At 73.3% G+C, this 42,879-nt stretch carries 40 protein-coding genes (1 of these 40 cut by a window edge); 3 read left to right on the forward strand and 37 right to left on the reverse strand.

All coding sequences use genetic code 11. From position 1 onward, the window contains the following. The 12 genes from coaBC to pyrR all read right to left on the reverse strand — a co-directional run. Positions 1–1,015 carry the 5' portion of a bifunctional phosphopantothenoylcysteine decarboxylase/phosphopantothenate--cysteine ligase CoaBC gene (gene coaBC / locus AB0K07_RS28615; RefSeq protein WP_363759973.1) on the reverse strand. It extends 194 nt beyond the left edge of the window, so only the first 1,015 of its 1,209 coding nucleotides appear in the window; its start codon is at positions 1,013–1,015; its stop codon lies beyond the left edge, outside the window. Positions 1,016–1,029: 14 nt separating this feature from the next. Continuing rightward, the gene (gene rpoZ / locus AB0K07_RS28620) at positions 1,030–1,293 is read right to left on the reverse strand and encodes a DNA-directed RNA polymerase subunit omega (protein WP_007075826.1); all 264 of its coding nucleotides are present in this window, start codon (positions 1,291–1,293) and stop codon (positions 1,030–1,032) included. Between the two features lie 64 nt (positions 1,294–1,357). After that, positions 1,358–1,891: a guanylate kinase gene (locus AB0K07_RS28625; protein WP_363759976.1), complete on the reverse strand. Its 534-nt coding sequence runs from the start codon at positions 1,889–1,891 to the stop codon at positions 1,358–1,360. A gap of 25 nt (positions 1,892–1,916) precedes the next feature. After that, on the reverse strand, positions 1,917–2,234 hold the full coding sequence (mihF, locus tag AB0K07_RS28630) for an integration host factor, actinobacterial type (RefSeq protein WP_007458370.1): 318 nt from the start codon (positions 2,232–2,234) through the stop codon (positions 1,917–1,919). A gap of 178 nt (positions 2,235–2,412) precedes the next feature. After that, positions 2,413–3,249 carry an orotidine-5'-phosphate decarboxylase gene (gene pyrF / locus AB0K07_RS28635; protein WP_363759979.1) on the reverse strand — a complete coding sequence of 279 codons (837 nt, stop codon included), beginning with the start codon at positions 3,247–3,249 and terminating at the stop codon, positions 2,413–2,415. A 67-nt stretch (positions 3,250–3,316) separates the two neighbouring features. Beyond that, a complete protein-coding gene (locus tag AB0K07_RS28640) occupies positions 3,317–4,591 on the reverse strand; it encodes an adenosylmethionine--8-amino-7-oxononanoate transaminase (protein WP_363759982.1) in 1,275 nt (424 codons plus the stop codon). 244 nt (positions 4,592–4,835) lie between these two features. Beyond that, positions 4,836–5,876, reverse strand: a complete 1,041-nt coding sequence (locus tag AB0K07_RS28645) for a quinone-dependent dihydroorotate dehydrogenase (RefSeq protein WP_363759985.1) — start codon at positions 5,874–5,876, stop codon at positions 4,836–4,838. After that, positions 5,873–9,220: a carbamoyl-phosphate synthase large subunit gene (gene carB / locus AB0K07_RS28650; protein WP_363759988.1), complete on the reverse strand. Its 3,348-nt coding sequence runs from the start codon at positions 9,218–9,220 to the stop codon at positions 5,873–5,875. The genes AB0K07_RS28645 and carB overlap by 4 nt, the downstream gene beginning before the upstream one ends. After that, positions 9,213–10,406, reverse strand: a complete 1,194-nt coding sequence (gene carA, locus AB0K07_RS28655; RefSeq protein ID WP_363759991.1) for a glutamine-hydrolyzing carbamoyl-phosphate synthase small subunit — start codon at positions 10,404–10,406, stop codon at positions 9,213–9,215. Before carA ends, carB begins: the two co-directional genes overlap by 8 nt. Further along, a complete protein-coding gene (locus AB0K07_RS28660) occupies positions 10,406–11,683 on the reverse strand; it encodes a dihydroorotase (protein ID WP_363759994.1) in 1,278 nt (425 codons plus the stop codon). The genes carA and AB0K07_RS28660 overlap by 1 nt, the downstream gene beginning before the upstream one ends. Beyond that, entirely contained in the window at positions 11,680–12,606 is a 927-nt protein-coding gene (locus AB0K07_RS28665) for an aspartate carbamoyltransferase catalytic subunit (protein ID WP_139582149.1), read from the reverse strand. The genes AB0K07_RS28660 and AB0K07_RS28665 overlap by 4 nt, the downstream gene beginning before the upstream one ends. Beyond that, positions 12,603–13,187: a bifunctional pyr operon transcriptional regulator/uracil phosphoribosyltransferase PyrR gene (pyrR, locus tag AB0K07_RS28670; RefSeq protein WP_363759998.1), complete on the reverse strand. Its 585-nt coding sequence runs from the start codon at positions 13,185–13,187 to the stop codon at positions 12,603–12,605. The genes AB0K07_RS28665 and pyrR overlap by 4 nt, the downstream gene beginning before the upstream one ends. Before the next feature lie 288 nt (positions 13,188–13,475). On the opposite strand from pyrR, the gene AB0K07_RS28675 reads away from it, so the two are divergent. Then, a complete protein-coding gene (locus tag AB0K07_RS28675; RefSeq protein ID WP_007458348.1) occupies positions 13,476–13,964 on the forward strand; it encodes a transcriptional regulator in 489 nt (162 codons plus the stop codon). Between the two features lie 74 nt (positions 13,965–14,038). Here AB0K07_RS28675 and nusB read toward each other — a convergent pair whose 3' ends face one another. From nusB to AB0K07_RS28700, 5 genes are all read right to left on the reverse strand, one after another. Next, a complete protein-coding gene (gene nusB, locus AB0K07_RS28680; RefSeq protein ID WP_172899150.1) occupies positions 14,039–14,449 on the reverse strand; it encodes a transcription antitermination factor NusB in 411 nt (136 codons plus the stop codon). 23 nt (positions 14,450–14,472) lie between these two features. Next, positions 14,473–15,030, reverse strand: coding sequence for an elongation factor P (efp, locus tag AB0K07_RS28685; protein WP_074318567.1), 558 nt, complete (start codon positions 15,028–15,030; stop codon positions 14,473–14,475). Positions 15,031–15,408: 378 nt separating this feature from the next. Beyond that, positions 15,409–15,840, reverse strand: coding sequence for a type II 3-dehydroquinate dehydratase (gene aroQ / locus AB0K07_RS28690; protein ID WP_363760002.1), 432 nt, complete (start codon positions 15,838–15,840; stop codon positions 15,409–15,411). After that, positions 15,837–16,916 (reverse strand): 3-dehydroquinate synthase, encoded by a 1,080-nt coding sequence (gene aroB, locus AB0K07_RS28695; protein ID WP_363760005.1) that lies wholly within the window; start codon positions 16,914–16,916, stop codon positions 15,837–15,839. Before aroB ends, aroQ begins: the two co-directional genes overlap by 4 nt. A gap of 10 nt (positions 16,917–16,926) precedes the next feature. Further along, positions 16,927–17,925: a YafY family protein gene (locus AB0K07_RS28700; RefSeq protein WP_363760008.1), complete on the reverse strand. Its 999-nt coding sequence runs from the start codon at positions 17,923–17,925 to the stop codon at positions 16,927–16,929. Between the two features lie 79 nt (positions 17,926–18,004). Between AB0K07_RS28700 and AB0K07_RS28705 the strand changes: the two genes are divergently transcribed. Further along, positions 18,005–18,733 carry an alpha/beta fold hydrolase gene (locus AB0K07_RS28705; protein WP_363760011.1) on the forward strand — a complete coding sequence of 243 codons (729 nt, stop codon included), beginning with the start codon at positions 18,005–18,007 and terminating at the stop codon, positions 18,731–18,733. A gap of 51 nt (positions 18,734–18,784) precedes the next feature. Here AB0K07_RS28705 and AB0K07_RS28710 read toward each other — a convergent pair whose 3' ends face one another. The 20 genes from AB0K07_RS28710 to AB0K07_RS28805 form a co-directional block, all read right to left on the reverse strand. Next, the gene (locus AB0K07_RS28710; RefSeq protein ID WP_363760014.1) at positions 18,785–19,288 is read right to left on the reverse strand and encodes a shikimate kinase; all 504 of its coding nucleotides are present in this window, start codon (positions 19,286–19,288) and stop codon (positions 18,785–18,787) included. Further along, entirely contained in the window at positions 19,288–20,466 is a 1,179-nt protein-coding gene (gene aroC / locus AB0K07_RS28715; RefSeq protein ID WP_363760017.1) for a chorismate synthase, read from the reverse strand. The genes AB0K07_RS28710 and aroC overlap by 1 nt, the downstream gene beginning before the upstream one ends. A 98-nt stretch (positions 20,467–20,564) precedes the next feature. Next, complete coding sequence (locus AB0K07_RS28720; RefSeq protein WP_363760020.1) at positions 20,565–21,485, reverse strand: glycosyltransferase; 921 nt, start codon at positions 21,483–21,485, stop codon at positions 20,565–20,567. Beyond that, positions 21,482–22,111: a glycosyltransferase gene (locus tag AB0K07_RS28725; protein ID WP_363760082.1), complete on the reverse strand. Its 630-nt coding sequence runs from the start codon at positions 22,109–22,111 to the stop codon at positions 21,482–21,484. Before AB0K07_RS28725 ends, AB0K07_RS28720 begins: the two co-directional genes overlap by 4 nt. Positions 22,112–22,161: 50 nt before the next feature. After that, entirely contained in the window at positions 22,162–22,644 is a 483-nt protein-coding gene (locus AB0K07_RS28730; protein WP_363760023.1) for a UDP-N-acetylglucosamine--LPS N-acetylglucosamine transferase, read from the reverse strand. 224 nt (positions 22,645–22,868) lie between these two features. After that, positions 22,869–24,131 (reverse strand): hypothetical protein, encoded by a 1,263-nt coding sequence (locus tag AB0K07_RS28735; protein WP_363760027.1) that lies wholly within the window; start codon positions 24,129–24,131, stop codon positions 22,869–22,871. Then, the gene (locus tag AB0K07_RS28740) at positions 24,128–25,030 is read right to left on the reverse strand and encodes a sulfotransferase domain-containing protein (protein WP_363760085.1); all 903 of its coding nucleotides are present in this window, start codon (positions 25,028–25,030) and stop codon (positions 24,128–24,130) included. Before AB0K07_RS28740 ends, AB0K07_RS28735 begins: the two co-directional genes overlap by 4 nt. Before the next feature lie 8 nt (positions 25,031–25,038). Beyond that, on the reverse strand, positions 25,039–26,664 hold the full coding sequence (locus tag AB0K07_RS28745; RefSeq protein WP_363760030.1) for a lipopolysaccharide biosynthesis protein: 1,626 nt from the start codon (positions 26,662–26,664) through the stop codon (positions 25,039–25,041). Continuing rightward, positions 26,661–27,959, reverse strand: coding sequence for an O-antigen ligase family protein (locus AB0K07_RS28750; RefSeq protein WP_363760033.1), 1,299 nt, complete (start codon positions 27,957–27,959; stop codon positions 26,661–26,663). Before AB0K07_RS28750 ends, AB0K07_RS28745 begins: the two co-directional genes overlap by 4 nt. A gap of 69 nt (positions 27,960–28,028) precedes the next feature. Further along, positions 28,029–29,624 carry a lipopolysaccharide biosynthesis protein gene (locus tag AB0K07_RS28755; protein ID WP_363760036.1) on the reverse strand — a complete coding sequence of 532 codons (1,596 nt, stop codon included), beginning with the start codon at positions 29,622–29,624 and terminating at the stop codon, positions 28,029–28,031. Continuing rightward, positions 29,617–30,168: an acyltransferase gene (locus tag AB0K07_RS28760; RefSeq protein ID WP_363760039.1), complete on the reverse strand. Its 552-nt coding sequence runs from the start codon at positions 30,166–30,168 to the stop codon at positions 29,617–29,619. The genes AB0K07_RS28755 and AB0K07_RS28760 overlap by 8 nt, the downstream gene beginning before the upstream one ends. Positions 30,169–30,262: 94 nt before the next feature. Next, the gene (locus AB0K07_RS28765) at positions 30,263–32,200 is read right to left on the reverse strand and encodes a hypothetical protein (RefSeq protein WP_363760042.1); all 1,938 of its coding nucleotides are present in this window, start codon (positions 32,198–32,200) and stop codon (positions 30,263–30,265) included. Positions 32,201–32,422: 222 nt separating this feature from the next. Next, positions 32,423–34,129: a glycosyl hydrolase gene (locus AB0K07_RS28770; RefSeq protein WP_363760045.1), complete on the reverse strand. Its 1,707-nt coding sequence runs from the start codon at positions 34,127–34,129 to the stop codon at positions 32,423–32,425. Positions 34,130–34,220: 91 nt separating this feature from the next. Beyond that, positions 34,221–35,063, reverse strand: coding sequence for a shikimate dehydrogenase (locus AB0K07_RS28775; RefSeq protein WP_363760048.1), 843 nt, complete (start codon positions 35,061–35,063; stop codon positions 34,221–34,223). Then, positions 35,063–36,256: an endolytic transglycosylase MltG gene (gene mltG / locus AB0K07_RS28780; RefSeq protein WP_363760051.1), complete on the reverse strand. Its 1,194-nt coding sequence runs from the start codon at positions 36,254–36,256 to the stop codon at positions 35,063–35,065. Before mltG ends, AB0K07_RS28775 begins: the two co-directional genes overlap by 1 nt. After that, positions 36,256–36,714, reverse strand: coding sequence for a Holliday junction resolvase RuvX (ruvX, locus tag AB0K07_RS28785; protein WP_363760054.1), 459 nt, complete (start codon positions 36,712–36,714; stop codon positions 36,256–36,258). Before ruvX ends, mltG begins: the two co-directional genes overlap by 1 nt. Before the next feature lie 40 nt (positions 36,715–36,754). Continuing rightward, a complete protein-coding gene (gene alaS / locus AB0K07_RS28790) occupies positions 36,755–39,433 on the reverse strand; it encodes an alanine--tRNA ligase (protein ID WP_363760057.1) in 2,679 nt (892 codons plus the stop codon). Then, positions 39,430–39,735, reverse strand: coding sequence for a hypothetical protein (locus AB0K07_RS28795; RefSeq protein ID WP_363760060.1), 306 nt, complete (start codon positions 39,733–39,735; stop codon positions 39,430–39,432). Before AB0K07_RS28795 ends, alaS begins: the two co-directional genes overlap by 4 nt. A gap of 29 nt (positions 39,736–39,764) precedes the next feature. Further along, positions 39,765–40,229, reverse strand: coding sequence for a DUF948 domain-containing protein (locus tag AB0K07_RS28800; protein ID WP_363760062.1), 465 nt, complete (start codon positions 40,227–40,229; stop codon positions 39,765–39,767). A 152-nt stretch (positions 40,230–40,381) separates the two neighbouring features. Beyond that, the gene (locus AB0K07_RS28805) at positions 40,382–41,077 is read right to left on the reverse strand and encodes a hypothetical protein (protein WP_363760088.1); all 696 of its coding nucleotides are present in this window, start codon (positions 41,075–41,077) and stop codon (positions 40,382–40,384) included. A gap of 1,606 nt (positions 41,078–42,683) precedes the next feature. Between AB0K07_RS28805 and AB0K07_RS28810 the strand changes: the two genes are divergently transcribed. Next, a partial coding sequence (locus tag AB0K07_RS28810) for a hypothetical protein (RefSeq protein WP_363760064.1) occupies positions 42,684–42,879 on the forward strand: 196 nt, incomplete at its 3' end.

A 42,879-nucleotide genomic window follows, 5' to 3' on the forward strand; every position in this document is an offset into this window, starting at 1 on the left:
TCGCCCGGCCGTTGGCCTCGGCGTCGCCGGTCTCGGCGGCGAACACCACCAGCACCTGCTCCGATCGCTTGCGCTGGCCGAGCTCTGCCGCGATGTCCGGGTTCGTGGCGAGCTCGATGGTGGGCGCGACACCGTCGTCCGACTTCTTGATTTTGCCAGGCGCGTACGTCGCCGGACGGAAATCGGCCGGAGCCGCCGCCATCACCACCGCGTCGGCTTCGACGGCGGCCTTCAGCGTCGCCTCCCGCAGCTCGGCGGTGGTGCCGACCCGGACCAGGTCGACCCCGGCCGGGTCGGCGAGGGAGACGTTGGCCGCGATCAGGGTGACCCGGGCGCCCCGGGCGACGGCCGCCCGGGCGAACGCGTAGCCCTGCTTGCCGGAGGAGCGGTTGCCCAGGAAACGGACCGGGTCCAGCGGCTCGCGGGTGCCTCCCGCGGTGACCACCACCCGGCGGCCGGCCAGGTCGGCGGGGGCGGGCACGCCCCGGGCGAGGACCCGGCGGGCGACCGCGAAGATCTCCGCCGGGTCGGGCAGCCGGCCCTTGCCGGTGTCGACGCCGGTGAGCCGGCCGACGGCCGGCTCGATGACCCGGACACCCCGGGCGCGCAGCGTGGCGACGTTGGCCACGGTGGCCGGGTGCTCCCACATCTCGGTGTGCATGGCCGGAGCCAGCACCACCGGGCAGCGCGCGGTCAGCAGCGTGTTGGTCAGCAGGTCGTCGGCGAGCCCGTGGGCGGCCTTGGCGAGCAGGTCGGCGGTGGTCGGCGCGACCACCACCAGGTCGGCCTGCTGGCCGAGCCGCACGTGCGGGACCTCCTGCACGTCGGACCAGACGTCGTCGGCGACCGGCTGGCCGGAGAGCGCTGCCCAGGTCGGCGCCCCGACGAAGCGGAGCGCCGACGCGGTCGGCACGACACGAACCCGGTGACCCGATTCGGTGAAGAGCCGCAGCAGCTCACAGGCCTTGTAGGCGGCGATGCCGCCGCCGACCCCGAGAATGATCCCGGCGGACATCGACGCGTGGGGGCTTACGGCTGGTCGGTCGGCTCAGCGGTGAGCAGGCCGGCGTTGATCTCGCGCATGGCGATAGAGAGCGGCTTCTCCTGGGGGGTGGTCTCGACGAGCGGGCCGACGTACTCCAGCAGGCCCTCGCCGAGCTGGCTGTAGTAGGCGTTGACCTGGCGCGCGCGCTTGGCGGCGAAGATGACCAGCGCGTACTTCGACGTCGTCTTCTCGAGGAGCTCGTCGATCGGCGGGTTGGTGATGCCTTCGGGGTTGGCGATGGATCCCACGAATTAACCTCTGCGTCTTTCGAGCCGCGCGGACGCGGTGCTGAGTCTCAACGGCGGCCGGCTGTCAGCCGCGCACGCGCGACCAGGCCGGATCCGGATAAGAAGAACCGAGTAAGCCTACCAGCTCCGTGACCACCCGATCGGTGAGGTCGTGGGTCAGGGCGTGCTCGAAGGTCGCCGCCACGGCGGCGTCGGGTCGGTGACCGGGCGGGCTCAGCAGCACCAGCCGGGCGTCGGGCAGTCGCGCCCGGACCAGTTGGGCGCCGGTCAGGTCGAGCGGGAGGAGCACCGGCTGCCCGGCGTCGAGCCGGGCGCGCAGCGGCGGGTACGGGGTGCCCCGGCAGTGCGGGCCGATCCGGGACCACTCCAGCAGCTCCCCGGCGGCCGCCCGACGGTCGAACTCGGCGGGAGCGAGGAAGACGCGGTCCTCCCCGTCGACCTCCCGCTCCCGGCGCGGCCGGGTGGTCGCCGGCACCGGGATCCACACGGACGGAGAACGCGCCCGGACGAGCTCGACGACACTCTCCCTGCCGGAACCCGAAGGTCCAGCCAGGACAGTGAGCCGAGCCGCCGGGCGCGCCTCGTCATCCGTGCTCACTGCTTGTTTCTACACGCTGCCAGGTTCAGTTGGCGGCGAACTCTCCAAGCAGTGCCTTGCGCTGCTGCTCACCGAGGCCGCGCAGACGACGGCTGTCGGCGATCTTGAGCTTCTCCATGATCTGGGTAGCCCGGATCTTGCCGATGCCCGGCATGGCCTGCAGGACGGCCGAAACCTTGAGCTTACCCACGACGTCGTCGCTCTCGGCCCGCTCAAGGACGGCACCGAGGGTGGTCTTGCCCTGCTTGAGCTGCTCCTTCAGCTCGGCACGGGCCTTGCGGATCTCCGCGGCCTTCTCGAGCGCGGCAGCGCGCTGTTCGGGGGTCAGTGACGGGAGCGGCACCAGTTCTCCTCAGGTCCCTATCGCGGCGGGCGGGGCGCACCGCCGCATCTGTGAAACGTGGTGTCGCTGTGAACCAAGGGGTCCGTGGTTCCCAGCGCGGGGAAAACTAGCGGTCAACGGAGCTTTCGGCAACGTGGACGCGCGATGATCATCGCAAAGTGACCGAGCCGTCAGTCAGTCACCGGGCAGCCAGAACACCCCGGCACTCGACCAGCACCCGGTCCGCGGCGGCCCGCAGGGCGGCGGCGTCGGGGCCCGCGGAGAGCACCTCCCGGGAGTACGACGGGAGCACCGAGGCGAGGCTCGAACCGAAGACGGTCCGCAGATCGGCGGCGCCGGCACCCTGCGCGCCGAGCCCCGGCGCGAGCAGCGGGCCCCCCACCCCGGAGAGGTCGTGACCGGTGTCACCGATGGTGGCGCCGACCACCAGCCCGAAGCTGCCGAGAGGGTCCGCACCCCTGTTGAGCTGGGAAATCTCGTCGATCACGGTCTGCGCCACGGTGCGCCCGTCGGCGGTGCGGGCCCGCTGCACGGCGGCTCCCTCGGGGTTCGAGGTGAGGGCCAGCACGAAGACACCGCCACCGTGCTCGGCGGCCAGCTCGAACATCGGCGCCAGGGAACCCACTCCCAGGTAGGGACTCGCGGTGACTGCATCGACATACAGCGGGCTGGATGGATCAAGGTACGCGGAGGCGTACGCGCTGACCGTCGAGCCGATGTCGCCGCGCTTGACGTCAAGGAGAACGAGCGAACCGGCATCGCGTAACTGTCGGATAGTTGACTCAAGAATCGCCACACCGCGGGAGCCGAAACGCTCGAAAAAGGCCGACTGAGGCTTCACCACCGCAACCCGGTCACCGAGGGCGTCAACGACGGTCCGGGTGAACCTGTCAAGCCCCTGGACGTCGTCGGTGAGGCCCCAGCGGGCCAGCAGACCGGGATGCGGGTCGATGCCCACACAGAGCGGTCCGCGCTCGCTGACGGCCCGGTGCAGCCGGGTGCCGAAGCTTTCCATCCGGTACTTCCCCTCTCCTCGTCCGGGCGGCAGCCCGGGGTACCTCAGAACCGGTGATCGGGCCGGCTCAGCCGGCCGCCACCGCCGCCGCCACCCCGGACGCGATCCGGGCCAGGTCGGCGTCGCCGGTGACGTACGGCGGCATCGTGTAGATCAGGTCGCGGAACGGTCGGAGCCACACCCCCCGGTCGGCCGCCGCAGCGGTGGCCGCGCCGAGGTCGACCTCGTGATCGAGTTGGACCACCCCGATCGCGCCCAGCACCCGCACGTCGGCCACACCCGGCGCGCCGCGCAGCGGCTCCAGCCCGGCGCGCAGGCCGGCACCGACCCTGGCGACCTGCGTCGCCCAGTCCCCGGCCCGCAGCAGCCCGATGGAGGCGTTGGCCACCGCGCAGGCCAACGGGTTGCCCATGAAGGTGGGCCCGTGCGCCAGCACGCCGGTGGCGGAGATGGCCCGGGCGACCTGCGGAGTGCAGAGCGTCGCCGCCAGGGTCAGGTACCCGCCGGTGAGGGCCTTGCCCACGCACATCACGTCCGGGGCCACGCCGGCGTGCTCGGCGGCGAACATCGTGCCGGTACGACCGAACCCCGTGGCGATCTCGTCGAAGATCAGCAGGACCCCGTGCGCGCGGGTCACCTCGCGCAGCACCCGCAGGTACCCCGGATGGTGGAACCGCATCCCGCCGGCGCCCTGCACGACCGGCTCGACGATCACCGCGGCGAGTTCGTGGGCGTGCCGCTCGACCGCGTCCACCAGCTCCGCCACGTACGCCTCGTCGGGCGGGTCGGCGAAGCCGCCCGGCGGGACCGGGGCGAAGACCTGCCGGGGCAGCACGTCGCCCCAGAGGTGGTGCATCCCACCCTCCGGGTCGCAGACGCTCATCGGGTGGAACGTGTCGCCGTGGTAGCCGCCCCGCCAGGTGGCCAGGCGGCGTCGCTCCGGCCGGCCGACGGCCCGCTGGTACTGCAGGGACATCTTCACCGCCACCTCGACGCTCACCGAGCCGGAGTCGGCCAGGAAGACGTGCTCAAGACCGTCCGGGGCGAGCTCGACCAGGGTGCGCGCGAGCTGGACCGCGGGCTCGTGGGTGAGCCCGCCGAACATCACGTGGCTCATCCGGCCGAGCTGGTCGGTCACCGCCGCGTCCAACGTCGGGTGCCGGTACCCGTGGATCGCCGCCCACCAGGACGACATGCCGTCCACCAGCTCCCGGCCGTCCGCCAGCCGCAGCCGTACCCCCTCGGCGCTCCGCACCACGAACGGCGCGTTCGCCGGCGGCAGCGCGGCGTACGGATGCCAGACGTGCGCCCGGTCGGCGGCCACGATCTCCTCGGGCGTCACGTGCGCTCCTTCCAGGTGTTGGCGGGTTGGGCGACGGGCACGGCGCGCGCGACGCCAGACACCCACCGGCCGCCTTTGCTCTGCTTCAACGGACGCACCACCCGACGTCCGGATATCGGACGGCGGCCGTTGCGTGGGGTGAAGCAGAGCAAAGGGAACGCGGTGGGTACCGGCCCGGACCGCCGGACCGGCGTCGACACCTGACAGGGCCGCCGGAGCCCCGGCGGCATGGGCACAGGACCGGTCACCGTCCGGCGACCGGGGCCGGGGACGGCCTCGGCGCGCGGGCGGCGGCCCGGACCAGGGCCGGGCCCCGGTAGATGAAGCCGGTGTAGAGCTGCACCAGGGCGGCGCCGGCGTCGAACATCCGGGCCGCGTCGTCCGGGTCCAGCACCCCGCCGACCCCGATGATGGGCAGCCGGCCGCCGGTCTCCCGGTGTACGAACGCCACCACCTCCCGTGCCCGGGCGGTGAGCGGCCGGCCGGAGAGGCCACCCGCCTCGGCCCCGCGCTCGGCGTCCACCGGGGCGAGACCGCTGCGGGCCAGGGTGGTGTTGGTGGCGATCACCCCGGCGGCGCCCCGTGCCAAGCAGACCTCCAGCAGCTCGGCGATCGCCGCCTCGGTCAGATCAGGGGCGATCTTGACCAGCACCGGCTTCTCCCCCACCAGCGCGGCGAGCAGCGCGTCCAGGTGCGCGCGGTCCTGCAAGGAGCGCAGCCCCGGAGTGTTCGGTGAGGAGACGTTCACCGCGAAGTAGTCGCCGTGCCCGCGCAGCGCCCGGTACGAGGCGAGGTAGTCCTCGACCGCCTCGTCGAGCGGCGTCACCTTGGACTTGCCCAGCGAGATCCCCAGCGGTACGCCGAGCGGGCGTGGCAACGCGGCCAGCCGGGCGGCCAACGCGGCGGCGCCGGCGTTGTTGAAGCCCATCCGGTTGACCACCGCCTCGCTGGCCGGCAGCCGGAACAGCCGTCGCCGGGGGTTGCCCGGCTGGGCGTGCGCCGTGACCGTGCCGACCTCGACGAAGCCGAAGCCGAGCGCCGGCCAGGCCGGCAGCGCCGCCCCGTCCTTGTCCATCCCGGCGGCCAACCCGACCGGGTTGGGGAACCGCACACCGAACACCGTGCGCGGCGCCTGGACCGCGTACCGGGCCCGGAGCGCGGCCAGCGCGGCCGGCCGCCGGGACAGCGCGGCCAACCGCCGCAGCGTCCACTCGTGCGCCGCCTCCGCGTCCCCACTGCCGATCCGGAACAGCCACGGCCGCACCGCCCGCTCGAACAGCGTCACTGGGCGGCCCGGAGGGTGGCGTGCAGGTCCTGGAGGGGACGGACCTGCATGTCGCCGCGGATCCTGGCCTCGATGCCCATGACCGCCGCGGCGGCACCGGGGACCGTGGTGATGCAGGGGATGTCCGCGGTGACCGCGGCGCTGCGGATCTCGTAGCCGTCCGAGCGGGCGCTGGCACCCGAACCCTGCGGCGTGTTGATCACCAGCGCCACCGCGCCGCCGAGGATCAGCGACACCGCGTCGTCGCCCTCGCCGGCCTGGTAATGCTTGCGGATCTGCTCACAGGCGATGCCGTGGCGACGCAGCACCTCGGCGGTGCCGGTGGTCGCCACGATCTCGAAGCCGAGATCCGCCAGGCGCTTGATCGGGAAGATCATGCCGCGCTTGTCCCGGTTCGCCACCGAGACGAAGATCTTCCCGGCGGTCGGCAGTGAGCCGTACGCGGCCGACTGGCTCTTGGCGAAGGCGTGCCCGAAGTTGGTGTCGATGCCCATCACCTCGCCGGTCGACTTCATCTCCGGTCCGAGCAGCGAGTCGATCCCCTTGCCGGCGCGGGTGCGGAAGCGCTTGAACGGCAGCACCGCCTCCTTCACCGCAATCGGCGCGTCGGCGGGCATCGTGCCGCCGTCCCCGGTCGCCGGGAGCAGCCCCTCGGCGCGCAGCTCGGCGATGCGCGCACCGAGCGCGATCCGGGCCGCCGCCTTGGCCAGCGGCACGGCGGTCGCCTTGGAGACGAACGGGACGGTCCGCGACGCCCGCGGATTGGCCTCCAGCACGTAGAGCACGTCGTCCTTGAGCGCGTACTGCACGTTGAGCAGGCCACGGACGCCGACACCGCGGGCGATCGCCTCGGTGTAGCGGCGGACCTCGGCCAGGTGCGAGCCGGCGAGGGTGATCGGCGGCAGCGCGCAGGACGAGTCGCCGGAGTGGATGCCGGCCTCCTCGATGTGCTCCATCACCCCGCCGATGTAGACCTCGCCGTCGACGTCGCACAGCGCGTCCACGTCGATCTCGATGGCGTCGTCGAGGAAGCGGTCCACCAGCACCGGGTGGTCCGGCGAGATGTCGGTGGCCCGGCCGATGTAGTCGCGCAGCGTCGGATCGTCGTAGACGATCTCCATGCCCCGCCCGCCCAGCACGTACGACGGCCGGACCAGCACCGGGTAGCCGATCTCGTCGGCGATCGTCTTGGCCTCGTCGTAGGAGGTGGCCATGCCGTGCGCCGGCGCCCGCAGCCCGGCCCGGGCCAGGACCGCGCCGAACGCGCCGCGCTCCTCGGCCAGGTGGATCGACTCCGGGGAGGTGCCGACGACCGGCACACCGGCGTTCTTGAGTCGCTGCGCCAGCCCCAGCGGGGTCTGCCCGCCGAGCTGCACGACCACCCCGACGACGCCCGGCCCGCCGGCCGCCCGACCGGAGGACTCCTCGGCGTGCCAGACCTCCAGCACGTCCTCGAAGGTCAGCGGCTCGAAGTAGAGCCGGTCGGCGGTGTCGTAGTCGGTGGAGACCGTCTCCGGGTTGCAGTTGACCATGACGGTCTCGTAGCCGGCCGCCCGCAGCGCCTGCACCGCGTGCACGCACGAGTAGTCGAACTCGATGCCCTGCCCGATCCGGTTCGGGCCGGAGCCCAGGATCAGCACCTTCGGCCGATCCGACGGCACGACCTCGGTCTCCGAGTCGTACGTCGAGTAGTGGTACGGCGTGGTCGCCTCGAACTCGGCCGCGCAGGTGTCCACTGTCTTGTAGACCGGGCGTACGTCGAGGCGGTGCCGCAGCGTCCGCACGCCGTCCTCGGCGGCCAGCTCCGGGCGCAGCGCGGCGAGCTGCCGGTCGGACAGGCCAGCCCGCTTGGCCTGGCGCAGCAGGTCGGCGTCGAGCACCGGCGCGTCCACGATCTCCGCACGCAGCTCCACCAGCGCGGCGATCTGGTCCACGAACCACGGGTCGATCCCGCCCGAGGCCTCGGTGACCTCGGCGATCGACGCGCCGAGGCGCAGCGCCCGCTCGACGGTGTACAACCGGCCGTCGTGCGGGATCCGCAGCGCGGCGAGGGTGTTCTCCCGCGTCGCGTCGGCCGGGTCCGGGGTGGTCCAGAAACCCGATGATCTGGTTTCCATCGAGCGCATCGCCTTGTTCAGCGCCTCGCTGAAGTTACGCCCCAGGCTCATCGCCTCGCCCACCGACTTCATGGTGGTGGTCAGCTCCGGGTCCGCGCCGGGGAACTTCTCGAACGCGAACCGGGGGATCTTCACCACCACGTAGTCCAGGGTCGGCTCGAACGCCGCCGGGGTCTTCAACGTGATGTCGTTGGGGATCTCGTCCAGGGTGTAGCCGATGGCCAGCTTCGCCGCGATCTTGGCGATCGGGAAGCCGGTCGCCTTGGACGCCAGCGCCGAGGAGCGCGACACCCGGGGGTTCATCTCGATCACGACGATCCGGCCGTCGACCGGGTTGACCGCGAACTGGATGTTGCAGCCGCCGGTGTCCACCCCGACCTCACGCAGCACCGCGATGCCCAGGTCACGCAGGCGCTGGTACTCCCGGTCGGTGAGCGTCATGGCCGGGGCCACGGTGACGCTGTCGCCGGTGTGCACGCCCATCGGGTCGACGTTCTCGATCGAGCAGACCACCACCACGTTGTCGTGCCGGTCGCGCATCAGCTCGAGCTCGTACTCCTTCCAGCCGAGCACGCTCTCCTCGATGAGCACCTCGTGCACCGGGCTGGCGGCCAGGCCGTCGCCGGCGATGCGGGCCAGGTCCTCCGGGGTGTGCGCCATGCCGGAGCCCAGGCCACCCATGGTGAACGACGGCCGGATCACCACCGGCAGGCCCAGCTCCGCGACGGTCGCCTCGACCTCGTCCATCGAGTGGCAGACCCGGGAGCGGGGCACCAGCGCGGTGGGGTCCTCGATGCCGAGCCGGACACCGGCCTTGGCCACGATCTCCTTGAACAGCTGGCGGTCCTCGCCCCGGTTGATCGCGTCGATGTTCGCGCCGATCAGCTCTACGCCGTACTTGTCCAGCACGCCGGACTCGTGAAGGGCGACCGCGGTGTTCAGCGCGGTCTGCCCGCCGAGGGTCGCCAGGATCGCGTCCGGGCGCTCCTTGGCGATGACCAGCTCGACGAACTCCGGGGTGATCGGCTCGACGTACGTGGCGTCGGCGAACTCCGGGTCGGTCATGATGGTCGCCGGGTTGGAGTTGACCAGGCTGACCCGGATCCCCTCGCTGCGCAACACCCGGCACGCCTGGGTGCCGGAGTAGTCGAACTCGCAGGCCTGCCCGATGACGATCGGCCCGGAGCCGATCACCAGGATGTGCTTGAGATCGGTCCGCTTAGGCATTCGTGCGCCCCTCGCTGTGGGTCCGGCCCTCGATGGGCCGCTGCTCGAGGGCACGGCCCTCGATCAGTTCGGCGAAGCGGTCGAAGAGGTAGTCCGCGTCGTGCGGGCCGGCCGCCGCCTCCGGGTGGTACTGGACGGTGAAGGCGGGCAGGTCCACGGCCCGCAGCCCCTCGACGACGTTGTCATTGAGGCAGACGTGTGACACCTGGACGCCGCCGAAGTCGGTGTCGATCACCTGATCGGGGACCACGGCGCCGTGCCCGGCGCCCGGCACCTGGACCGCGAAGCCGTGGTTGTGGCTGGTCACCTCGACCTTGCCGGTGACCCGGTCGACCACCGGCTGGTTGATCCCCCGGTGGCCGTAGCCCAGCTTGTAGGTGCCGAAGCCGAGCGCCCGGCCGAGGATCTGGCTGCCGAAGCAGATGCCGAACAGCGGCACTCGCCGTTGCAGCGCCTCCCGGGCCAGGGCCACCGGGCCGTCGGCGGTGGCCGGGTCGCCGGGGCCGGGCGACAGGAAGATCGCGTCCGCGCCGGTGGCGAGCAGGTCGTCGATGCTGGAGGAGGCGGGCAGCACGTGGGTGGTCACCCCGCGTGCGGCGAGCCGGCGCGGCACGTTGCGCTTGATGCCCAGGTCCAGCGCGGCCACGGTGAACCGGTGCTCGCCGACCGCCTGGACGACGTACGGCTCGGGGGTGGTCACCTCGGTGGAGAGGTCCGCGCCGACCATCTGCGGCGCCTGCCGCACCCGGGTCAGCAGGCTCTGCGGGTCGTTGTCCACGCTGGAGATGCCCACCCGCATGGCGCCGCGCTCGCGCAGGTGCCGGGTCAGCGCCCGGGTGTCCACCCCGCTGATGCCGACGACGCCCTCGGTGGCGAGCCGGTCCTCGAGGCTGCCGGTGGCCCGCCAGTTAGAGCCGATGCGGGCCGGGTCGCGCACCACGTACCCGGCCACCCAGATCCGGCCGGACTCGTCGTCCTCGCCGTTGACGCCGGTGTTGCCGATGTGCGGCGCGGTCTGCACCACCACCTGGCGGTGGTACGACGGGTCGGTGAGGGTCTCCTGGTAGCCGGTCATGCCGGTGGTGAAGACGGCCTCGCCGAAGGTCTCCCCGACGCTGCCGTACGCCTCGCCGGGGAACGTGCGCCCGTCCTCGAGGACGAGGATCGCGGGCCTGCGCTTGGCCATTACTTGACTGCCTTTCCGTCCAGGACCGTCGGCTCGCCGCGCAGGAAGGTCGCCACGATGCGACCCGGCAGCGTCATGCGGGCGTACGGGGTGTTGCGACTGCGGCTGGCCAGCTCCGCCGGCTCGATGGTGCGGCGGGCGGCCGGGTCGATCAGGGTCAGGTTGGCCGGCACCCCGGGCGCCGGGTCGACGCCGTGCCCGGCCAGCCCGGCGATCCGGGCCGGTGCGCGCGACATCCGCTCGGCGATCAGGTCCCACTCCGGGCCGAGCACGTCCAGCGCGATGGAGAGCGCCGTCTCCAGGCCGAGCATCCCCGGCCGGGCGTACGCCCACTCGCACTCCTTGTCCTCCACGGCGTGCGGGGCGTGGTCGGTGGCGATCACGTCGAGCACCCCGTCGGCGAGCGCGGCGCGCAGCGCGGCGACGTCCGCGGCGGTGCGCAGCGGCGGGTTGACCTTGAAGACCGGGTCGTAGGTCTCCGCCCGCTCGTCGGTGAGCAGCAGGTGGTGCGGGGTGACCTCGGCGGTGACCCGTACGCCGCGCGCCTTGGCGTGACGCAGCACCTCGACGCTGCCGGCGGTGGAGACGTGGCAGACGTGCAGTCGGCTGCCCACGTGCTCGGCGAGCAGCACGTCCCGGGCGATGATCGCCTCCTCGGCGACGGCCGGCCAGCCGATCAGGCCGAGCCGGGTGGAGACCTCACCCTCGTGCATCTGGGCGCCCTCGGTGAGCCGGGGCTCCTCGGCGTGCTGGGCGATGATCCCGTCGAACGCCTTGACGTACTCCAGGGCCCGGCGCATCAGCTTCGGGTCGGCGACGCAGTGCCCGTCGTCGGAGAAGATCCGCACCCGGGCCGCCGAGTCGGCCATCGCGCCCAACTCGGCCAGACGCTCGCCGGCCAGCCCGACTGTGACCGCGCCGATCGGCTGCACGTCGACCAGGCTGGCCTCCCGGCCGAGCCGCCAGACCTGCTCGACCACGCCGGCGGTGTCCGCGACCGGGGAGGTGTTGGCCATCGCGCAGACCGCCGTGTAGCCGCCCAGCGCCGCCGCCCGGGAGCCGGACTCGACGGTCTCGGCGTCCTCCCGACCGGGCTCACGCAGGTGGGTGTGCAGGTCGACGAGGCCGGGCAGGGCGACCAGGCCGGTGCCGTCGATGACGGTGGCGTCCGGCGCGGACAGGCCGGGGCCGACCTCGGCGACCACGCCGTCGCGGATCAGCAGGTCGGTCGGCGCGGCGCCGACGACACTCACGCTGGTGATCAGGTACGCGGTCACCGGTTGTTCCCTCCGAGCAGCAGGTACAGGACGGCCATCCGCACGGAGACCCCGTTGGTGACCTGTTCGACGATGGTGGAACGGGGCGAGTCGGCCACCTCGGGAGTGATCTCCATCCCCCGGTTCATCGGGCCGGGGTGCATGACGATCGCGTGCTCGGGCAGCCGGCGCATCCGCGGGCCGTCCAGCCCGTAGCGGCGGGCGTACTCGCGCGCGGAGGGGAAGTAGGAGTCGTTCATCCGCTCCCGCTGCACCCGCAGCATCATCACCACGTCCACGTTGGGCAGCACGGAGTCGAGGTCGTAGGAGACGTCGGTGCCGGGGGCGAGCGCGGCGGCGATGTCCACCGGGATGAGGGTGGGCGGGCCGACCAGGGTGACCTTGGCGCCGAGGGTGGAGAGCAGCAGCACGTTGGAGCGGGCCACCCGGGAGTGCAGCACGTCCCCGACCACCGCGACCGACAGGCCGGCCAGCCGGCCCAGCCGGGCCCGCATGGTGTACGCGTCCAGCAGCGCCTGGGTGGGGTGCTCGTGGGTGCCGTCGCCGGCGTTGACCACCGACCCGTCCACCCAGTTGGCCAGCCGGTGCGGCGCGCCGGAGGCGGGGTGCCGGACGACCACGGCGTCGGCGCCCATGGCCTGCAGGGTCAGCGCGGTGTCCTTCAGGCTCTCGCCCTTGGTGACGCTGGACCCCTTCGCGGAAAAGTTGATCACGTCGGCGCTGAGCCGCTTCGCGGCCGCCTCGAAGGAGATCCGGGTGCGGGTCGAGTCCTCGTAGAAGAGGTTCACCACCGTCCGGCCGCGCAACGCGGGCAGCTTCTTGATCTCGCGGCCGGCGACCGTGGCCATCTCGGCGGCGGTGTCCAGGATCTCGGTGGCGGTGTCGGCGTCCAGGTCCGCGCCGGAGAGCAGGTGCCTGATCATGAGGTGATCCCCCCGTACAGCTTGACCTCGTCCGTCCCGTCGGTCTCGGCGAGCGTCACCTTGACGCTCTCGGCGAGTGCGGTCGGGATGTTCTTGCCGACGTAGTCGGCGCGGATCGGCAGCTCCCGGTGGCCGCGATCGACCAGGACGGCGAGCTGCACGGACGCCGGACGCCCCACGTCGTTGAGCGCGTCGAGCGCGGCCCGGACGGTGCGGCCGGAGAAGAGCACGTCGTCGACGAGGATGACCCGTTTGCCGTCGATGCCGCCGGGCGGCAGCTCGGTCGGGCCGATCGCGCGGGTGGCGTGCCGGCGCAGGTCGTCGCGGTACAGGGTGATGTCGAGCACACCGACCGGGACGGCGACATCCTCGAAGGTGCTGATCCGGGCGGCGAGCCGCCGGGCGAGGGGGGCGCCCCGGGTGGGAATCCCAAGCAGCACCGTCTCGGCGGCGCCCTGGGTCTTCTCCAGGATCTGGTGGGCGATGCGGTCGACCACGCGTTGCACGTCGGCGCTGGCGAGGATCACCTTCACCGAGGGTTGTCGCGGTGGTGACGAGCGGGCAGCCGGTGGGTATGCCACGGCGGACCTCCTTCCCCGCCTCACGGGACGGGTCGTTAAAGGATGTCGGGCACCTCCGGCCGGACCGCGGGCGGACCTGGGCCGGGGCTTCACGCCACGTTACCAGTGGTCACCGGGCCGATGGCCGGCGGCCGCTGACCATCGGATCAGGTCGACGAAATGGGGATAACTCCCCCGGTGCTCCCCAACGGTAGGGTCACGACCACTTGACCAGGTGTCGCATTCCCCGTACCGTCACGCTCCGTAGCGATCGACGGGAGAACCCCGAGCAGCACTGGGAGTGTCCGAATGCCCTCTGAATACGCCAAGTCTCTGGGCGCCCGCCTGCGCTCCATCCGCCAGCAGCAGGGTCTCTCCCTGCAGGGCGTGGAGGAGAAGTCGAACGGGCGCTGGAAGGCCGTGGTGGTCGGGTCGTACGAGCGCGGCGACCGTGCCGTGACGGTGTCCCGCCTGGCCGAGCTTGCCGAGTTCTACCGCGTCCCCGTCTCGGAACTGCTGCCCGACGGCAGTGGGGTCCGTCACGAGCCCACCAGCAAGATCGTCCTGGACCTGGAGCGGCTCTACGACGAGGCCTCCGAGGATCTGGCCTACGTCGCACGCTACGCCCGCGCCATCCAGCAGCAGCGCGGCGACTACAACGGTCGGGTGCTCTCCATCCGCGCCGACGACCTGCGGGCGCTCGCGATCGTGTACGACGCCTCGCCGTCGGGCCTGATCGAGCGGCTCACCGAGCACGGTGTGCTGGTCGCCGACCCCCGGGCGTTCTTCGCCTCCTGAACCACCGATCCACCGAGAAGGGCCCGTGCCGTCCGGCACGGGCCCTTCTCGTGGTGCGTCGCCAGCAGGTGCGCTCAGCGGGTGGCGTACTCGGCGATCCGGCCGAGGATGCCGTTGAGGAAGCGCGGCGAGTCGTCGGTCGACATCTGGCGGGCCAGCTCCACGGCCTCGCTGATGGCGACCGCGTCGTCGATCTCGTCGACGTAGAGCAGCTCGTAGACCGCGATCCGGGCCAGGTTGCGGTCGACCACCGGCATCCGCTCCAGCGTCCAGCCCTCGGCGTAGCTGGCGATCAGCTCGTCGATCCGGTTGAGGTGCTCGGCGACCCCCTCGACCAGACCCACCGCGTAGCCCAGGTGCTCCGGTCGGGGCTGCTCGATCCGCTGCACGTAGCCGGCGAGCACCTCGACCGGGGGGCGGTCCCGCAGGTCGGCCTCGTAGAGGACGTCCAGCGCCCGCTTGCGCGCCTTGCGACGCGCCGGCATCTGCTGCTTGGGACCCTCAGCCATCAGGAGCGGCCGAGGTAACGGCCGTCGCGGGTGTCGACCTTGATCTTCTCGCCGGTGGTGATGAACAGCGGCACCTGCACGGTCGCGCCGGTCTCGACGGTGGCCGGCTTGTTGCCGCCGGTCGACCGGTCGCCCTGCAGACCCGGCTCGGTGTAGGTGACCTCCAGCACAACGCTGGTGGGCAGCTCGATGTAGAGCGGGACGCCCTCGTGCGTGGCGACCGTCGCCTCGGCCTCGGGGAGGAGGTAGTTGGCCGCCTCACCGACGGTGCCACCGGGGACGGTGATCTGGTCGAAGGTCTCCAGATCCATGAAGACGTAGTCCTCACCGTCGGCGTACAGGTACTGCATCGTGCGCTTGTCCACGGTCGCGGTTTCGACCTTGGTGCCCGCGTTGAAGGTCTTGTCGACCACCTTCCCGGACAGCACGTTCTTCAGCGTGGTGCGCACGAAGGCACCACCCTTACCGGGCTTGACGTGCTGGAACTCGACGACGGCCCAGAGCTCGCCGTCAAGGTTGAGTACCAGGCCGTTTTTGAGGTCGTTGGTGGAGGCCATTTCCTGCCTTGATCATCAATTGGCGGACAGACCTGACGAGTCTACTAGCTGCGTCGAGGCAGGTCGCCCGCCATCTCTCGCCCGCCGATCCCACGCCCCCCAGACTGCTCCCGACCGGGATTACAATCCGTCACCTTCAGGCCCCAGCCACCCCAGCACCTCGCACCCTTTGCTCTGCTTCAACGGGCGCAACAGTCACGTTACGTATCACGCGAACACGCAGCCCCGCCCCGACCCACATCGCATTTCCGCACTTCACGGTCTGTGTTGCGCCCGTTGAAGCAGAGCAAAGGACGCGCGCGGGTGGTTGTGCTCCGTGGAGCCGGGGAGGGCAGGGTAGCCGACGGTGACGGTGACGATCCGTAACGAGTTCGCCCGTCAGCTGGTCGAGGCGGCCAGATGATGGAGGGCGAGACGGTAGCCGTCGATCCCGAGACCGCAGATCACCCCGGTCGCCACCGCGGAGACCACCGAGTGGTGCCGGAACTCCTCACGGGCGTGGATGTTGGACAGGTGCACCTCGACCAGCGGCCCGCGCAGCATGGCGCAGGCGTCGCGCACCGCGTACGAGTAGTGCGACCAGGCGGCCGGGTTGAGCACCACCGCCGCCCCCTCGTCGGCGGCGGCGTGCAGCCAGCCCAGCAGCTCGTGCTCGGCGTCGGTCTGCCGGACCGTCACGTCCAGCCCCAGCTCCCGGCCGGTGGCCTCGCAGAGCGCCACGAGGTCGGCGTAGCTGGTCGAGCCGTACACCGCCGGCTCGCGGGTGCCCAGCCGGCCCAGGTTCGGCCCGTTCAACACGTACACCCTCACGCCGTGCCCACCTCCTGGTAGGCGGCCGCGAGCAGCGCGTCGTCCGGGCCCTCGAGCATCGCCGGGCGGGCCAGCCCGTCCAGCACCACGAACCGCAGCCGGCTGCCCCGGGCCTTCTTGTCCACCCGCATCACGGCCAGCAGCTGCGACCAGGCGTCGGCCGGGTAGCTCACCGGCAGGCCGAGCGCGGTCAGGGTGACCCGGTGCCGCTCGGCGGTCGGCGCGTCCAGCCGGCCGGCGAGCCGGGCCAGCGCGGCGGCGTACACCAGGCCGACGGCGACGGCGTGGCCGTGCCGCCAGCGGTAGCCCTCGACCTGCTCGATCGCGTGCGCGAGGGTGTGGCCGTAGTTGAGCACCTCCCGCACGCCCGACTCGCGCAGGTCGCCGGCGACCACGTCGGCCTTGACCCGGATCGCCCGCTCGATGAGCTCCCGGGTGACCGACCCGCGCGGGTCGGTGGCCGCCGCCGGCTCACGCTCGATGAGATCCAGGATCGCCGGATCGGCGATGAAGCCGCACTTGACCACCTCGGCCAGCCCGGCCGCCAGGTCGACCGCGGGCAGGCTGTCCAGGGTGGCCAGGTCGGCCAGCACGCCGACCGGCGGGTGGAACGCGCCCACCAGGTTCTTGCCGGCGGCGGTGTTGATCCCCGTCTTGCCGCCCACCGCGGCGTCCACCATGCCCAGCAGCGAGGTGGCCACCGGCACCCAGCGCACCCCGCGCAGCCAGCAGGCCGCGACGAAGCCGGCCAGGTCGGTCACCGCGCCGCCGCCGACACCGACCACCGCGTCGGTACGGGTGAAACCGGCCGCGCCGAGCCGGTCCCAGCAGGCGGCGGCCACGTCGATCTGCTTGCCCGCCTCGGCGTCGGGCACCTCGATCGGCAGCGGCTCGACGCCGGCCGCGCGCAACCGTTCGCCGAGCGCGTCGGCCAGCCCCTTGAGCGGGGGCGCGTGCAGCACCGCCGCCCGGGTGGCGCCGGGCAGCAGCCCGGGCAGCGTGTCCAACAGTTCGCGTCCGACCAGCACGTCGTACGGCCGTTCGCCGCCGACCGGGATCCGGGTCACCTCGTCCATCGCCGGCAGCCTAGTCCAGCGGGCGGCGCGGAGAGGGCGGCTGTCCACCTGCTGGCCGGGCGGCCCAGTCCGCCAGCAGGCGGGCGTGCTCGGCCACCGCGGCGCGCAGCGCGTCCGGCTGCCGCACGGTGAACGGGCAGCCCAGCCCGGCGAGCAGGGCGGCCATACCGGGCAGGCTCTCCGCCCGGGCCCGCAGCAGCACCCCGTCGGCGGTGGCGGTCAACTCGGCCACGCTGGGCGGGATTCGGCGGCGGGCGGCCACCAAATCGGTCTCCAGCAGCACCTCGACCTCATGCGTGTACGGCACCGCGGCCAGCGACCGGGTCACCCGGGCCACCGGGTCGAAGCCGTCCGGCACGGTGAACGTCGCCTCGCCGGGCGTCACGGCCCCGATCCGGTCCAGCCGGAACGTGCGGACCTCCCCGCGCCGGTGGTCGTGGCCGGTGACGTACCAGCGGCCGGCGTGGAAGACCAGCCCGTACGGGTCGAGTTCGCGGTGCGACTGCTCGCCGCGCCAGGAGCGGTAGTCCAGCGCCACCCGCTGGCGGTGCCGGGCGGCCGCGGCCAGGGTGAGCAGCGTGGCGGACGCCGGTCCCCGCTCCTGCTCCGCGCGCCGCAGGGTGAAGCCGAGGTGCTCCTGCACGGCGGCCAGCCGGTCGGCGAGCGCCGCTGGCAGCACCCGGCGGATCTTCGCGAGCGCGGTGGCGGTGGCCGGCTGCTCGGTGGCCAGCCCGACCCGTTCGGCGACGACCAGGCCGAGCAGCACGGCCACCGCCTCGTCGTCGGTGAGCATCAGCGGCGGCAGCTTGTAGCCCGGGTGCAGCCGGTAGCCGCCGTAGCGGCCCCGGTCGGCGGTGACGGGAATGCCCAGCTCGACCAGGGTGGTTGCGTACCGCCGCACGGTCCGCTCGTCCACGCCGAGCCGGCCGGCGAGTTCCGCCGCCGTCGACCGGTGCCGGGTCTGCAGCAGTTCGAGCAGGGCCAGCACACGACCGGCGGGATGTGACACGGGCCACTCCTCCAAACCGGGCGGATTCTGTCCGGTTGCGATCGTACGGTCATTCGGTAGCCGAGAGAAGGAGCGACAGATGGCGACGTTCGTGCTGGTACCGGGGTTCTGGTTGGGTGCCTGGGCGTGGCGGGACGTGACCGCGACGCTGCGCGCGCAGGGCCACGAGGTGTACCCGATGACGCTGACCGGGCTGGCCGAGCGGGACCACCTCGCCGGGCCGGAAGTCAGCCTGGAGACGCACACCGCCGACATCGTCCGGCTGATCGAGGTCGAGGACCTGCACGACGTACTGCTGGTCGGGCACTCCGGCGGCGGCATGCCGGTCGCCCAGGCGGCGGACCGCATCCCGGACCGGATCGCCCGGGTGGTCTATGTGGAGAGCGGGCCGCTGCCGGACGGCACCGCGCAGTTCGACACCGTGCCGCCGGAGGAGCAGGAGCGGCTCCGGGCCGCGATCGGCGGCGGCCACCTGCTGCCGCCGCCCGCCTTCGACCCGGCGGCCGACCCGACCAACCTGGCCGGGCTGGACGACGCGATGCTGGCCCTGCTGCGCGCCCGAGCCACCCCGCAGCCGCTGCGGGCCGCCACCGACCCGGTGCGGCGCACCGGCGGTCGCCCCGTCCCGACGGCGCTGGTCGCCAGCACCTTCCCGCTGGCGGTGGTGGAGCAGATGATCGGCGAGGGCCACCCGTTCTTCACCGGGTTGGCCGGTGGTCAGCTGTTCGAGCTGCCGACCGGGCACTGGCCGATGCTCAGCGAGCCGAAGGCCCTGGCCGACGTGCTCGACGCCGCCGCCCGAGGCTGAAAGGCAGCCCCGGAGCGATGCCCGGCCGGTTGCGCACCGGCCGGGCCGGCGTCAGCGGGGCAGCAGCGCGGCGACCTCGGCGACGATCTCCGCCGGGGTCCGGCCGTCGGTGGCCACCGTCGCGGTGGCCACCTCGGCGTAGAGCGGCCGGCGCTGGTCCATCAGGTGCTTGAGGGTGGCCCGCGGGTTGATCGCCAGCAGCGGCCGGCCGGCGCCGAGCCCGACCCGCTTCACCGCGTCGGGCAGCTCGACCGACAGGTGCACCACCCGGTGCCCGACCAGGGCGGCCCGGGTCTCCTCGGCCAGCACCGCGCCGCCGCCGAGGGCCAGCACCCCCGAGGTGGCCGCCAGCGCCGCCGCCACGGCGGCCCGTTCGAGGGTACGGAAGTGCGCCTCACCCTCGTCGATGAAGATCTCCGGGATGGGCTTGCCGGCCATCCGCTCGATGTCGGTGTCGGTGTCGCGGAACTCCACCCCGAGGGCCGTGGCGAGCGCCTCCCCGACCGTGGTCTTGCCGCAGCCGGGCGCACCGACCAGCACGACGACCGGCGCCATCAGCGGATGACCAGGGCGTCGAGGTAGCCGGCCACGTTGCGGCGGATCTCGGCGACCGAGTCCCCGCCGAACTTCTCGGTGGCCGCCTCGGCCAGCACCAGCGCGACCATCGCCTCGGCGACCACCGCGGCGGCGGGCACCGCGCAGACGTCCGAGCGCTGGTTGATCGCGGTGGCCGGCTCGCCGGTGGTGACGTCCACGGTGGCCAGGGCCCGGTTCAGCGACGAGATCGGCTTCATCGCGGCACGGACGCGCAGCGGCTCACCGGTGGTGATGCCGCCCTCGAGCCCGCCGGCCCGGTCGGTGACCCGCCGGACACCGGTCGCCGACGGGATGATCTCGTCGTGCGCCTCGGAGCCACGGGACCGGGCCTGCTGCCAGCCGTCACCGATCTCCACACCCTTGATCGCCTGGATCGACATCAGCGCGGTGGCCAGCCGGGCGTCGAGCTTGCGGTCCCACTGCACGTGGCTGCCCAGACCCGGCGGCACCCCGTACGCCAGCACCTCGACCACGCCGCCGAGCGTGTCGGCGGCCTTCTTCGCGGCGTCCACCTCGGCGACCATCAGGGCGCTGGCCTCCGGGTCCAGGCAGCGCAGCGGGTCGGCGTCGATCCGGGCCGCGTCCTCCGGGGTCGGGCGCAGCCCGGACTTCGCGGCCACCGGACCCAGCTCGACCACGTGCGAGACGATCTCGATGCCGAGCGTCTGCCGGATCAGCGCCTTGGCGACCGTGCCGACGGCCACCCGGGCGGCGGTCTCCCGCGCGCTGGCCCGCTCCAGGATCGGGCGGGCGTCGGTGTGGCCGTACTTCTGCATGCCGGCCAGGTCGGCGTGGCCTGGCCGGGGGCGGGTCAGCGGGGCGTTGCGGGCCTGCCGGGCCAGCTCGTCGGGGTCCACCGGGTCTGCGGCCATCACCGTGCGCCACTTCGGCCACTCGGAGTTGCCCACTCGGATCGCCACCGGGCTGCCCAGGGTGACGCCGTGCCGCAGGCCGCCGAGCACGTCGACCTCGTCCCGCTCGAACGACATCCGGGCGCCACGGCCGTAGCCCAGCCGCCGGCGGGCCAACTCGTCGGCGATCTCGGTGGTGCTCACCTCGATGCCGGCCGGCACCCCCTCCAGCAACGCGACGAGGGCGGGACCGTGCGATTCACCTGCAGTCAACCAGCGCAACACAGCGGTCAGTCTGTCACGGCCTGCCACCGCCCCGGTGCGCTGCCCGTCGCGTCCCGCCCTGCGGACGCCGGTGTCCGTACGCCGGCCGCCACCGCGGCTCAGATCCCCCGACCGCGCTTGTGCAGCGTGCGCAGCACCGCGTCGGCCCGGACCACCCGGCCGGCGACCGCGAGCGCCAGGTAGGCGCGGGGCTCGCGGGGATTGCGCCGCAGGGTGCGCCGGGCCCAGCGCAGCGCGCCGCGGGGATCGCCGGAGGCAGCCCGGGCGAACGCGATCTGCCCGGTCACCCGGGCCTCGCCGGCCGGTTGGCCGCCGAACTCCGGGTAGCGCTGCAACAGCCACTGCAACGCCTCGGAGATGGTGTCCCAGCGCTGCGCGAAGTACGAGCGCTTGTGCCAGCGGACCAGCACCGACGGGGTGCGCAGGTTGATCAGCGGTGCGCTGCGCGCGGCCCGGAGCAGGAACTCGTAGTCCTCCGCGTAGCTGCCCGGGATCTCCTCGTCGACCAGCCCGAACCCGTCGCGCAGCGCGGCGGCGCGGATCAGGAAGGTGGACGGGTGCAGCTCCGTCATCCGGTCCCGCAACAGGTCGTCCAGGGTGATCCGGTCCCGGTCGAGCACCCGGTCGACGGTGTGCCCGTCGTAGCTGACCCGGATGCCGCAGCAGACGAACTCGGCCGCCGGGTCGGCGACCAACGCGTCGACCTGGGCGGCCAGCTTGCCGGGCAGCCACTCGTCGTCGTCGTCGCAGAACGCGACCAGCTCGCCCTCGGCGGCCAGGGTGCCGCTGTTGCGCGCCCCGGCGAGGCCCGGCGTGCGTTCGTTGCGGATTACCCGCACCGTGCGGTCCGGGCCGGACAGCCCGGTCAGCGACTCGTCCGGCGTGGACTGGTCGAACACCACCACGACCTCGATCGGGCCCGGGTACTCCTGGGCCAGGATCGCCCGCACCGCGGCGCGCAGCAGCTCCGGACGGTCCCGGGTGGGCACCACGGCGCTGACGCTCGGCTGTCGGGTCATCGGGTCTCCTCCGCACCGCGGCCGGACCGCGTCCAGAACCGCCACCGGGACTGGCGCCGGGTCGATCGGGCCACCAGGTCCTCCACGATCTGCCCGACGCGGGCCACCGCCGCCCGCTGCGCCTCGTGCGCCTCGGGGTCGGCGGCCACCGCGTACCGGGACGGGTCGGCCAGCCCGGCGGCCAGCGCGGCGTGCAGCGCCTCCCGGGTCTCGCAGAGCGCCACCAGCCCGGCGGCGCCGAGCCGGCGGGCGAAGAGCTGCTGGTGGTCGTCGACGTGCTCGCCGCGCGCCGGGTCACGGGGCACCACGATGGGCAGGTGGCCGTGCCGGCGAGCCTCCAGGATGGTCGCCGGGCCACCGTGGCAGACCACCAGGTCGGCTTCGGCCATCGCCCGCTGCAACGCGTCGTGACCGAGGAACGGCACCGCGCCGGGCACGCGCGGCGCCGGGGTGTGCCCGTGCTGCACGGTCAGCCCGACCCGATCGGGGGCCTGCGCGTGCCACTGCGCCAGCCAGTCGACGAGCCGGTCGAACGGGTGCTTGTCGGTGCCGACCGCGACCAGCAGCCGGATCTGGGTGGCCGGCGTGGCTTCGCGCTGGCGCGGCAGCAGGGACGACTCCGGCACGGGAACGATCCGTGGCGGCTGCGGACGGCGGGCGGTGCCCGTCTCCCCGGTCACAGCAGCGTCCCCACGACGGTGGCCTCCGGGTACTGCCGCCGCTGCTCGTCCCACTGCACCAGCATCGCGGACAGGAACGGCCGGCAGAGCCGGGCGGTCAGCGTCGGAGTGTCGATCCGGTCGTACACCTCGATGTAGACGGTCGGGATGCGCCGCAGCCGGGCCAGCACCACGAACGGCACGGCCACCCCGGCGCCGGTGGTGACCACCGCGGCGACCCGCCGACGCCGCAACACCCGCCAGGCCAGCAGCGCGTTGCGCAGCAGGTTCGGCACGTTGCGGGTGGTCGGGTGGTGCGCCGGCACCAGATCCTCGCCGGCCAGCAGCGACACCGCCTCCGGGGTGTCGAAGGTGACCCAGCAGCGCCGCCAACTCTCGTACCAGGGCCGCAGGGCGAGCAGTTGGGCCAGGTGACCGCCGCTGGAGCCGACCAGCAGCAGCACCGGCGGCTCGCCGTCCTCGTTGTTGTTCGCGTCCACGCGACTCCCCACAAGTTCGCTTGGAATTTCGGTCCACGCCACGCAGCAGCAGATCACAGGTAGCCCGAGCGTTGAATAGGGCGACCGGATGACCAGTCGATCTCCAACCGGTGGCGGTCGCTGCCGTCGACCCTCCGCCACCCATCGACGCTCATCACGAGCAGCAATTCTTCCGTCACGCTACGGCGATGGTCAACGGTCATCGGCGCGGCGAACTGCCGGGTTCAATCGCTATGTCGTTTCTCGATGACGTCCAACAGTGCGGGATGCAGCGCGGCGTTCCAACCCGCGCCGGCGTCGGCCAGCCGCCACGTCCGCAGCCACATCTCCACCAGGTACGCGTCGGCCACCAGCCGGCGCTGCGCCGGGCCCAGGCCGAGCCGGTCGCCGTGCCGGTCCAGGTGCGCGTCGACGTTGAGTGCGGCGGCCGCGGCCGGCTCCCCGCGCAGCACCAGGGCCCGCTGGAAGGCGTCGTGCGCCAGGTCGAAACCGAGCGGCACGTCCGGCCCGCTGTGCTCCCAGTCCCAGGCGACCAACCGGCCGGCGTGCCGGCCCAGGTTCCACGGCACCCAGTCGCCGTGCCAGTGGCCGAACTCGACCTCGGTGTCGCCGTGGCGGCGGGCCAGCGCGGCGACCGCGGCGACCGCCCGCGCGCCGGCCGGCCCGGTCGCGGCGGCGCGGTCGGCCTGCGCGGCCAGCCGGGTCAGGAACGTGGACCCGGCCACTGCGCGGGGCGCGCCAGCCGGGCCGCCGCGGCGGGCGACGGCGAGCAGCGCCGCGATGCGCGGCGGGTCGTCGACCGGAACGCCGCGTACCGCCGGCGGCAGCGGCTCGATCACCGCGACCACCTGGCCGGCCCACGCCGTCTCGGTGAGCAGCCCCGGCGGGACCGGGTGGTCGGCGACGCCGGCCACCGCGCGCAACGACCGCAGCGCCGCCGCCTCGGCGGTGACCAGCGCGCGGGTGGCGTCGTTCCAGCCGATCTTCGCGTAACCGCGGGGGCGACCGTCGACGGTGAACAGTTGCAGGGTCGGCTTCCCGTTCGGGTCGGGCGGTCGGACCCCGCACGCGGCGAGCAGCGGCGTACCGCCGAGCGCGTCGGCGAGCCGCTCGGTCAGCAGCAGGTCGGCCGCGGGCACGCCGGCCGGCACCGACACCGTCAGCGTCGGGAAGGGCGCCAGCCCCACTGCGCCGAACCGGGCCAGCCCGCCGAGCACCGCCCGCAACGCGCGCACCTTCGGTGGCCGCAGCGCGTTGTACGCCAGCAGCGACGCCGCCCCGGCGCGGGGTGCGCCCAACGGCACCAGGAACCGCGCCCGGGCCACCGAGGGCACCACGGCGTACCGGGCGACCGCCCGGTGGCCGGGCGGCGGGGCGCCGCCCACGGTCAGGCCGACCCGCTCGTCCGGGAAGACCGCACGGCTCACCCAGCCCAGCCCGTCCACCCGGGACCGCGGGTCGGTGGCCGGGGCGACCTGGGTGGTCACGCCGCCCGGTCCGCCCAGTCGAGGGACAGCCCGAGCCGCTGGCGCAGCGCGTCGTTGTACGGCCGGTAGTAGTCGGTCAGCTCCGCGCGCACCGCCGGCTCCAGGGGTGCCGAGCGCCGGTCGTTGTAGACCTTGAAGCTCGGCAGGTCGTGCGGCGGCAACCCGAGGAAATCCAGGGTGCGCCGGTAGGTCGCGCGGGAGTCGCGGTAGAGGTCCTCACTGGGCAGGAAGAGGATCTGCCTCCGGTCGAAGCGCTCCAGCCACGGCTCCAGGTGCTCCAGGTAGCGCCCCCGGGCCCGGTACGTGTACCAGTCGTACGGCTCGCTGAAGGACTCCGGCTCGGCGATCAGCCGCTCCCGCTCCCCCGCCGTACGCTCCGGCTCGGCGGCCAACGCGGCGGCGAAGTCCAGTGGCTCGATGCCGTGCGTGCGGCGCTCCTTCCAGTGCGAGTACGCCCGCTCCACCGGGTCCCGCAGCAGCACGATCAGCTTCACCGTCGGCATCAGCGCGGCGACCCGCTGCGCGGCCAGCGGGTGGAACATGTACAGCGGTGCGGCCTCCCCGACGCGGACCGGCCCGCCGTGCCGCTTGGCCAGCGCCTCCCGCTGCCGCTCGGTCGGGAAGTGCGAGCGGTACCACGCCTCGCCGCGACCCCAGTGCTCCTCGAAGTAGTGCGCCGACTTCGTGTTCCACGCGGGAAAGAGCCGGGGCACCAGCGGGTGCTGGATGAGGTAGTTCCACAGCGAGGTGGTGCCGCCCCGCTTGGTGCCGATGATCAGGAAGTCCGGCAGGGGCCGCCGGTCACTCGTACGGACCCCGTAGTCGACCAGGGACTCCTTCACCAGACTGGTCACCTGGGTCGGGACCAACTGCTTGACCCGGTCACGGATGGACGCCACGACGGACCTCACCTGCCTCTCGTCGACGCCGCGGCCGGCTCGGCGGCCGTGGCCGCACCGTCCCGCCCACGGATCTGCCTCATGGTCACCCGGATGCCGGCGCGCACCCGGGGCAACGTCAACAAGCCGACGCAACCGGCCAGCAGCACGCCCAGCGCCACCACCAGGCCGGGCAGGCCGCGGCCGCCGGCCAGCACGCCGACGGCCGCCGCCAGGCCGACACCGGCCACGGTGGCCACCGCCGCGCGCACCGTCGCGGCGTCGACCAGCGGCTCCCGCACCACCGACCGGGCGAACGCGGCGGCCGTGAGGTTCTCGGTGGCGATGCCGGCGGCCCAGGCCAGCGCCGCACCCGTGGCGCCCTGCCCGGGGATCAGCCAGAGCCCCAGCGAGACCGTCATGGTCAGCCCGGCCAGGGTGGCCACCAGGTGCAGCCCGCTGCGCCCGCCCATCAGCAGCAGGCTCTGTACGTTGCCCACTCCGGTGTTGACCAGCATCGCCAGCGCGAGCACCGTCATCGCCGGCACGCCGGCGGTGAACTCCGGCCCGAACAGCTGGAGGAAGGCCAGCGCGAAGACCGCCAGCAGCAGGTACACCGGCCAGGACAGCACCAGCCCCCAGATGGTGAGCTGCCGGTGCACGGCCGCCGCGGCGGCCCGCTCGCCCCGCCCGAGCAGGCGGGACAGCTGCGGTGACACCGCCACCCGCAGGCCCTGCATGGCCAGTTGGCCGGCGAGCACGTACCGGCCGACCGCGCCGAACACCCCGGCGTCCGCCGGTCCGGCCAGCACCGAGGTGAGCAGCACGCCCACCCACATGCTGCCCGCGTCGATGGCCGCCGAGGCGGCCCGGGGCAACGCGAAGCGCCAGAACGTCGACCAGTCGGCCCGGCGGGGTCGCAGCGCGGCGCCCCGGCCCAGCCCGAGCGGGCCGGCCACCAGGGTGAGGCAGGCCAGCAGCGCCAGCGCCGCCGGCACCAGCCAGCCGGTCATGCCGGCGAGCAGGCCGCCGCCGGCCAGCGCGGCAGCGCCGACCAGCACCGGCCGGGCCACCGGCAGCAGCAGGAACTGCACCCCGACGTACGCCCTGATGGGCCGCACGCAGCGCAGCGCGGCCAGCAGCAGGGTCATCGCGACCACCACCGGCACCGCGGCGAAGGTGACCGTGAGCAGCGTGTCGCCGCCCTCGCCGGAGCCGCGCAGCAGCCGGGGGGCGAGCGCGTCGGCGGTCAGCGCGCCGGCGCCGGCGACCAGGAACCCGGCCAGCAGCGGCGGGATCAGCGCCACCGGAAGCACCCGGGCCGCGTCGCCCCGGGCACCGACGCGGCGCCGGGGCAGCGCCCACATCAGACCGGTCTCCGCGCCGAGCGTGCAGACGGCGGTGGCCACGGTGACGACCCCGATAGCGGCGAAGAAGGCGCCCGCGCCCGCCGTGCCGTACCCCCGGGTGATCACCACGGCGAGCACGAAGCCGAACAGGCCGCTGGTGGCCGCGCCGAGCAGCCCGGCGACGCCACTGCGCGCGCTGCGCCGGGTCTCCGCCGAGCCGGCGTCCGCCGCCGCGACAGCCACCGGCGACGCGGGTACCGGTGGCGGGTGGTCCGGGCCGGCGGGCGGCCGGGTCGTGGCGGTCATGCCGGCACCGCCGCGGTCCGCGGGGCCGGCGGCCGCAGGGCGGCCAAGCGGCTCAACCGCTCCCGCTCGCTGAGCGCCATCGCGAAGGCGACGGCGAAGAACGCGACCGCCAGGTTCTGGTTGGCCATGCCGTAGAACGGGATCTGCACCAGGCAGACCACCGGCACCACGGCCAGCCACTGCCCGGCCGCCGAGGTCGCCCGGGCGCAGATCACCGCGGCGGCCAGGAACCACGCCAGGAAGCAGATCAACGCCGGTACGCCGTGACTGAACAGCACCATCCACAGCTGCCCCTGCGTGCCGATCGGCGCGGCCGCGGAGACCGTGTCCACGTTCACCGGCGCGCCGTAGCCCAGCCACGGCGACTCCTGCACCCGGCGGATCACCTCGGTGTACAGCGAGAGTCGGTCGGTGTTGGTGTCACTGGAGTCGACCCGTTTGCTGATCAGGTCGGTGATCGGGATGAACAGCGTGGCCAGCGCGCCGATCACCACCACGCCGACGATCGACGCGGCGACCCGGACGTTGCCGCGCAGGCTGGCCCGCACCCCCAGCACCGCCAGCCCGGCGCCGAGGCTGAGGAACATCGCCCGGTTGAGGGTGAGGAACGCCGGCGCCAGCGACAGCGGCAGCGAGGCCAGCAGCGCCCAGCGCAGCAGCCCCCGCCGGCGCAGCATGGCGAAGGCCACCACGCAGGGCAGGGTCATGGCGTACGCGCTGCCGTAGTTGTTGGTGTACGCGAACGGCGCGGCCGGCCGGTAGATCGGGTTGAGCGAGCGGGCGCTGTACTCCGCGGTGGCCAGGTGCACCATGTCCTGGATGAACGGGGTGCGGGCCACGCCGGCGGGCAGCAGCACCTCCACCGGGGTGGTCATCGCCAGCCGGGGCACCAGCACCCCGAGCCAGCCCAGCACCACCAGCGCGAACCAGAACGCGCAGAGCGGGGCGAGCACCACCACCAGGTCGGCGCGCTCGCGGGCGGCGGCGTAGACGTAGACCCCGACCACCAGCGCGGTCACGTAGAAGGCCAGCCGCAGCGCGAACGTCAGCAGGGACGCCGGGGACGACAGCTGGGTGGCGCTGACCAGCACGATGGCCAGGAACAGCAGCCAGATGCCGGCCGCCGGAGGAAGTGGCACCCGGCCCCGGGTGAGCAGCAGTGCCAGCAGCAGCGCACCCAGCAGCGGCCAGCCGAGGTAGAACGCCCCGAGCAGCCACCAGACCGGCACCAGGCCGAACATCAGTGACAGCGGCCAGAGCGGCAGCCGGGGTGGCGTCGGGGGCGGCGGTGACATCGGCACTCCGACCGGCGGGGAGCCGCCGGGCGGCGGATCGGTCGCCGGGGCGCGGGTTGCCGACACCCGTCAGGCCCGGCCGTTGCGGGTGAGCACGAAGCCGAGCGGGGTCACCCCGGCGGCGCGGAGCCTCTCCACCAGGCGCCGCAGGTCGCTCTGTCGGGTGCGGTCCCGCTCGACGACGACCACCGCGCAGCCCTGCCGGGCCACCGCGACGCCGCGCTCGTCGGACTCCGCGGGCGGGGCGTTGAACAACACCAGCCCGTGGTCCGCGCCCTGGCGCCAGGTGCCGAACCGGACGCTGCCCACCCCAACGCTCACCTCGTCCGGTGAGGCGGGCCGGCCGTTCTCCGCGCGGGCGGAGGCCACCCGGGGCAGCGTCAGCGTCGCGTCCGGGTCGGTGGACGGGCGGGCGCCGGGCGGGTGCGGGGACGGCCGACGTGCCGCGTTCTCGGCGGTGGCGCCGGCCGGGGCCGGGGTGCCCGCCGGACGGGGCTTGGGCACCAGTGGCCGGGACGGGTCGATGGGCAACCGCCCACGGTCGGCGAGCACCGCGGCGCGCAGCCGCTCGGCGCGCCCGCTGTCGTCGGCGACGAAGACCTCGCGCCCGTCGGAGGCGAGCGCCACGGCGAGCCCGGCGGTGAGGCTCGTTGCGTCCTCCCGGGCGGTGACCAGCGCCACCCGGGCGGGCTGGTGGACTCGCTCGGCGACCGCCATCGCCACGTACCGGATGTCCGCGTCGACCGCCCGAGGGCTGCCCCGGAACGAGGGCCGGCGCACCGTGCCGAGCAGCGGCAGGCCGGTCGCGTCCCGGCCGTCGGCCACCGAGCGGACCCGCCGGTCGGTGGACTCCCACACGTACGCCAGCACGACGCCGACCAGCGCGCCGCCGAGCAGGCCGGCGATCAGGAACAGCGGCCGGTGCCCGGCGGAGGAGACCAGCGCCCGCTCGGCGGTCTGGGTGACCCAGCCGGGGTTGATGTCGACCGCGGCGATCTCGGTACGGGCGGCGTTGAGCTGGGTGAGCTGGTTGTTGATGCCGGCCAGCTCGGCGAGCGCGGCGTCCCCGGCGGCGGTGTCCTTGGCGCTGTTCGCCCGCTTCTGCACCGCCGTCTGCTGGGCGACGACCTTGGTGATGCTGGCGTCGTACGAGCGCAGCATCTCGGCGCGCTGCTGCTCGTACATGTTGCGCCGCACGTCCAGGTAGGCCTGGGCGGCCAGGTTGGCGCTTTGCACCGCCCGCTGGGCGTCCTGGGCCTGGTAGCTGAAACGCAGGATCTGCCCGCCGGTGGGCACCTCGACCTCGAGGGCGTCGCGAATGTCGCGCGGGTCGCCGCCGGCGGAGTCGGCGAGCCGCTGGACCACCTCGGTGCCGGTGGCGATGCCGCTCTCCACGTTCATGTTGACCGCGCGGTCGGCGCCCGCGCCGCTGGGGGTGAACGCGTCGGTCACCACCGGCCGGACGGCCACCACGGCGCTCGCGGTCTGCGCCGCCGGCACCAGCACCAGGTAGCCGAGCGCGGCCAGCAGACCGACGGCGGCCACCGCCACGACGAGCCGCAGGCGGTGCATCGGCACCCGGAGCAGGTCGGTCAGCGTGACGGAACGGGCGGCGCCGGTGGACGAGCCGTCGGTGGGCCAGGAGGCGGGGCCTGCGTCAGTCATGGAACTTCTTCACCGTCTGTTGAGGATTGCCGACGACGACGACGCGAGGTGGCACATCCGTGCGCACCACCGTCGCCGCGCCCACGACGCTGTCCCGGCCGACCCGTACGCCCTTCAGCACCAGGGCGTGCGCGCCGACCCACACGTTGTCCTCGAGGACGATCGGGGCGCGGGTGGCCGGGCCGGGTGGTGCGTGCCGCTGCTCGGGTGCCAGGTTGTGGAAGTCGTTGTCGAGCAGCTCGCAGTCCGACAGCAGGCACCGGTCCCCCACGGTCACCGACGTCCAGGTGCCGATCCAGGTGGCGTTGAGCAGGCAGTCCTCGCCGACGCGCACCTCACCCGGGCCGGCGAAGCGGACCAGCTTGTTCAACCGTGTCCGGTCGCCGATGCTCACCCGGACTCCGCGGCGCAGCCGGATCCGGCCCCGGATCTCCACGTCCCGACCGAGCGTCAGTCGTCGGTAGCGGAGCCGGTACCAGCCACGTTTGATCGCGAAGACCAGCCGTACCGCGTGTTTCGCGCGGATGCCAGCGGCGCCGACCAACGACCCTCCCCCATGTTGCGGGGCCGGCGGCGGTGCTACCGCCGCCGGCCCCAGGTGAACAATCTACCGATGTTCGGTTACGAACGGTTAGCCGCTACTGCACCGAGAAGAACGTCGACGGAGTGGACCACGACAGGCCGGGGGTCGCGAGCGTGATCACGGTTGCCGTGGTGCCGTCGACCACCACGCTGGGCGCGGCCGTCGGGTCGAACGCCACGCTGCGCAGCGTGCCGTCGGTGGCGCCGTAGACGATCTTGCCGCCCACCCAGGCCATGCCGCGCACCCCGGACCACGGCACGCCGGTCGTCGGCAGGGTGAACTCGGTGGCACCGAGGTAGTTGCCGTCGATTTCGAAGTAGCGGTAGTAGAGGTTGTTGGCGCCGGTACGGGTGTAGTAGAGCCGGCCGTCGAGGAAGAAGGCGCCGGTCAGCGCGGCGGGGTTGAACCAGTCGTTGTAGCCCGACGCCTCCCACGGCGCCCCGATCGCCCCGCCGTTGAACAGCGAGACGTCGATCCGGCTGCCGGTGGGCGTGCCGGCCACCGTGTGCGACCAGTAGATCCGGTCGTCGACCCGCCAGGTCGCGCCGGCCGCCGTGTAGGCGGGCTGGCTGACGGTGGTCGGGCTGCCCAGCGTGGCGCCGTCGAACGGCACCTTGGCCAGGGTGCCCGAAGCGGTGCCCAGGTAGAGGTTGCCGGTGGTCGCGGACGGCGGGTTCTTCGGGTTGAAGGTACGGCCGCCGGCGAGGGGGAACATGCCGAGCCGACCGTGGTACTCCTCGCCCATCCCGTCGGAGTTCTGCCCGAAGTAGAGGCCGTCCGAGCCGCGCCAGAGCACCGGCACCGCCGAGCCCCAGTTGCTGGTGCCCGCGGGCATCGAGGCGCTGCCGCTGCGGCGCGGGTTCCAGTTCACCGGCATACCGGTGGCCGGGGTGACCGCGGCGATGCCGAGCCGGTCCACCGCGCCCGCGCCGGCCGCGTCGACACCGTTGGGGTTGTTCACCCAGCGGAAGTGCCCACCGAGGTAGATGACGTTGTCGGCGACCTCGACCGAGGTGATGGTGTCGTTGCCGGTGTAGTCGACCCAGGTGGCGAGCTGGTTGGCGCCGCGGGCGGCGGTCTCGAAGCGGACCAGCGCGTCGCAGTACGCGGCCGGCCAGCCGGCGCCGCCGTTGGTGCCGACCACGAACCAGCTGCCGTCGCCACCGAACTTCACGTCCTGCACGTAGTGCACGAAGGTCGCCGGCGCCGCGCACGGCGGGACGAACTTCTCGGTGCTCCAGTCGATCAGGGCGGGCGTCGCGGAGAGGTCGACCAGCGCCATCTGGTTGCGCGGCTGGTCGTTGACGTACAGGAAGTTGCCGCCGACGACCAGGGTGTCGCCGTCCGGCGCGACGTCGATCGTCCACACGTACGAGGTGGTGCTGTGCCGCCCGACGGTGGCGTTGATGTTGAAGGTCGGGTCGATCGCACCGGTGGTCGCGTTGAGCCGGCCGAGACCGGCGTGCGCCGTGCCGTTGAGCCAGTTGAACGCGCCGGCCACGTAGAGCCAGTTGTCGTGCAGCACCAGGTCGCGGACGGTGCCGCCGTCGGACCGCCCGACCCAGCTGTCGATGATCGCGCCGGTGGACGGGTTGAGCGCCACCAGGTTCTTGCGGGACACCCCGTTGACGGTCTTGAAGGCGCCGCCGACGATCAGCGTGCCGCCGGGGCCGGCGAGCAGCGTGTTGACCGCGCCGTCGAGCACCGGAAGGAACGTGGTGGAGATGGTGCCGGTGCTGCGGTCGTACGCGAACAGGTAGCGCTGGGTGATCCACGCGGTGCTGGCGGTCTGCCGGATCTGCGTGAAGCTGCCGCCGACGAAGACCGTGTTGCCGACCTGCGCGAACGCGCGCGTCTCGCCGTCCCTGGCGTGCGGGGTGGCGTCGGCCGGGTTCGCCGAGACCAGGGTCGCGGTCTGCGGGACCGGCACGATCGCCGCCGAGGTCGCCGTGGGAACGGTGAGCACCGCGGCGATGGTCACCAGCGCGACCACCCCCGCCTGAGTACGACGTCGTCCGGCGAAACGCCACAAGTGCGAGAGTTTGGGCACGCTGCGCCTCCAGATTGGATGAGAACCCGAGGTAGCGTGCCTCGTCCAGCCTGGTAGGCGATATCCGCCGATTGGGCGGTGCATGGTCAGCAAGCCGACAGAACGCTGGCGGGTCGGGCTTCCGACCCGGTCAGCGAACTGCCGGCACTGCCCTCGTCGTCGCCGTCAGCGGCTCCCTCCGGTGGGCTGCCGCAGGTACGGGTCGCGGCCGGCCTCCGCGAAGCCGGCCAGCGCCGACGCGTCGTGGTTCATCGTCATGTCGCAGGTCGACGTGCGGGTGGTCATGCCGGGCGAGTTGAAGTAGATGGCGGCCTTGATCTTCGGGTGCGCCTTCAGCGCCGCCGGGAACTCCTGGAACCAGCGCTGCTTGGCGCCCCGGTCGGCGGAGTTGAAGTTGGTGCCGAACTCGGCGAGCATCCGCGGCTTGCCGGCGCCGATGCCGTTCTCGTCCAGCCACTTGTAGAAGCTGCCCACGGTGGTGCTCGGGCTCTTCCACACCGTGCTGCCGTTGCAGACGTGGAAGTTGTACGGGTCGTAGGCCACCCAGTCCACGTAGCGGTCACCGGGGTACAGGCCGGCGTACCGGGAGTAGTGGCCGGACCAGCCCATCATCGTCCAGACCCAGACCGCGTTGTCCGCGCCGGCCTTGGCGAACCGCTCGTACACGTAGCGCCAGGCCCGGACGAAGTCGGCGTCACCGCCCTTGCCCGGCTCGTCCTCCGGCTCGTGGTCGAAGCCCATGAAGACCGGCACCTTGGCGTCCCGGATCCGGCCGGCGACCGCGTCGATGGTCGCGTCCTGCCGGCCACTGTAGACGTCGGCCCAGGTCAGGCTGGTGCCGGCGGAGAAGTTGCGCGACTCCCAGGCGAAGAACATGAGCCGACCCTCGCGCATCTGCTGCTGCTCGTACGCGTCCGGGAAGGCGCCGTTGCTGCCGGCGTTGGAGAAGTCGTGGTAGCGGTGCACGATGTCGAACTTCCGGCCGACCTGCGCCTCGACGTCGGTGACCGCCTTGGCGTGGTTCCAGCCGGTGGCCGCTCCCGAGGGCGAGTACATGCCCCACCAGGCGCCGCAGGAGGGGACGAGCTTGTCCGACACCGCGCCGCACGTCCCGGGCGCGACCGTGGGGCTCGCCGACGGGCTGGACGGCCGGGTCGGGGCGATGGTCGGTGACGGCTTCGGCGCGGTGGTGGTCGGCGTCGCGCTCGGCGTCGGCGGCGGCGCCGGGCGGGTGGTCGTCACCGGCGACGGTCGGGCCCCGATGTCGTAGCTGATGACCAGGCGTGGCCGCAGCTCCGGGTCGCGGTTCTCCGCCGACGCCCAGTAGATCCGGGTGTCCAGGCCGGCCTGGGCCAACGACACCGTCCAGGTGCCGTTGCCGGTGACCAGGCGGGAGATGTCCCACTCGTTGAAGCCCTTGGACACCTCGGTCACGGTGTCCAGCGCCGCGCCGGCCGGCGCCGGGGCCGGCCGTGCCTCGCGGGCGCTCAGCGGCGTGGCGTGCGCCGTCACCGTGGCGGGGAACTGCTGCCAGGCGTGCACCCGCAGCGTCGCCCGGACGTTGACCGCGGCGGCCGGCACGGTGGTCACCGCGAACTCGATGACCGCCTCCCGGGCGCCCCGCGGGTTGCCGTCGCAGCGCGCCGCGCACGTCGCGAGGGTCGTCTTGGCGGCGTTGTCGCCGTCCTGCGGCACCATCGTCGCGGTGGTGTCCGCCGTCGCCCGGATCGAGAGGTCGTCGCTGGCCAGCAGCGGCATCATGGTCACCACGATGCCGGCGACAACCGAGCCGCCGACCACGCCGATGGCGATCGCCTTGCGACGGGGGCCGGGGCGGTAGCGGGTGATGCGGTGCAGTCCGTGCCTGCTCAAGGAGAACTCCCTGTGTCTGCTGCCGTAACCGTGAGCAGCGTATCGACGACCACACGATGTCGCCGGGAGGACAGTTTTCCCTAAGCGCGTCTTAACCGTCAGCTAAGGAAGTCGCCCCGGTCACCCGCCGCAGGGCCGCCCGCATCGCCTCCACCGGCGCGGCGACCCCGGTGAACTGCTCGAACTGGCCGACGGCCTGGGCCAGCAGTAGGTCCAGACCGGACACCACCCGCAGGCCCGCCGCGACGGCGGAGGCGGCCAGCGGCGTCGGCCACGGGTCGTAGAGCGCGTCGAAGAAGACCGCGCCCGGCGACCAGGTCACCGCGCCGGCGAGGGGATCGGCGACTCCCTTCGGGACGGTGGAGACGACCACCTCGGCGGCCAGATGCCGGGGCGCGTCGGCCCAGGCGCCGGCGCTCAGCGCGACGCCCAGCGCGCCGGCCACCGGCCGCAGGTCGTCGACCGCCTCGGCACGGCGGGCCACCACGGTCACCGAGGAGCAGGCCAGCCGCGCGGCGGCGGCCAGGGCGGCGCGAGCCGTTCCGCCGGCGCCGAGCACCGTCATGGCGGCACCAGCGGTCACCCCGGCGCCGGTGAGCACCTGGACCATGCCGCCGACGTCGGTGTTGTCCGCGTACCATGAGCCGTCCGGACGACGTACCAGCGTGTTGGCCGCGCCGACGGCGACGGCGACCGGCGAGGCCTCCGCGGCCACCGCGAGCGCCGCCTCCTTGCCCGGCATGGTCACCGACAGCCCGGCCCACTCCGGGCCGAGGCCGGCGACCAGGTCCGGCAACTCCGCCGCGGCGCACTCGATCCGGGTGTACGACCACCCGACCAGCCCGGCCGCCGTGTAGCCGGCGGTGTGGATCACCGGGGAGAGGGAGTGCGCGATCGGTTTGCCCACCACCGCCGCACGTCGTCGCAGCGCCATCAGATGATGCCGGCCTCCCGAGCCTTGGCCTTGTTGCGCTCGTGCTGCTCGGGCGTCTCGGCGAAGGCGGAGTGGCCCTTGTCGTCGATCGCCACAAAGAAGACCCACTTGCCCGGTGGCGGATCCATTGCACCTTCCAAGGCTTCCTTGCCCGGGTTGTTGATCGGGGTGGGGATCAGCCCCCGCAGCTTGCGGTTGTACGGGTTCTTCGGATCGTTAAGCTCGGACTCTGTCATCTGCTTGGACGTCTTGGTCGGTTTGCCGATCGACTCCAGGTAGTAGTTGACCGTGACGTCCATCTCCAGGCAGTTGCACGGGAACTCGCCGTACGCCCGGTTGTAGGCCACCCGGGCGACCTTGCCCAGGTCGTCCTTGTTGCCTGCCTCGGCCTGCGCCAGCGAGGACACGATCAGCGCCTCGTACGGGCTGACCTTGCGCTCGGCCTGCACCCGGTCGGCGAACTTCATCTCGCTGGTCACGGAGAGGAAGTTCTCCACCATCAGCTTGAGGATGCTCTCCGCGGTGGCCTTCGGCGGGATCTCGTAGGTGTCCGGGAAGAGGAAGCCCTCGACGGACTTCGGGGACTTCTTGCCGTCGTCGCGCTTGAACCACCAGTCCGGGATGCCGAGCCCCTCCGGGTCCTTCGCGGCGGCCTGGAAGTCCTTGACCGGGATCTTGGTCTTCTCGGAGAGCAGCTTGTAGATGTTCAGGCTGGTGCGGCCCTCAGGGATGGTCAACCCGTTGACGATCTTGTTCTTCAGGTCGAGCATCGCGGTGACGGCGCTCGCGCCGCTCATCTGCTTGCGCAGCTTGTACGTGCCCGGCTGGATGTTCTTGCTGCGCGAGTTGGCCTCGGCGGCCTCGATGAACGCCTTCTGGCTCTTCACCACGTCGGCGCTGACCAGCGCATCCGCCATGTCGGCGATCAGTGCGCCCTGCTTGATCTCGACGGTGACCTCACCGGTGCCGGCGCCGTCGTAGTCCGGGGTGACGAAGTAGTTCTGGATCCGGTCGAAGCCGTAGAACGCGCCGCCACCGATGCCGCCCAGCAGGAACAGCGCCAGCAGCAGGGCCAGGAACGTCTTGCCGCGCCCCCCGGACCCGCCCTTGCGCTTGCGGACGAACCCGCGCCGGTGCCGGCCCTTCTCCCCCCGCTCCGGCTCATCGAACCCAAGATCCAAATCGTCGATCATTACGTCCGCCTCCGCTGCGCGTCCAGCCAGCTCTGCAGGATCTCCACCGCGGCCGCCTGGTCGACAACCGCACGTTGACGCTTGCCCCGAACGCCACGCTCGGCAAGCCTACGAGAAGCGACCACGGTCGACATCCTCTCGTCGGTAAGCGTTACCGGGACGGGTGCTATCACATCGACCAGTCGGTCAGCGTAAGCCTTCACATGGACAGCCGCCGGACCGTGCTTGCCGGCGAGATTGACCGGAAGCCCGACGACAACCTGGACGGCCTCGTGCTCGGCCACCAACGCTGCGAGCTGGGCAAGGTCGCTCGGCACCGCGTCCGGAGCAGCCGTCAGATCACGGGCCAGGGTGACCAGCGGGGTGGCCAGCACCCCGTCCGGATCCGAGCGGGACACCCCCACCCGGACCTGGCCGACATCCACCCCGATGCGCACCCCACGCGTCAGCCCCGTCACCGGCCGTGACCTCCGGTGAGCGACGAACGATGGTGGCCCATCACGCCTCGTTGATCGCCTTCTCGACGGTGAGCAACAGGTTCGGCGCCTCGGCCGCCGGCAGGCCCCCGCCCTGGGCCAGGTCGGGGCTGCCCCCGCCGCGCCCGGAGAACGCCGCCTTCACCAGATCCGAGGCGGCCAGGCCCCGACCGCGGGCCGCCTGGTTGACCGCCACCACCAGGGACGCCTTGCCGTTCGCGCGAGCCGCCACCGCGACCACCGCCGGCCGCGCCGGGTCGATCTTGCCGCGGATCTCCTGGGCGAGCGTCCGCACGTCGTTGCCGGCCGCGCCCTCCGGCGCCTCGGTGCCCACGTACGCCACCCCGCGCACGTCCCGGGCCTGGGCCGCGAGCGCCGCCGCCCCGCCCAGCACCAGCTGGGCACGCAGCTTCTCCAGCTCCTTCTCCGCGTCCCGGAGCTGGGTGACGGTCTGCTCCACCCGCTCGGCGACCTGCTCGTTGGGCACCCGGTACAGCTCGGCCAGCCGGGAGACCAGCAGGTGCTCGCGGGCCAGGAAGCCGAAGGCGTCCATGCCGACCAGCGCCTCGACCCGGCGGACGCCGGAACCGATCGACGACTCGGAGAGGATCTTCACCAGGCCGAGCTGCGCCGAGCGGGCCACGTGCGTGCCGCCGCACAGCTCCCGGGCGTAGTCGCCGACCTCGACGACCCGCACCTCCTCGCCGTACTTCTCGCCGAAGAGCGCCATCGCCCCGATCCGCCGCGCCTCGTCCAGCGAGGTGATGAAGGCGTGCACCTCCAGGTCGGCCAGGAGCACCTCGTTGACCTGCTGCTCCACGTCGTGCAGCACGCTCGGCGAGACCCCGGTCGGGGTGTTGAAGTCGAACCGCAGGCGGCCCGGCGCGTTCAACGAACCCGCCTGGGTGGCCGAGTCGCCCAGGAAGTTGCGCATGGTCTGGTGCACCAGGTGGGTGGCCGTGTGCGACCGGGAGATCGCCCGCCGCCGAGTGGTGTCGATCTCCGCGTAGCCGGTCTCGCCGGCCCGCACCTCACCCCGGACCACCCGGGCCCGGTGCACGATCAGGCCGGGCACCGGCTGCTGCACATCGAACACCTCGATCTGACCGCCGCCCACGGTGATCACGCCCTGGTCGGGCTGCTGACCACCGCCCTCGGCGTAGAACGGGGTCGTGTCGAGCACCAGCTCGATCGTGTCGCCCTCGGTCGCCGCCTGGCGCGGGCCGTCCTCGCCGAGCAGCGCCCGCACCCGCGACTCGCGAGCCACCTCGCTGTACCCGGTGAACGTCACCGGGCCGTCCGCGTCGAGCACCGCCCGGTACGCCGACACGTCGGTGTGCCCGGTCTTGCGGGCCTGCGCGTCCGCCTTCGCCCGGGTCCGCTGGTCCGCCATCAGCCGGCGGAAGCCCTCGTCGTCGACCGTGAGGCCCTGCTCCGCGGCGATCTCCAGGGTCAGATCGATCGGGAAGCCGTACGTGTCGTGCAGCTGGAACGCCTTCATCCCGGACAGCGCCGTGCCACCCGCGGTGCGGGTCTCCGCGATCGCCGTGTCCAGGATCGTGGTGCCGGCGCGCAGCGTGGACAGGAAGGCCTCCTCCTCCGCGTACGCGTACTGCGAGATGCGGTCGAAGTCGGTCGCCAGCTCCGGGTACGACGGCGCCATGCAGTCCCGCGCCACCGGCAGCAGCTCGGGCAGCGCCCGGTCCTGCCAGCCGAGCAGCCGGATCGACCGGATCGCCCGGCGCATGATGCGGCGCAGCACGTAGCCGCGCCCCTCGTTGCTCGGGGTCACGCCGTCGCCGATCAGCATCAGCGCGGTCCGCACGTGGTCGGCGACCACCCGCAGCCGGACGTCGTCCGGGTGCGACTCGCTGGCCACGTGGCCGGAGTGCGCGCCGTAGCGCTTGCCGGTCAACTCGGCCGCCCGGTCCAGGATCGGCCGGACCTCGTCGATCTCGTAGAGGTTGTCGACCCCCTGCAGGATGGACGCCATCCGCTCCAGGCCCATGCCGGTGTCGATGTTCTTCGCCGGCAGGTCACCCAGGATCGGGTAGTCGTCCTTGGTGGTGCCCGGGCCCCGCTCGAACTGCATGAAGACGAGGTTCCAGAACTCCATGTAGCGGTCCTCGTCGATCGCCGGGCCCCCCTCCCGGCCGTACTCCGGGCCCCGGTCGTAGAACAGCTCCGAGGACGGGCCGCACGGCCCGGGAATGCCCATCGACCAGAAGTTGTCCGCCTTGCCCCGGCGGACAATCCGCTCGGCCGGGACGCCGATCGAGCGCCAGATCTCGAACGCCTCGTCGTCGTCGAGATAGATGGTCGGCCAGATCCGATCCGGGTCGAGGCCGTACCCGCCCTGGTCCTGCGGCTTGGTGATCAGCTCCCAGGCGAGCGGGATCGCCCCCTCCTTGAAGTAGTCACCGAAGGAGAAGTTGCCGTTCATCTGGAAGAACGTGCCGTGCCGGCTGGTCTTGCCGACCTCGTCGATGTCCGGGGTGCGGAGGCACTTCTGCACGCTGACCGCCCGCCGGTACGGCGGGGTCTGCTGGCCCAGGAAATAGGGGACGAACTGCACCATACCGGCGTTGACGAACAGCAGGTTCGGGTCGCTGATGGCGGGCAGCGGAGCGGACGGCACCACGGCGTGGCCGTTCGCCTCGAAGTGCGCGAGGTACCGCCGCTTGATCTCCGCCGTCTTCATCGCTGGTGTTCCTCCGGAAAGATTTCTCGATCGCCGATCCGCGGGTCGTCCCGCAGATCGGCGAACTGGTCGTCGAACGCCTCGCCCTGGGCGAACGCCTGATGGATCTCCTGCTCGCGCTCGGCCATCCCGATCCGAACGTCCTCCACGAAGCTACGCAGCGATTCGACCAGCCCGCCAGCGGATTCCGACAACGTGCTGGCGACGCCGGCCGGGGTGTACGCCTGCGCGGTCCGGGTGACCTTGCGGACCACGACCACACCGACGGCGAGCCCGATGCCGAGCCAGAACAACCGCCTCATGTCTCGCTACCTCCTGGTGCGCCGGCCGGTCAGCGGTTGCCGCGCTTCGCGGCCCGCCGCTGCTGCTTGATGGTGTCGCGCACCTCGCGCTCGGTCTCGGCGTGCCGGCGGCCGGCGGCGGCCTTGCGTACGCCGTAGCCGAACGCGGCCACCTTGACCAGCGGGTTCGCGGCCGCGGCGGAGACCACGGTGGCCAGGTTCGCGACGTTGGCGGTGACGTTCTGCGCGTGGCTGGTCATGGTGTCGACCTTCGCCAGCTGGAGGTTCACGCCGTCGAGCGAGGTCTGCACCTGCTCCAGCGCGACGTTGACGTTCTTCACCGTGGTGTTCACGTCGCCGATCAGCGGCGCGGTCCGATCGTTGAGGTCGTTGATCATCCGGGTGGTGGCGTCCACCGTGTGCCGCAGCCGCAGGATGGGCAGCGTCAGGATCAGCACCAGCACCGCGAACGCACACGCCGCGACCAGCGCCGCAACCTCTCCAATGTCGCCCACGCCTGTCCTCCTCAAGCAGAGTTCCTCAGGACCCGACGTCCCCGGAACGCACAACCTGGTACCCGTGGCGGGCCCGCGGAGCCGTCACCGGTCCGCGGCAGCGGGCTCCGGCCCGCCAGCCCCAGACCCTACCGTCCGTGATGGAGATCGGCTCACGACGGTGAGGGTGTCAGCTCCCCCAGTGGATCCGCGCTGACCGTCGGGAACGGATCCTCTCCGGTCAGTGACGGATCGGTGCTCGGCTGTGGCCTGGTCCGCTCGTCGTCGATCGCGTTGCGTACCTTCACCGACACCAACGAGCCGGTGCACTGCGCCGCAGCGGCCGACGGGTCGGGAGACGGCACGATCGCCGGCTCGCCGTCGACCGGCGGCGGCACGCAGGTCGGCTCGCGCACCCACAGGTCGAGGGTCAACTCGTCGCGACGCCAGCAGGTGTAGCTGCCCTTCGTCTCCTGCTCCGGGCAGCGGGCCACCTTCCACGGCTGCCAACCGTCCTCGCGCAACGCGCTCTCGTAGGCCCGCGCCGTCTCCTCCGGCGACTTCTCCGAGGTGACGGTGCGCTCGCGCAGCCGGCAGTCGAGCAGGCACCAGCGGCTGCCACTGACGTCGTCGACCGTCTTCGCGGCGGCCCATCCCGGCACGTTCAGCTGGTCCAGGTTGTCGAAGACCGGGTCGCGGCTCAGCGTACGGATGCCGAAGAAGAGCGGCACCGCACCGAGCAGCACGACGCTGACCAGCGCCAGCACCGCCGCACGCAGGCGGCGACGCTCGCGCGACTGCCGGCGCGCCTCGGAGCGGGCGCCGGGGGCGTCCTCATCGTCGGATGCGTCCCGACCGGGCGCGCGCAGCGTCGGCGCGGCGGCCGGCTCGGGCGCCGGCCGGTCCACCGGTCCGGTCGGCGGGGGCACCACGGCGGCGGCACGGGCCACGCCGACGGGCTCGCCCGGCCGGCCGGGCGGCGGCACCGGGGCGACGCCGGTCGGTTCGGGGCGGCCGGGCTCCCGGTGCGGCGGCAGCGCACGACCGGCGGCGCGGTCCGCCGGCGCGGGTCGGACGACCGGCGCACCGGCGCGGGCCACCGCGGGCCCGCTGCCGGGCTCACCACCGGCCCGGTCGTCGCCGACGGGCGGCTGCCCGGTGCCGGGCGGGCGGACGGCGGCACGGGCCGGGCCGTCGGGGCGCGGCCGGGGCGGGCCGTCCGGGCCGGCGCCCGGTGCGACGGCGGCACGGGCCGGACCGTCCGGACGCGGCGTGGGGGGACCGTCCGGGCGAGCGCCCGGCGGGACGGCGGCACGGGCCGGGCCGTCCGGGCGGACGGCGCTCCGGGCGGCAGCCTCGGGGCCGGGGCGGGCCGGGCCGTCGGGGCCACGGCGGCCGGCGCCCGAGACCGGCGCGTCGCCAGGGGCGGGTCGGGCCCGGCCGGACGGAGTGGAACGGGCCGCGCCCCGGGGTGCCGCGCCGGGACCGGCGGGACCGCCACCGGGACCGGCGTACGCGTCGTCGGCGTGGTTGCCCGCCGCGCCGGGTCGGCCCGGGCCGGCGGGGCCGTCGTTGCCGGGCCCCGGACGGCGGCGGCGCCCGCTGGGGTCCGGGGTGGCTGCCGGAGCGCCCCGGCGGCCGGTGGGCCGCTCGCCGGCGGCCGGCGGGTAGGTCAGGCCCCCGCTCGGCTGCTCTCCGGTGGACTCCGGCGTGCTGGGCCGCGCGGCGCGGCGACCGGTAGGAGCGTTCGCCCCCGGATCGGGTGGTGGCCCGGCGGCCCGGCGGCCGGTGGCGCGCTCGGCGGCCGGGTCGGGCACGGCGAGCGGGCCGGATGAGCCGTCGGTGAGATCCACACCCGCTGGCGGCGCCGGGCGGCGCTCCCCGGCGGGCGGGTTGCCGCCGCGCCGGTTGACCACCGGCAGGGCCGGGTCGGTGTGCGGCAGGCGGCCGGCCTGGCGCAGCCAGTCGGCTGGCCGCTCCGGGCGGTCCGCCCGTGGCTCGCCGCCGGCCGGCGCGCGTCGGCCCTGCTCGTCCGGGACGGCCCGGCGGCGACCGGTGCCGTCGGCCGGGCCAACGGTGGGCGTGCCGCCGGTGGGACCGGTGGACGCGCCGGGCATCGGTGGCGCGTTGCCCGAGCGGGGCACCACCGGCTCGGCGGGCTCGGCGGCGCGGCGGCGACCGCCGGCGGCCGGGCGGGCGGGCCCACGGCCGGACGGCTCCGGTGCACCCGGGTCGACCGGGCCCGGGCGACGACGGGCGGTACGCGGGTCACGGTCGACGGCGGGGTCGGGTCGTAGGCCATCGGCGACCGGCGGGGTCGCGCCGGCCGGCGGTGCGGCGTCCGGGCGGCGCAGCGGCGGCATCGCGTCCGCGTGGCCACCGGTCCCGGCGGGGGCGGCCCGGCCGCCCGGTGCGGCGGCAGCCGGCCGACGGCCGGTCGGTGGGCCCGAGGTCGGTGGGCCGGCGGGTGCGCCGGTGGGCGACGCCGCCGGGCGGGGCCGGGCCGGGCCGGCTGGCGCGCCGGACGTCGGGCGGGGCCCGGGTGGGCCCGCCGGGTCGCCGCCGGCCGGGCGGGCGGCGGCGGGCGGCGCGGGCGGGGGCGGGGGCGGGTTCCTGCACCTCGACCGGTGGCCCCCGCTGCGCGGGGTGGCGGTGGTGCGGGCGGGCGCGG

It is taken from the genome of Micromonospora sp. NPDC049301, assembly GCF_040678715.1.
Taxonomy (GTDB): Bacteria; Actinomycetota; Actinomycetes; order Mycobacteriales; family Micromonosporaceae; genus Micromonospora.

Bases quoted from the DNA above. Each gene is read 5' to 3' on its own strand.
- nusB (WP_172899150.1), bottom strand. From the start codon at position 14,449: ATGCCGGCGCGTCGCAAGGCGCGCAAGCGGGCGCTGGACGTCCTCTAC.
- AB0K07_RS28675 (WP_007458348.1), top strand. From the start codon at position 13,476: ATGCCCTCTGAATACGCCAAGTCTCTGGGCGCCCGCCTGCGCTCCATC.
- pyrF (WP_363759979.1), bottom strand. From the start codon at position 3,249: ATGGAAAGCTTCGGCACCCGGCTGCACCGGGCCGTCAGCGAGCGCGGA.
- AB0K07_RS28750 (WP_363760033.1), bottom strand. From the start codon at position 27,959: ATGTCACCGCCGCCCCCGACGCCACCCCGGCTGCCGCTCTGGCCGCTG.
- AB0K07_RS28710 (WP_363760014.1), bottom strand. From the start codon at position 19,288: ATGGCGCCGGTCGTCGTGCTGGTCGGTGCGCCCGGCTGCGGCAAGACC.
- AB0K07_RS28720 (WP_363760020.1), bottom strand. From the start codon at position 21,485: ATGACCCGACAGCCGAGCGTCAGCGCCGTGGTGCCCACCCGGGACCGT.
- carA (WP_363759991.1), bottom strand. From the start codon at position 10,406: ATGGCCAAGCGCAGGCCCGCGATCCTCGTCCTCGAGGACGGGCGCACG.
- AB0K07_RS28775 (WP_363760048.1), bottom strand. From the start codon at position 35,063: ATGGCGCTGCGACGACGTGCGGCGGTGGTGGGCAAACCGATCGCGCAC.
- AB0K07_RS28745 (WP_363760030.1), bottom strand. From the start codon at position 26,664: ATGACCGCCACGACCCGGCCGCCCGCCGGCCCGGACCACCCGCCACCG.
- alaS (WP_363760057.1), bottom strand. From the start codon at position 39,433: ATGAAGACGGCGGAGATCAAGCGGCGGTACCTCGCGCACTTCGAGGCG.
- AB0K07_RS28665 (WP_139582149.1), bottom strand. From the start codon at position 12,606: ATGATCAGGCACCTGCTCTCCGGCGCGGACCTGGACGCCGACACCGCC.
- aroB (WP_363760005.1), bottom strand. From the start codon at position 16,916: ATGGACGAGGTGACCCGGATCCCGGTCGGCGGCGAACGGCCGTACGAC.
- AB0K07_RS28705 (WP_363760011.1), top strand. From the start codon at position 18,005: ATGGCGACGTTCGTGCTGGTACCGGGGTTCTGGTTGGGTGCCTGGGCG.
- mltG (WP_363760051.1), bottom strand. From the start codon at position 36,256: ATGATCGACGATTTGGATCTTGGGTTCGATGAGCCGGAGCGGGGGGAG.
- efp (WP_074318567.1), bottom strand. From the start codon at position 15,030: ATGGCCTCCACCAACGACCTCAAAAACGGCCTGGTACTCAACCTTGAC.
- AB0K07_RS28795 (WP_363760060.1), bottom strand. From the start codon at position 39,735: ATGAGGCGGTTGTTCTGGCTCGGCATCGGGCTCGCCGTCGGTGTGGTC.
- AB0K07_RS28755 (WP_363760036.1), bottom strand. From the start codon at position 29,624: ATGACTGACGCAGGCCCCGCCTCCTGGCCCACCGACGGCTCGTCCACC.
- carB (WP_363759988.1), bottom strand. From the start codon at position 9,220: ATGCCTAAGCGGACCGATCTCAAGCACATCCTGGTGATCGGCTCCGGG.